Genomic DNA, 57,671 nt, shown 5'->3' on the forward strand with positions numbered 1-57,671 from the left:
CGCCGGGCGGCCGATGGCAGCGATTGCCGGGTGGCGCTGGACATCGGCCCCATCGGCGAACTGCTCGAGCCCAGCGGCAGCCTCCCCTTTGAGGAGGCGGTGGACCTCTTTGCCCAGCAGGTGCGCGCCGGGGCCGCCGCCGGGGCCGACTTGGTGGTGATCGAGACCATGACCGACCTGTTGGAGGCCAAGGCCGCGGTGCTGGCGGCCAAAGAGGTCTGCGACCTGCCGGTCTGGGTGAGCATGACCTTTGAAAAGGGCGGGCACACCTTTACGGGGGTCTCGATCCCCGCCATGGCCCTGACGCTGGAAGGGCTGGGGGTGCAGGCGCTGGGCATCAACTGCTCGCTGAGCCCCCGGGACATCTACCCCCTGGCCAAAGAGTTGGCCGGGTGGACCGATCTGCCCCTGATCGTCAAGGCAAACGCCGGGCTGCCCAACCTGGAGGAGGGGCGCTACGACGTGTCGCCCAGCCAGTACGCCGCCGACCTGGCCCCCTTTTTGGAGCTGGGGGTCACCCTGCTGGGGGGCTGTTGTGGCACCACCCCCGAATACATCCGCCAGATCGCGGCGCTGGTGGAGGGGAAAACCCCGCCCCGGCGGACCGCGGCGCGCGTCAGCGCGGTCTGCTCCCCCTCGCGGGTGGTGGCGGTGGACCGGCCGCGGGTCATCGGCGAGCGGATCAACCCCACTGGGAAAAAGCGGTTCAAAGCGGCCCTGGCCGAGGGGAATTGGGACTACATCCTGGCCCAGGGCATCTCCCAGGCGCGGGCCGGGGCCGACATCCTCGACGTGAACGTGGGGATGCCGGGCATCGACGAGCCCGCCGCCATGGAACAGGCGATCAAGCGGCTGCAGGCCATTTTGGACCTGCCGCTGCAGATCGACACCACCGACCCGGCGGCGCTGGAGCGGGGGCTGCGGGTCTACTGCGGCAAGCCGCTGGTCAACTCGGTCAACGGGGAGAAGGCCTCCCTCGACCGGGTGCTGCCCCTGTGCAAAAAGTACGGCGCGGCGGTGGTGGGGCTGACCCTGGACGAGGCGGGGATCCCCAGCCGGGCAGAGGAGCGGCTGGCCGTGGCCGAGCGGATCGTGGAGGCGGCCCTGGCACACGGCCTCCCCCGGGAGGACATCTACATCGACTGCCTGGTGCTGACGGCCTCGGCCCAGCAGGACGGGGTGATGGAGACGCTGAAGGCCGTCTCCCTGGTAAAAGAGAAGCTGGGGGTCAAGACGGTGCTGGGGGTCTCCAACATCTCCTTCGGGCTGCCGGCCAGGGAGCTGGTCAACCGCACCTTTCTGGCCATGGCCCTGCAGAGGGGGCTGGACCTGCCCATCCTCAACCCCAACGCCGCGGCCATGATGGACACGGTGCGGGCCTACCGGGTGCTGGCCAACCTGGACGCGGGCGCGGCCGCCTTCATTGCCGCCTACGGTGGGGAGAGGGAGGCCGCCCCCCAGGCGGGCGTCCCTGCGGCGGAAAACGCCGAGGAGGCGGTGGCCGAGGCCATCCGCGGTGGGCTGGGGGAGCGGGCCCGGGCGTGCACCCTGACCCTGCTGGAGACCCATCCCCCCCTGGAAATCGTCAACCGCTTCTTGATCCCCGCCCTGGACCGGGTGGGGGAGGAGTTTGAGAGGGGGACCCTGTTTTTGCCCCAGCTCATCCAGTCGGCCGAGGCGGCGGGCCGGGCCTTTGACGCGGTCAAGGGGGCCATCGCCGCGGCCGGCAGCGACCAGGGCGACGGCGGGCGGATCGTGCTGGCCACCGTCAAGGGGGACATCCACGACATCGGCAAGAACATCGTTAAGGTGATTTTGGAAAACTATGGGTTTTCTGTCATCGACCTGGGGCGGGACGTGCCGGTGGAAGAGGTGGTGCGCGCGGCCAGGGAACACCGGGTCAAGCTGGTGGGGCTCTCGGCCCTGATGACCACCACCCTGGGCAGCATGGAGGCGACCATTGCCGCTCTCAAAGCCGCCCTGCCGGAGTGCCGGGTGATGGTGGGGGGCGCGGTGCTGACCCCCGAATACGCCCAAAAAATCGGCGCGGACTACTACGCCAGGGACGCCAAGCAGTCGGCCGACATCGCCAAAAAGCTGTTTTCAGAGGAGGAGAGAGGATGAAGGCGGAGATATGGGGCACACCGGTGGCCTATGAGGAGCGGGGCGAGGGGCTGCCCCTGGTGGCGATCCACGGCTGGACCGGCTGCCGCCTGCAGATGACCGAGCGCCTGGAGCCGGTGTTTGCCGACCTGCCGGGCTACCGGCGCATCTACCTGGACCTGCCGGGGATGGGGGAAACCCCGCCCTGTGCGCGGGTGCAAAACACCGACGAGATGCTGGCCTTTGTGCGCGCCTTCATCGACCGGGTGGTGGGGGAGAAAGTCCCCTATCTGGTGGCGGGCCACTCCTACGGCGGGTACCTGGTGCGGGGGCTGCTGGCGGCAGAGGACAGCCGGGCGGCGGGGGGCATCCTCCTTTGCCCGGTGGCCAACCCGGTGCACGCCCAGCGCGTCCTGCCGCCCCTCGTGCCGCTGGTGGAGGAGCCGGCCTTCGTGCAGGCCCTTCCCCAGCCCGAGAGGGAGGCCTATGGCGGGGCGATCGCGGTGCAAAACCGGCGCAGCTATGCCGCCTGGCAGCGGGAGATCGACGGGGTGAAAGACCGCTTTGACGCGGGCTATCTGGACGCCATCGTCCGCACCGGCTACGGCTATGCCCGGCTGCCGGAAGAGGGGAAGACCGTCGACGCCCCGGCCCTCCTCTTTTTGGGGCGGCAGGACGACGTGGTGGGGTATGAGGAGATGCTCGAACTGCTGCCCCACTACCCCCGGGCCACCCTGGCCCTGCTGGAACACGCCGGGCACCAGTTGGCCATCGATCAGCCCGAGACCTTTGTGGCCATGACTCGCTGCTGGCTGAAAAAATGGGAGAGCGAGCGCCCGCGGCAATGAACGGAAAAGAAAAGGGCCCCTGTCGGACAGATCGTCCGGCGGGGGCCCTTTTGAATGGCGGTTTAGTCTTCCAGCAGTTCGGCAAAGCTCTCGATGTGGCGGTCGGCGAGGGCGCAGATCTGCGGCCAGTCCTCCCTGGCGGTCTCGTCGAAGATGGCGCAGACTTGAAACCCGGCCTTTTTGGCCGTCTCAATGGCGTAGAGGCTGTCCTCAAAGACGGTGCACTGGGCAGGGGGGAGGCCGATGCACTCGGCCGCGCGCAGAAAGATGTCGGGGTCCCGTTTGCTGATGCCGGTCTCCTGCGCGGTGAGGAAGAAGTCCAGTTGGTCCCAGAGGCCCAGCCGCTCCAGGGCGGCGCGGGAGAAGTCGCGCCCGGTCATGGTGGCGATGCCCACTTTGGCGCCGCTTTGGTGCAGGGCCTGCAGGTATTGGGGGACCATGGGCTTGCACTGGATCTCCCCCTCGTAGGCCGCGCCGATACGCAGCAGCCAGCGGTCAAAAACGTCCTGCGCGGTGGCGTTCAGGCCGTAGCGGTCGACGAGGTACTGGGCGCGGTCGATGAGCTTTTTGTCGGTCATCAGCGCCCTCGCCTCCTCTTCCTGCGCCTCGGTGAGGGTGAGGCCCCACGACTTTAGCACCGCGAAGTCCCACACCCGCCAGTGGTGCATGGAGTCAAGCAGGGTGCCGTCCATGTCGAAAATGGCCCCTTTGACGGGGAAGTCTGCTCTGCACTTCATTGCAAATATACCCCCTTGATAAAAGTTGTTTTTCCCAGTATAGCACAAAATGACAAAAAGGAAAAACGTTTCCATCGGCGCGGGAGGGGGTGGACGCTCTTTTTTCTCCCGCCCGCGCATAGGGATAGAGAGGCGTCTGCCCGAAGGGAGGGCGGCGCGAGAGGAAAAAAGGGGAGAGAGGACAATGTGGTGGATGCTGGTGCTGGCCGCGGCGGTGGGGGAGAGCTACACCGCCGTAAAGCTGGCCTATTACGGGGAGCTGTGGGGGCGGGCCCGCGGCGGGGAACCCACGGCCTGGATGGCGGCGGCGGCCGCCCTGCCCCTCTGGGGAGCGGCCCTCTGCGCCGGGTGGTCCCGCCGGGCAGACCTGACTTTGGGTGGCGTGGGCGGGGCGCTGCTGCTCTGGGCGGCCGCCGGGGGCTGTGCCCTTCTGGCGGCGCTGGAGACGGCTTTTTCGTGGGGAGAGGTCAGCGGCCGCCGGGTGCTCTGCCTGTTGGGGGGCTGTGGGGCGGTGGTGCTGTTGCCCGCCTTTGGAATGGACATCCCCCTAGGGCCGGTGGGGGCGCTGACCCCTGTCCTCCTGCTGCTGGGCGGGGTGGAGCTGACCTACCGGCGGGAGCTGCGGCGACCGCCTGTCCGGGCGCTGGCGGACGGCCCGCTGCGGGGGGAGCCGTTGGAGTCGTTGCCGCAGCCGGTAAAGGCCAGCAGGGCGGCCAGGAGCAGGGGGAGCAGGCGGGTGGGGGTGCTGGCGGTGGCGGCCTTTTTGGGCGGTCTCTTCCTCTGCTGCGGCCTCTCCCATCTGCTGGGGGAGGGGGCCGTATCCCCTCTGTGGGCGGCCCTCTTTTTGGGGGCGCCCCTCTCGGCGCCGGCCGCCGTCTGCTGGGGGAAGCTGGTGCGGCGGGGGGAGAGCGCCCGATTGGCCCCCTTTCTGCTTCGCCTGGGGTGGATGGGGCTGTTGGCCCTCCCCCTGTCGGACCTGGCCTGCCGGGGGGAGAGCGTCTACCGCTTTGACGCGTCCGCCCTGCTGCTCTGGCTACTCTGCCTCTACGCCCTGGCGGCCCTCTTCTGGTGCCTGCGGCTGCTGCGCCGCAGGGAGCGCAGCGGGGCGGTGCTCCTGACCTGCCGGATCCTCTGCGTCTGCCTGCCGCTGTGCGCCCTCCTCTTTTTCTGGCTGGGGCTTCGGCGGGGCTGAGCCGCTGGGGAAAGGGGGGCATTTCGGCAAATCGCCCAATTGCCGAAAAAAGGGCGTCCTTTTCACCGGCCGCGCAAAAGCGGGCCGCCAAACACAGCGGATTTTGGCGGCGGGGAATCGCCTTTTCAATTGCTTCTCCGGCAGGGCCCGTGCTATAATGGGGACGGAAACTGCGCCGAACGCGGCGAAATATATGCCACAGAAAGGGACGCGCGAACATGGTACAGCTGAAAACAGAGAAACCCATCCTCTGCCTGGGGGACGTAAACCCCGACATCATCCTGCCCTACGGCGAATCCCGCCAGATCATGGACGCGGTCGCCCGGGGCGAGGCCGACGTCAACAGCCCCCGCCCCGAGATCGCCGTGCAGGGCGGCGGCTCGGTGGGCAACACCGCCTCCGGCCTGGGGCGGCTGGGGATGCCGGTCTTTTTCGCCGGGATGGCGGGCCACGACTCCTTTGGCCAGTTCATCAAAGAGGACTTTGAGAAAGACGGGGTGGACACCCGCTACCTGACCCTCAACCCCGACATCCCCACCGTCATCATCATGGCGGTGGTGGGGGAGGACAAAAACCGGGTCATCTACGTCTACCCGCCGGAAAACCCCTCCCACCTGCAGCTGCGGCCGCAGGACCTGCCGGACGAGATCATCCCCCAAATCGGCTGGGTGCACACCACCGGCTTTATGCTGCGGGACAATCCGGCGGCCGACACGGTGATCGGCTTTATGGAAAAGTGCGCGGCGGCGGGGATCTTGGTCTCCTTTGACCTGAACCTGCGCATCGAGACCAACCCCCTCACCGAGGAGTTCCGGCAGAGGGTGATGCGGATCGTCAACATCTCCAACCTGCTGCTGGGCTCCGGGGTGGAGGAGTACATGCCCCTCACCGGCAAGGGTGACCCGGAAGAGGCCGCCCGCTCCCTGGTGACCCCCGACCGGGTGGTCATCTCCCGCGCGGGGGCGGCCGGCGTCCACTACTACACCGACGGGGAGGAGGGCTTCCTGCCCACCTTTGACGTGGAGGTGGTGGACACGGTGGGCGCGGGCGACGGCTTCAACGCCGGCTTCATCTCGGCGGCGGCCCGGGGCCTCCCCCTGCGCGACTGCGTGGACTGGGGCAACGCCACCGCCTGCTACACCATCTCCCACAAGGGGGCGCGCACCGTCCCGCCGCGGGAGGTCATTGAGAAATTTATGAAGGACGTTCCCTATATCCGCTGACGGGGGAGACAGGGGCCCGGCCGCTTTTGGTGGCCGGGCCCTTTTTTGCCGTTTGAGGGACCGCCCCTTTTCAAATGGGGGCAGATGCCGTATAATAAGCCGGAGCCAAGAGAAGGACAGGTGATCTGACGAGATGCAAGTGACAGTATACGCCCAGCACGACTTTGTCGACCCGCAGCAGCTGGCCGGCAGCACAGCGGTGGTGATCGACACCTTCCGCGCCACCTCCACCGTCACGGCGGCCTTGGAAAACGGCTGCGCGGCGGTGATCCCGGTCGCCCACAAGGAGGACGCCTTCCGCCTGCGCAGGGAGGTGCCCGCCTACCGGGAGGCCCTGCTGGGGGGCGAGCGCAAGACCCAGATCATCCCCGGATTTGACTGCGGCAACTCCCCCCTGGAATACACCCGGGCGCGGATCGGGGGGCGGGTGCTCATCCTCTCCACCACCAACGGCACCAAGGCGGTGGCCAAGGCCGAGCGGGCCAGTGCCATCTACCTGGGCTGTCTCAACAACGCCGAGGCGGTGGCCAAGCGCCTCTGGCGGCGGGGGGAGGACGTGCAGATCGTCTGTGCGGGCACCAAGGGCAACTTCTCCCTGGAGGACGTGGTGAGCGCCGGGGCGATGATCCACTACCTGAAGCTATGGGGGGGCGGCGAGGTCGCCTGCAACGACCTGGGCTACACCGCCTGGAAGATGTTTGAAGGCTACGGAGCGGATATGGACGGGCTGCTGCGCCCCACCCGCCACTACGGCACCATGCTCAAAAACGACCTGGCGGAGGACATCGCCTACTGCATCCAGCTAAACATCAGCCGATCGGTCCCCGTCTGCCAAAACGGACAGGTGATTTTGGCGTCGGAAGAGGAGGAGACAAGATGAAGGAGACCAGGCCCTATCCGGCCACAGCGGTGAGTCCCAAGGCAGAGGCGTCGGTCCTGCGGGGGCATCCCTGGATTTACGACACCGAGGTGCGCCAGGCGGGGGAGGACTGCCTGGACGGCGAGCTGGTGGACGTCTTTGGCCCCAAGGGCGGCTACCTGGGGACAGGCTTTTACAACAGCCACTCCAAAATCCGCATCCGGCTGCTCTCCCGCAACGCCAACGACCGCTTTGACGAGGCCTTTTGGGAGCGGCGGCTGCGCTACGCCTGGGACTACCGCAAGGCGGTGATGGGCGAAGACATCCGCTGCTGCCGGCTCATCTTCGGCGAGGCCGACGCCTTTCCCGGGCTGACGGTGGACCGGTTCGACAACATCCTGGTGGCCCAGACCCTCTCGCTGGGGATGGAGCGGCGCAAGGGTCTGCTCTTTTCGCTGCTCTACAAGATCCTGACCGGGGACGGCCAGAAAATCGACGGCATCTACGAGCGAAACGACGTGGCCATCCGCCGTTTGGAGGGGATGGAAGAGGGCAAGGGATTTTACCCCCTGGACGGGGTCGCGCCCCCCGCGCAGACCCGGACCGAAATCACCGAAAATGGGATCGCCTACCAGGTGGACTTTGAAAACGGGCAGAAGACCGGCTTCTTTTTGGACCAGAAGTACAACCGCCAGGCAGTGGCGAAACTGGCGGCCGGGCGGCGGGTGCTAGACTGCTTTACCCACACCGGCAGCTTTGCCCTCAACGCCGCCAAGGGCGGGGCCGAGTGGGTGGAGGCGGTGGACGTCTCCGCCTCCGCCGTGGAGATGGCGCGGGAGAACGCCCGCCGCAACGGTTTGGAAGGGAAGATGGGCTTTACAGTGGCAAACGTCTTTGACCTGCTGCCGGCCCTGGCCAGGGAGCGGCGGGGGACCTACGACTTCATCATCCTCGACCCGCCGGCCTTCACCAAATCCCGCCACACGGTACACGGGGCCGAGCGGGGCTATAAGGAAATCAACTACCGGGCCATGAAGCTGCTGCCCCGGGGCGGGTATCTGGCCACCTGCTCCTGCTCCCACTTTATGAAAGACGAGCTCTTTCGCAAGATGCTCGTCAGCGCCGCAGCGGACGCCCAGGTCTCCCTCCGGCAGATCGAGGCCCGCCAGCAGGCCCCCGATCACCCCATCCTCTGGAACGTGCCCGAGACCGATTACCTGAAATTCTACCTCTTTCAGGTGGTGTAAGGAGGGGGGAGGAGCCGCCTTTCTTTGGCCGGATCTCCCTTTTTGTTGTATTGGGCGGAATTTTGTACTATACTAATAGAACTATCAACTGATTTTTGGAGGCTACTGCACTATGAAGAGATTGGAACTGACACAGCTTTTCCGGGAGGCCGAAGCCTACGGCGGCAAAACGGTGACGGTCTGCGGCTGGATTCGGACCCTGCGTTCATCCAAGGCGCTGGGGTTCATCGAGCTCAATGACGGGAGCTGCTTTAAAAATCTCCAGGTGGTTTTTCAGGACGGCCAGGTGGAGAATTTCAAGGAAATTGCCAAGCTGAATGTGGGCACCGCTCTCTCGGTGGAGGGGGAGGTGGTCCTCACCCCCGAGGCCAAGCAGCCGCTGGAGATCCACGCGGCCTCCATCTCGGTGGAGGGAACCAGCAGCCCGGAATACCCCCTGCAGAAAAAGCGCCACTCCATGGAGTATCTGCGCACCATCGCCCATCTGCGCCCCCGGGCCAACACCTTTAACGCCGCTTTCCGGGTGCGCTCGGTGGCCGCCTTTGCCCTGCACCGCTTCTTCAACGAAAACGGCTTCGTCTACGCCCACACCCCCATCATCACCGGCAGCGACTGCGAGGGGGCAGGGGAGATGTTCCACATCACCACCCTGGACGCGGAGAATCCGCCCCGCACCGAGGACGGCCAGGTGGATTACAGCAAGGACTTCTTCGGCAAAAAGACCAGCCTCACCGTCTCCGGTCAGCTCAACGCCGAGAGCATGGCCCTGGCCTTTGGCAAGGTCTACACCTTTGGCCCCACCTTCCGGGCGGAAAACTCCAACACCCCCCGCCACGCGGCCGAGTTCTGGATGCTGGAGCCAGAGATCGCCTTTGCCGATTTGAACGACAACATGGACCTGGCGGAGGCGATGCTCAAATACGCCATCCGCTATGTGCTGGACAACTGCCCCGACGAGATGGCCTTCTTCAACAACTTCTTTGACAAGGGCCTCATCGAGCGGCTGGAAGGGGTGGCCAGCGCCGATTTTGCCCGCTGCACCTACACCGAGGCAATCGAGCTGCTGGAGAAAAACAAAGACCAGTTCGAGTTCCCGGTCTTCTGGGGCTGCGACCTGCAGACCGAGCACGAGCGCTACCTGACCGAGAAGGTCTTTCAGAAGCCGGTCTTTGTCACCGACTACCCCAAGGAGATCAAGGCCTTCTACATGCGCATCAACGACGACGGCAAGACGGTGGCGGCCTGCGACCTGCTGGTGCCCGGCATCGGCGAGATCATCGGCGGCAGCCAGCGCGAGGAGCGGTTGGACGTGCTGACGGCGCGGATGGCCGAACTGGGCTTGGCGGAAGAGGACTACGAGTGGTACCTGGACCTGCGCCGCTTTGGCGGCACCAAGCACGCCGGGTACGGTCTGGGTTTTGAGCGGCTGATCATGTACATCACCGGTATCCCCAACATCCGCGACGTGCTGCCCTTCCCCCGGACAGCGGGCTCGGCAGAGTTTTAAAAAGAGAGAAAAAAGAGCGTCGGACAGGCCCCAAAGGGCTTGTCCGGCGTCTTTTTTTGAAACAGGCCGGGGGAGAAGGCACCGGCAGTTGTGAGAAATTTGAAGAAATGTAACTTTTTAACTTGCACTTTTATATAACTGGATAAATGTATGAAAGGGGGTTGCAGCCGATAAAATAAGGGTATATAATAATCGACAAAGATAAAAGTTTGAAAAAGCACCTGTAAATTGCAAGTTTTTTATTTTTGAAATTGCAATACAGGGCAGTTTTTTTCAGTTTGAGAGAGATTTTGTGGGAGGCAGGAAAGATGGCAAAGGAATACGGAGAAATGGGGCTGAGAGAGGCAGCGGCGGAGCTGTCCTCCCTCCGGGCGGCATATCGGGAGGCGGCTGCAAAGGGGCTGTCCCTGGACATGTCCCGGGGCAAACCCTGCAGCGAGCAGTTGGCCCTCTCGATGGAGATGTACGACGTCCTGCGGGAGGAGGGGGACTACTTCAGCGAGGACGGCAGCGACTGCCGCAACTACGGTTTCTTTGACGGCCTGCCCGAGGCCAAGCGCCTCTTCGGCGAACTGCTGGGGGTGGGGGAGGATCAGATCTTCATCGGCGGCAACTCCTCCCTCAACCTGATGTACGATGTAATTGCCAAGTACCTGCTCAAGGGCGCCCTGGGGAGCGAGCGCCCCTGGGGGAAGGAGAAGAAGGTCAAATTCCTCTGCCCGGCGCCGGGGTATGACCGCCATTTCGGCATCTGCGAGGCGCTGGACATCGAGATGATCCCGGTGGCCATGACTCCGCAGGGGCCGGACATGGACCGACTGGAGGCGCTGGCGGCGGCCGATCCCCTCATCAAAGGGGTCTGGTGTGTGCCCCAGTACCAAAACCCCGAGGGCACCAGCTTCAGCGATGAGACGGTGCGGCGGTTTGCCGCCATGAAGCCCGCCGCCAAGGACTTCACCATCTTCTGGGACAACGCCTACATGGTGCACGATCTCTACCCTGACCGGCGCGACCGGGTGCTGGACATTCTGCGCTGCTGCGAAGAGGCGAGCTGTCCCGACCGGCCCATTGTCTTTGCCTCCACCTCGAAAATCTCCTTCCCCGGCGCCGGGGTGGCGGTGATCGCCGCCTCCCGGGCGAACATGGCCCGCATCAAGGCCCTGACGGTCCCCCAGACCATCGGCTTTGACAAGATCAACCAACTGCGCCACGTCCGCTTCTTCGGCTCTGCCCAGGGGATAGCCGAGCACATGAAGAAACACGCCGACATCCTGCGGCCCAAGTTTGAATTGGTGGAGCAGATGTTGCAGCGGGAGCTGGGCGGCCTGGGGATCGCCCGCTGGACCAAGCCTTTAGGGGGCTATTTCATCAGCTTTTACACCGAACCCGGCTGTGCCAAACGGGTGGAGCAGCTCTGCCAGGAGGCGGGGGTCAAACTGACCCCGGTGGGCGCCACCTACCCCTACGGCAAGGACCCCGATGACGCCAACATCCGCATCGCCCCCACCTACCCGCCGCTGGAAGAGCTGGAGAGCGCCATCTCTATCCTCTGTCTGGCGACCCGCATCGCCTCGCTGGAAAAGCGGCTGGAACAAAAGGCCGCCTGAAAAGAGAAGAGGGCGGAGAGGTGAACTCGCCTCTCCCCAAGAGCAGACGCCTCACGGGCGTCTGCTCTTTTTGTACAGAGGGCGTCAAAAGGAAGGGCTGTGGCCGCGCGCCGCATGCTCCCGACGGACACCTCAAGCTGGCAGGATGAAGGGGCTTTCTGGTCTCCAGCGACGGCTGATCGTCTCCATTGCGGCCAAAGGGGCCTTTTGGCGGGAAAGCGCGCATACCCGTTCGGCAGTTGGGATGGTCAAGGACCCAGTATGGCCGGGTCCGCCGCGCTTTTGACGGCGGGGAAAAGGCCGCTGAAGGCAAGTTTTGGCAGAAGGGGCCGACAGGGACAGACACCGCCCCTGAACGCCGGTTGGATCGCCCGTCGGAAGGACAGGGGCCGCCTGCCGCCCCGAGGGTGCGGGAAGGGGGGAGGGGGCCTCGTCCCTCTGCCGGAAAACCGGCTCTAGACCCGATGCGCCCTCGCCTGGATATTTGACTTTTCCCCTCTTTTTGCCTATAATGAACGGTATGTGTACGGTGCCTTTTGTGAGCGGGGGAGCGCCGGTTGGAGCAGACCGGTTCCGCCGCTTTTCAACTGCACCGCTCAAAATTGCAACTGGAGGAGTTTCACCGGTGAAAAAGAGAGGAAAAATCACATTTTTCGTTGTCTTTGCACTCATCGTGTTGCTGGCTTATACCGCAATTGCGGGCATCAGCACCCGGTATGGCGATGTGGAAAACATCATCATCAAGGGCGTTGACAGCATCCGGTGGGGCATCGACATCCGCGGCGGCGTAGACGTGACCTTTACCCCGCCTGCCGATGTGGAGGCGACTGACGACGAGATGTCCGCCGCCGAGTCGGTCATCAAACAGCGCCTGGTGTCCCAGAATATCACCGACAGCGAGGTCTACACCGACTATCAAAACGACCGCATCATCGTCCGCTTCCCCTGGAAAGAGGGGGAGAGCGACTTCAACCCCGAAAACGCCATCAAGGAGTTGGGGGAGACCGCCGAGCTGACCTTCCGCGAGGGCAACAGCACCGACAGCACCGGCGCCCCGGCAGGGACGACGGCCACCAACATCATCCTGACCGGCAGCGACGTCAAGAGCGCCAAGGCCGGCCAGACCAGCAGCCAGAGCGGCAGCAGCGCCCAGTTTGTGGTGCAGCTGGAACTCAACGACTCGGGCAAGGAGAAGTTCTCGGAGGCCACCGCCAAGCTGGCCCCCAGCAACGGGATCATCTCCATCTGGCTGGACAACCAGATGATCAGCTACCCCAATGTAAAAGACCACATCACCGACGGGATCGCCACCATCTCCGGCAACTTTGACGCCGAGAGCGCCAAGGAGCTGGCCGACAAAATCAACGCCGGCGCCCTGCCCTTTGCCCTGACGGCCGACAACTACAACACCATCAACCCCACTCTGGGGCTGGACGCCAAAGACGCCATGGTGTTGGCCGGCGGGATCGCGCTGTTGCTGGTCTGCCTGTACATGATCATCGTCTACCGGCTGCCGGGCGCTGTCGCCTCCATTGCCCTGGTGGGGCAGACGGCCGGCGCCATCGCCGCCATCTCGGGCTACTTTGCCCCCTTCCCCAGCTTTACCCTCACCCTGCCGGGCATAGCGGGCATCGTCCTCGCCATCGGCATGGGGGTGGACGCCAACGTCATCACCGCCGAGCGCATCAAGGAAGAGCTGCGCTCCGGCAAATCGGTGAACGCGGCCATCCAATCCGGTTACAAGCGCGCCTTCTCCGCCATCTTTGACGGCAACATCACCGTCATCATCGTGGCCATCATCCTCATGGGGGCCTTCGGCCCGCCGGCAAGCATGTTTGCCACCCTGCTCAAACCCATCTTCCAGTTCTTCCCCTCGGCCATCACCGGTTCGATCTACTCCTTCGGCTACACCCTGCTGGTGGGTGTGCTCATGAACTTTGTCATGGGCATGGGCGCCTCTCGACTGATGCTCAGGTCCGTCTCCAAGTTCAAGTGCTTTGGCTCCAAATGGCTGTACGGAGGTAAAAAAGATGAAGAGTAACATGAATATCGTCGGCAAGCGAAAAATCTTTTTCACCATCTCCCTGGCCATTGTGGCGGTGACCATCCTGGTCTCGGTGATTTTCGGCGTCAAGCGGGACATCCAGTTCACCGGCGGCGCCATCATCACCTATTCCTATCAGGGCGAGCTGGACAAATCCTCCTTTGAAAGCGAGATGAAGGCGGCGCTGGACGGCCAGCACCTCAACTTGCAGTACTCGCAAAACAGCGCCACCGGCAAACAGAATGTGGTGATCTCCCTGCCCAATTCGGGCACCATCTCCATCGACAAGGTCAGTTCGATCCAGTCGATGCTCGATGAAAAATTTGCCGCTAACGAGCTGACCCAGGAGTCGATCGACAGCGTCGATCCCACCATGGGCGGCGAGTTCTTCCTCAAGTGCATTGCCGCTGTGGTCTTTGCCGCCGTGCTGATGATCCTCTTCATCGCCCTGCGCTTTCGCAAAATCGGCGGTTGGTCGGCTGGGGTCATGGCTGTGGTGGCCCTGCTCCACGACGTGGTCATGGTCTTTGCGGTCTTCACCCTCTGCCGCATCCCCCTCAACGACAACTTCATTGCCGTCGTTTTGACCATTCTGGGCTACTCGATCAACGACACCATCGTCATCTACGACCGCATCCGCGAGAACACCCAGTTGCACCGCTCGACGCCGGTGGCCGAACGGGTCAACCTGAGCATCAACCAGAGTTTTGTGCGCACCATGAACACCACCATCACCACCGTTATGGCCATGAGCGTGGTCTGCATCGTGGCGCTGATCTTCAACGTCACCACCATCCTGACCTTCGCCTTCCCCATGATCGTGGGCATGATTTCCGGCGTCTACTCCAGCCTCTGCATCAGCGGCCCGTTGTGGGTGGTTTGGCAGGAGCACAAAGCCAAAAAGAAGGCCGAAGCCGCCAAAGCGCCCAAGGCCAAAAAGAAAAAATAATTTCCCTTTTTCGCGCAGAGAAATTCCCGCTGTCCGCTGGACGGCGGGAATTTTTTGACCTGTACAGAGTTGCAATTTATCAAAAAATCCCCTATACTAAAAAGCGCCTGACAAAAGGGGAGGAGAGCCTGCCCCTTGATTGGGTTTACCGCATCCACTCAGCCGGTGTGGAAGGGGGGAGGAGCCCCGGTCCCTTGTGGGCAGGTACACAAGGGACCCGCAGAAAGGGCGATTTGAAGCGCTGTTTTTCCCTATCAGGGGGATAAGCTCCGGTCTTGCGCTGTCAAAAAAGGGCCTCCCGCTTGAGAGAGGGCCGGCATTGCAGGTTGCTCAGGCCCTCTCCCGCAGGAGGGGGGACTCTCCTCCGACTTGCAGGATGATGGAGAGTACCTAACAAAGGAGGCGGCGGTCAGCTGTATCTCCGGGGGAAAGACCGATACGGCACATCCCCCGTCCGACAGGAAAAATGGCAAATTGTTCAGATGTGAGCCGAATTTGTGCAAATAGCAAATTTATGAGCATTTGCTTAGTGGATGAAAAAATTGTCGAATGTTTTTGGTTGTCATATTGTGGATTCCAACGTATAATCTTCCATATTACACGTATGGAGGGAATCAAAATGATCGTGAAGACAGCCTATACAGAAGATCTCCAAAGCAGGATCCGCTACGACTTGATCAGAGAGTACCGGGAACTGAATGAGATCTACTACATCGGCTATGGATTTGAAGTGACGTCTTATGAGAGCGGGGAATCGCGCCGGATCGCCGATTTCACTTCGCTCTCCCGGCGGGCTGAAAAGGTCTTTCAGCTGCTGGTAGACTGTAAAGTTGCTCCCCTTCAGCTCCAATACGTTTTGGAGGATTTGCTGTAAGGCGGGCACAGAGAGGGAGAAGAACTATATGAAATGTCCGTTTTGTTCCTATACAGAGAGCAAAGTCGTCGATTCCCGCCCAACCGAAGAGGGGGAGAAGATCCGCCGCCGCCGGGAGTGTCTCAGCTGCGGCCGCCGCTTCACCACCTATGAGGTGATTGAAAATCTGCCCCTCATCGTCATCAAAAAGGACAAGTCGAGGGAGCTGTTCGACCGGGACAAACTGCTGGGCGGGCTGATCCGGGCCTGTGAGAAGCGCCCCATCCCCCTGAGCCAGCTGGAAGAGTTGGCGGCCGACATCGAGTCCTCCTTCTTAAACTCCCTGATGGGGGAGGTCACCTCCACCGAAATTGGCGAAAAGGTGATGGAGGAGCTCAAGGCGATCGACGAGGTGGCCTATGTGCGCTTTGCCTCGGTTTACCGGGAATTCAAGGACATCAACTCCTTTATGGACGAGCTCAAACGGCTGCTGCAAAAGGACGGAAAGTAGCGATTTTCCCACATTCAATAGTGCCTTGCCACGCAAGGCGACAATGGGGCGCCCGAGAACGAATTCTCGAGCGCCCCATTGTCGCTTTTTGCGCGCTGTGAAAGCAGGTGACTAGGTCAAAATCTCCCAGGTGATATTGTCCCCCTTGAGGATGTGCTCCAAGTTGGAGCGAACGCCGTAGCACTCACCCAGGTAGAGGGAGAGTTCCCCCTTTTCCAAATAGCCCTGCATCTTGTAGATGGACACCCCGATGTCCTCCACATTTTTGCGGTTGGTAAACAGGTTGATGAGCTGTTTGCTGTCCTCCCAGGACTGCATCAGCTTTTCGTTCTCTTCGGGCAGCTGCTCGCTGCCGTCGGTGGCCAGCAAGATGACCTCGTTGAGCCTGCCGTTGATGTCGTTGTAGCAGTTGGTGAGAATTTGGGTCGAGGTCACGGCCAGGGCCACCGAGAGGGCGAAGATGCTCAGTGCGAGGATGACGCGCTTCACGAAACCGCCTCCTTATATACTGTAAAGTAAAATGCCTTTTCGGGCATGGATGGGTGAAAGGGGGGGTCAATTCCCCTCTTTTTTTACGATGCGAATGTTGCGATAGCTGTCGCAGGTCATGAGGAAGACGTCGGGGATGCGGCAGTGGCTGGCCGCCAGTTTGTCCTCTACGAACTGGCGGTCGATCCCGCAGTCGCGCAGGGCCTGTTCCATCAATTTGCCGTCGCTGATGACCACCAGCTGCGGGGTGGGGTCGGTGCCGGCGATCTGCATGTCCTTATTCTGCACGGTGGCGGCGGAGAAGCGCTGGAGTACGCTGAGTTTGCCGTTGGTCTCGACGATGGCATAGTAGACGTCTTCCAGGGAGAAGATGTCCTTGAGGCGCAGCTCCTCCAGCAGGTCTTCCACGGTCATCCGCAGCTTTTCCAGCTCGTTTTGCACGATCTTCCCCTCTCGCACCACCACGATGGGGGTGCCGGTGACCATCTTGCGGAAGCGATTGCTCTTGAGGGAGAAAAAGGAGAGGAACACCTCGTAGCAGATGATCAGGAAGATGGGCAGGATGCCGGCCAAAATGGGGATATCGGTGTTCTCGATGGGGAGGGAGACGATATTGGAGATGAGGATGGTGGTCACCAATTCAGAGGGCTGCATCTCACTGATCTGCCGCTTTCCCATCAGTCGCAGGGCTATGACGACGATGGCGTAAAGTATCGTCGTGCGCACAATCAAAACTAACATAACATCACCTGTCGCTAGTATGGTGTCAGCCGCCTCTATTATGTATGAAGCGGTGGAAAAAAGGCCAGAATAGGCCAGAGAGAGGTGATGGAAATGAGACTGTGCGCCGATTTGACGGAGAACATCGTCGCCCTGCGGGCGCTGGTGCAAAACAGCTCCGACTTTTTAAATAAATCCATCCATCTGGCGGGGCACCGGTGCGAACTGGTCTTTTGCGAGGGGATGATCGGCATCGGCACCCTGGCGGAATTGATCATCGAGCCCCTGCGCGAGTACCGGGACGCCTGCATCCAAGAGCCGGAAGAGCTCTTTTTGACCCTGGGGCGGACCGATTTTCTGGCCGCCGACCAGAAGGTGGTCCTCACCCGGGAAGAGGTTTTGCAATTTGCCATGTCCGGCTTTGCGGTGCTGCTCATCGACGGCTGCGAAAAAGGGCTGGCTCTGGGGGTGCAGGGGTTCAATTTTCGCTCCATCTCCGAACCGGGGAACGAGCAGAATATGCGGGGGAGCAGGGAGGGGTTTGTGGAGGCCGCCCGCATCAACCTGACCATGATCCGCCGGCGGATGAAGAGCCCCCACCTGAAATTTGAATACATGAACCTGGGCAGCGAGAGCAAGACCGACGTCTTTTTGGTCTACATGACCGATAAGGTCAGCGCCAAGGTGCTGGCGGAAATCAAGGAGCGGCTGGGCACCATCCGTTTGGAGGCCATCCTGGACAGCGGCTACGTGACCCCGTTTTTGGACAAGAAGAACGCCTCCCTCTTCTCCGGGGTGGGGTATACCGAGCGCCCGGACACCCTCTGTGGCAAAATCATGGAGGGCCGGGTGGGGATCCTCATCGACGGCACCCCCTTTGTGCTGGTGGCGCCCTATCTCTTCAGCGAAAACTTTCAGTCGCTGGACGACTACGCCCAGCGCCCCTACTACGTGACCTTTATCCGCTGCTTAAAGTTCTTGGCCTTTACAATCAGTTTCCTCCTCCCCGGCGGCTATGTGGCGGTGGTGACCCACCACCCGGAGCTGCTGCACAAGGAGCTGCTGGTCAAGATCATCGAAGCGCAGCAGGGAACGCCTTTCCCGCTGATGGTGGAGGCCCTCATCATCCACATCATCTTTGAAATCATGAGAGAGGCGGGGCTGCGGCTGCCCAAATCGGTGGGGCACGCCGTCAGCATCGTCGGGGCCCTGGTCATCGGCGATGCGGCGGTCTCGGCCGGCCTCATCGGCACCCCCATGGTGTTGATCGTGGCCCTGACAGCCGTCAGCTCCTTTGTGGTGCCGAACCTCTACGAGCCGGTGACCATCCTCAAGTTCGCCTTTATCCTGCTGGGGGGCTTTTGGGGGCTCTACGGCATCTCACTGGGGCTGTTGGCGCTACTGCTCAACCTCTGCTCCATCAACACCTTCGGCATCCCCTATACCAGCCCCATCTCCCCCTTTGGCAAGGCGGCGTTTCGCGACGTCTTTGTGCGGGCCAGCTGGCCCACCCTGCAGAGGAGCCGCAGCGGCATCGTACAGGATCTGCCCGGCTCCTCGGTGCAGAGCGATGGGGGGCACGGCGATGCATAAGGGGATACAGTATATCGGCCGCAAGCAGTTTGCCCTGCTGCTGGTCCTCTCCAACCTCTTCAGCTACCTGACCTACTACCCCCGCGCCACCGCCGGACAGGTGGAGTTTGGCTCCAGCATTGCCGGATTGGTCCTGGGCAACCTGGCCGTCTGGGGGATCGGCGCCCTCTTTTTCGCGCTGGAGGACGGCACTGGCAAGAACCTCTGCGACTTCATGCTCCTGTACAACCGGCCTTTGGGGCGGCTCTACAACGGGCTGTTGGCGGCCTTTCTGGGGCTGGCCGCCGCCCACTCCATCTGCGGTTTTGTCCGCTTTCTCAACCGGGAGATCTTCCCTCAGAGCAGCTATCTGGTCTTTTTGCTCCCCTTCCTGGGGGTGCTCATCTTCGGCGTGGTGGTGGGGATCGAGAGCTTTGCCCGCACCGCTTCGGTAATTTTTGTCTGCGCCGCCCTCTCCGTCGCCCTCATCTTTTTCGGCACGGTGGGGAACGTGGAGCCGTCGGCCCTGCGGGCCTATTCGCAGGTGCGGTGGAACGGACTCTGGGGGACCTTTGTCGCCGTCTTGCAGTCGAATGTGGAGCTGCTGCTCCTCTTCACCCTGGTCAAGCACCTGGCGCAGCGCACCCCCTCGGTCTTTCAGGGCTACTTCTGGCTGGCCACCGGCGGGTCGGTGGGCCTATCCCTACTGGTGAAGCTGGCCCTGGGGAACTACGCCCAGACGCAGCAGTACCCCTTTTACGCCCTGGCCGTCTCCTCCGACCTGTCGGTGGTCCAGCGGCTGGACTCCTTTTACCTGGTCATCTGGGTGCTCATCTCCTTTGCGCGGGTGACCGCCCTGCTGCTGGCCCTCTGCACCGCCCTGCAAGGGGTGCTGCCCGACCGCCGCTACAACAGTGGGGCCTGGACGGTGCTGGCCCTGGTGGCCGCCCTCTCGGTGGCGGTGGGGGCCAGCAACCGGCTATATGAGTGGCTCACGGCCGTGGTCAAGGGCTGCTTTGCCCCCCTGACCTTGGCGCTGTTGCCCCTGCTCTACGTGCTTTATAAGCGGGCGACAAACGGAGGGGAGAAGAGGAGAGGAGGTGCTCGCGGTGAAGCGGTTCACTAGTGTGGCGACAGCTTTGCTCTGCTGTCTGTTGCTGCTCACCGGCTGTGCCGGCGGACAGCAGATCAGCCGCCGCAAGATCGTTCGCGCCCTGGCGCTGCAGGGGGATGAGCGCGGCTACACGGCGGTCCTCTGCATCCTGCAGCCGGAGGAGAACCAATACCTCACCCTGCGGGGGGAGGACCTGGGCGACCTGCAGCGCCAGCTCTCCCAGCGGGAGGTCTTTTTGGACAGCGCTGACCAGGTCTTTGTCTCCGACGAACTGGTCTACCGGGGCAACCTGCCCCTGCTGCGGCAGTTCTTCATCGAGCAGCTGCGCATCCGGCCGAGCGCCAAAATTTACGCCTACACCGGCGAATACAGCGAGGAGTGGATGGGCCTCACCCGGGAGGAAAACGGCCAGTTCGGCTTTGCCGAGATCCGCGACCTGGCCGACGAGAGGGTCACTCTGCCGATCGTTGAAGCAGGGCCGCTGGGCGCGGGCGCGGTGCGGGCCCTCCGTGCGGAGGAGGAGCGCTCCTACCCGCTGGGGGCCCAGGAATACCTGGGGTACCTCCTCCTCAACCGGCGGCTGGACGGCTACAAGAGCGAGTGGGGGCTGATTGCCAGCGCCGCCCCCTACATTCAGCCCGGGGAGGGGAGGGGAGAGGGCGTGGTCACGGTATCTGTGCGCACCTCTCCACAAGTGACTGAAAAAGAGCTGACAGAAGCCATTGAAAGCTATCAAAAATTGTGCGCAGATCGGCTTTGTAATCCCATTGACCTGCTGGAAGACAGGGTGTTTTGCGTTTCTCTGCAACAGAAAAACGGAGACTCTTTTCAGGAAATTTTGTGACCATTGCCAGATTCTGAGAAATTGCTGGCAAACGTTTGCACAGTTTTTGAGGGACGGAGTGCCCATCGCCGTGTCCCGCACGCAAAAAGCGGCCAGGCCGAATCGCTCGGTCTGGCCGCTTTTGAAACGCCGGGAAGAAGGCTATTTCTTGGTCAGTTTGTCGGCCACGTAGAGGCCGTTGGCCGCCGCCTGGGAGAGGGAACGGGTGAAACCGGCCCCGTCGCCCAGGGCGTAGATGCCCTTGCAGCCGCTGATGGCAAAGTCGTCGGCCGCCGGACGGGCGGAGTAGTATTTGCATTCAATGCCGTAGAGCAGGGTGTCGTGGTTGGCGGTGCCGGGGGCAATGGCGTCCAGGGCGTGCAGGGTCTCCAGGATGCTGTCGAGCTGGCGCTTAGGCATGCACAGGGAGAGATCGCCGGCCACCGCGTCCAGGGTGGGGCGGGTGGTGGACTGGCGCAGCCGGGCCTCGTCGGTGCGACGGCCGTTCTCCAAATCGCCCAGGCGCTGCACCAGCACGCTGCCGCCGCTGATGAGGTTGGCCAGCCGGGCCACGTGGCGGGCGTACTCGATGGGCTGGTTGAAGGGCTGGGTGAAGCGGATGGTGGAGAGGAGGGCAAAGTTGGAGTTCTGGCTCTTCTTGGCCTCGTCCCGGTAGGCGTGGCCGTTGACGGTGAGCACCCCGTCGGTGTTCTCGGTCACCACCTGGCCCCGCTCGTTAAAGCAGAACATCCTCGTCACGTCGCCGTATTTTTTGGAGCGGTACCAGATTTTGGGCTCGTAGATCTTTTTGGAGAAGTCGTCCCAAATCATCGAGGGCAGCTCGACGCGCACCCCCACGTCCACCTGGTTGTTTTCCAGCGGGATCTGATTTTGGGCGCACCACTCGGAGAAGAAGCGGCTGCCGGCCCGGCCCACGGCGAAGATGATCTCGTCCGCCTTGAAGGAGGCGGTGCCGCTGCGGTCCTCGGTGAAGATCTCGTGGCTCTCGCGGTCGACGTCGATCACGTTGGTGTCGGTGACGATCTCCACCCTGGAGCTGATCTCCTCGATGAGCTTGCGCATGGTATCGAAGTTGGCGTCGGTCCCCAGGTGTTTGAGCTGGGCCTGGGCCATGTGCAGGTCGTTTTGCAGGCAGAGCTTTTTCAGGTCGTTGTTGGGCATGAACCGCTCGGTGGTGGCGCCGAAGGAGACCAGGATCTTGTCGGCCTGCTCGATGTAGTCGATGACCGTGCTGGGGGCCAAAAAGTCGGTCAGCCAGCCGCCGTACTCGGTGGAGATGACATACTTGCCGTCGGAAAAGGCGCCGGCGCCGGCCATCCCCTCCATGATGGCGCAGGACTCGCACTTGATGCACTTTTGCACCTTTTTGGCGACGATGGGGCAGACCCGCTTGACGATGGCATGGCCCTTTTCCACCAGCACCACCGATTTCTCCGGGGCGTTCTCCGCGATCCGGTAAGCGGCCATGATGCCGCCGATGCCGCCGCCGATAATGGCAATGTCGTAGTGTTGTTTTTTCACCGTGGTACCCTCCGTTTTCTTCTCTGCGCCACAAAAAATGGCGCGCCCCCGTTTGGGCGGGGGATCTGGCGCGCCATTTGAAGTGCAGGCGGCGACCCAGGTCGGGCCGCAGTCATTTCTGTATCGTACACAGGGGCGGGGAGGGGGAGATGTCCACATTTCGAGGACAGCTGTATCCCTTCCGCCCGATGCGATAGTATATCACAAAATTTGCGTTAGTCAAGAGCGCAGGGCCTTGACATAGATTTTTTCGAGGTTTTCGCCCAGGGTCTTGGCGCCGGAGTGCTGCACCGACTCCACCACCGACTCCTTGAGGGGCTGTTTGTCCTCCAAATCCCGGTAGGCCAGCAGTTTTTCCGCCAGCTCGTCGGCGCTGTTGTAGATGAAGCCGTTGACCCCTTCCACCACCTGGCCCTTGTTCAGGGGGTCGTGGATGTGAAAGACCGGCAGGCCCACCGCCATCCCCTCCAGCATGGAGATGGAGTTGGTGTCCGAGAGGGAGGCGGTGACGTAGGCGTCGCAGGCCACCAGGTATTCCAGCAGCTGGTCGTGCATCACCTTGCCGATGAACTGCACCTGGGGCGAGAGGCCCAGCGACGCGGCCCTGTCGATCAGCTCCTCCCGCTCCGGCCCGTCGCCGATGACCATCAGCTTGATGCGGGGCTCCTTTGCCAACTGGGAGGCGGCCCAGAAATCCAGCAGCTGGTCGATGTTTTTCTCCTTCCCGACCCGGCCGACGAAGACGGTGACAAAGTCGTCGGCCGCGTAGCCAAACTGCTCCCGCAGGGCGGCGACCTTCTCCATGTCGGCGTGTTCCAGGTTGAAGGTGTCCAGCTCCACCGGGTTGGGCACCACGTTGACCGGCTTTTTGATGCCGTGGCTGCGCAGATAGCTCTCGACCTTTTTCGAGGGGCCGGTCACCTGGGCGGCGGCCTTGACAAACATCCGCGAGTAGCGGCCGGCCACCTGCTTGGCGGCGGGGATCAGGTGCTTGGGCACCACGTAGTAGAGGTAGTCGTCGTACATGGTGTGCATGGTGTAGACCATGGGGACCTTGCGCCGCTTGGCGTACTGGTAGCCGAAGAGGCCGATGCCGAACTCCTGGTGGACGTGGACGATGTCGGGGGCGAAGTTGTCGATGAGCTTTTCCCGCACCCGACTCACGGGGGCGGCCAGGCCGTAGCCGTAGATCCGCTTGAGTTTTTTACAGGGGCAGTAGAGGACCCCGTCTTTCAAGGTGTGGCGCTTCACCTCCGGGTCGGCGGTCACCACCAATACCTGGTGGCCCAGCATCTCCAGACCGGTTTTCAGCGAGTGGACGTGGGTGACCACACCGTTGATGTACGGCAGATAGGTCTCGACGAAAAGCGCTACTTTCATAATCCAAAGAACTCCTCTGTATTGGTTTGGCGGGCCCCCGTCTGCAGGGGGAGGGGCCCGCCGGTCTTGTCTGCACCTAGTATACCATAATCGTTTTTTAAAAGAAACGCTTCCGGCTAAATGTCAGTTGAAAGGCGGCCATTTTTCATATATACTTAAGATACATTAAGGGGGACTGCAAATATGGAAGGAAAATTCAGCGTAAGTCTTGCCACCATCGTGCACAAATTCGGCCTGGAACCCATCGTGATGCCCAAGGACCCCGCCGAGATCGCCATCACCGTGGGCGATCTGAACCGCCCCGGCCTCTACCTGGCGGGCCATCACGATTTTTTTGATTGCTCCCGCATCCAGCTCATCGGCAATTTGGAGTACTCCTACCTGCTGGACCTCGACGACGAGGCGCGGGACGCAAGTCTCTGCCGCTTCTTCAAGACCCAGCCGGTCACCGTCATCTTCACCCGCGGGCTGGAGATTTTCGAGTCCGCCATCCGCTACGCCGAGGAAAACGGCGTCCCCCTGCTGCGCACCAGCGAGCCCACCTCCGCCTTCATGTCGGGGCTCAACTCCCTGCTCAACATCGAACTGGCCCCCCGCATCACCCGCCACGGCGTGCTTGTCGAGGTCTACGGCGAGGGCATCTTGCTGTTGGGGGAGAGCGGCGTCGGCAAGAGCGAGACCGCCATCGAGCTGGTCAAGCGGGGCCATCGGCTCATCGCCGACGACGCGGTGGAGTTGCGCAAGACCTCCACCACCACCCTGGTGGGCACTTCACCCGACAACATCCGCCACTTTGTCGAACTGCGGGGCATCGGCATCGTCAACGTCCGCCGCATCTTCGGCATCGGCTCGGTCAAGATGAGCGAGAAGGTGGATATGATCATCCACCTGGAGCCCTGGGAGGCCGACAAGAACTACGACCGCATCGGCCTGGAAAACACCCACACCGAAATTTTGGGGATCAAGATCCCCTCCCTCACCATCCCGGTGAAGCCCGGGCGGAACCTGGCCATCATCATCGAGGTGGCGGCCATGAACAACCGCCAGAAGAGGATGGGCTACAACGCCGCCCGCCAGCTGCTGACCAACCTGGGAATGATCGAGGACGTAAAAAAGGCCGAGGAGCAGGACGTCGACCTCTTTTAGGGGATGAACGGCCGCCCGACCACATAGAGTGAATAGTGTAACGCCAAAGGAGATAAAAACAGCATGAGATTGATTGCAGACACCCACACCCACACCATCGCCTCCACCCACGCCTACGGCACCGTCATCGAGATGGCCCGGGGCGCCGCCGAAAAGGGGCTTCCCATCTTGGGGATGACCGACCACGCCCCCTCCATGCCCGACTCGCCCGACCTCTGGCACTTTGGCAACCTCCGCCAGCTCCCCCCGGTCATCGAAGGGGTGCGGGTGCTGCGGGGGTGCGAGCTGAACTTGATGGATTGCACCGGCAAGGTGGACCTGGACGAACACTTTTTGCAGAAGATGGAGTGGGTGGTCTGCTCGATGCACCCCGAGGTCATCGCCCCCGGCAGCGTGGAGGAGAACACCGAGGCGGTGCTCAACTTGCTGAAAAACCCCTATGTGGACGTCTTTGGCCACCCCGGGGCCAACTGCTACCGCTTTGACTACGAGCGGGTGGTGCCCCTCTTCAAGGACAGCGGCAAGTACATCGAATTCAACGCCTCGTCGGTGACCTTCCGCGAGGGGGCGGCCGAAAATATGTTCACCATCGCCAAGCTCTGCAAAGAGCACCGGGTGGAGGTCATCGTCAACACCGACGCCCACTCCCCCTTCCGGGTGGGGGAATTTGAAAAGGCCACCGACATCCTCGCGGCCGCCGATTTTCCCGAAGAACTGATCGTCAACGCCGACCTGGGCCGCTTTGAAAAGGCCCTGGCCAACCGGCGCGTCCCGGTCTCTCTGTGACCGGAAATACTGCACTGGCAGGAGGAACGCTTTGAACTACGACCGCTTTATTCAAGAGGCAAAGACCAAGGACTGCGACATCTTGCGCGACGAACCCCTTTCCCGCCACACCACCTTTCGCATTGGGGGGACAGCCGACTGGATGGTCATCCCCCACACCGCCCAGGCGGCAGGGGAGCTCTACACCCTGCTGGAGCGGGAAGGGCTTCCCTGGTTTCCGCTGGGGCGGGGCTCCAACCTGCTGGTGGGGGACGGGGGCTACCGCGGCGTGGTGCTCAAGAGCGCCAACAAATACGGCCGCCTCTCCTTTGACGGCGAGGCGGTGGAGGTGGACGCCGGGGTCTCTTTGGCGAGGCTTTGCTACAGCGCCTACCAGCACGGCCTCTCCGGGCTGGAATTTGCCTGGGGGATCCCCGGCAGCGTGGGCGGGGCGGCCTACATGAACGCCGGCGCCTACGACGGCGAGATGAAGGACGTCCTCTCCTCCGTGACCTTCTGGGAGGGGGGGGAGGAAAAGACCTTCTCCCGGGAGGAGTGCGGCTTTTCCTACCGCCACAGCTACTTTTCCGACCGGGACTGCCTCATCACCCGGGTCTCCCTCGGCTTGCGGGCGGGGGAGAAGGGGGCCATCAAGGAGAAGATGGACGACCTGCTGGGCCGCCGCTACACCAAACAGCCCATGGAGCAGCCCAGCGCCGGCAGCACCTTCAAACGCCCCCAGGGCAGCTATGCGTCCAAGCTCATCGACGAGTGCGGGCTGCGGGGCTTTTCGGTGGGCGGGGCCCGGGTGAGCGAGAAACACTGCGGCTTTGTGGTCAACGCCGACGGCGCCACCTGCGCCGACGTGCTGGGGCTGATTGCCCAGGTGCAGCGGATCGTGCGCGAAAAGACCGGCTTCTCCCTGGAGCCGGAGGTGCGTTTTTTAGGGGAGCAGTGAGGGCTGCCTCCCACCGACCAAACGAGACGAACTGCCCGTTCGGGCAGTTGGCGAGGGGGATGTAAAAATGGACGCGAAGATGGAGCTTTTGGTGATCACCGGCCTTTCGGGAGCGGGGAAGAGCCAGGCGGTGCGGGTCATCGAGGACATGGGATACTACTGCATCGACAACATACCGCCGGCCCTGATCGGCCGCTTCTTTGAGGTCTGCGCACAGACCGATGGCAAGCTGCGCAAGGTGGCGGTGGTGGCCGACGCCCGCTCGGGCGACTTTTTCTACAAGCTGCTGGAAGAGGTGGAGAGCATCAAGGCCACCGGGGTCGACGTGAAGATCCTCTTTTTGGACTGCGCCGACGAGGTGCTGGTGCGCCGCTATAAGGAGACCCGCCGCCGCCACCCCCTGTTGGATGTGGCCGGTTCGCTGGAAAAGGCGGTGGCTGCCGACAGGCTGATCCTCAAGCCGGTAAAGGAGCAGGCCAACTACGTCATCGACACCACCCTCCTCTCCATCACCCAGCTCAAGCAGCGCATCATCGACATCTTTGCCGACAGCGCCTCTTCCTTCTTCCAAATCGACACCCTCTCTTTTGGCTTTAAATACGGCATTCCGGTGGAGGCGGACTTGGTCTTTGACGTGCGCTTCCTGCCCAACCCCTTTTACATCCCCGAACTCAAGCACCAGACCGGGCTGGACCAGCCGGTCTACGACTATGTGTTCGGGCAGAAGGAGACGGGGCTCTACGTGCAAAAGCTCTTTGACCTGCTGGATTTCTCGGTCCCCTACTACAAGAACGAGGGCAAGAGCCAACTGGTCATCGGCATCGGCTGCACCGGCGGCAAGCACCGCTCGGTGGCCATTGCAGAGACCCTCAACCGCCATTTTGCCGACCAGGGGCTCAAGGCCAAGGTCACCCATCGGGACATCTTAAAGGACAGGTAGGCCATGTCATTTTCCACCTCGGTCAAGACGGAGATCATGAAAAATGTGCCGGAGACCCGCTGCTGTGCGGCGGCCATGCTGTATGGCCTGCTGCTCGGCGGCAGGTCTTTTTCCGCTGCCTCCATCGAGCTGGTGTCGGAAAAAAAGGCGGTGGTGCAGTTTGCCAAGGAGCTGACCCGCCGCATCTTCGGCGAGATGATGCGCACCTACAGCATCGAGCGGCAGAATGCCGCCGGGCACAGCCTCTACTCCTTTCGCATCGTGGACCCCGACGACATCCAGCAGATCCTCCTCTTTTACGGCCATGCCGGGCAGGAGGTGAGCCTGCACATCCAGCGCCAGTGCTTTGTCTGCACCGAGTGCCGCCGCCACTTTTTGGCGGGCGCCTTTTTGAGCATGGGGCGGGTCACCAACCCCCAAAAGGAGTACCACCTGGAACTGACCTCCTCCCGCCGGGGGCTGACGGAGGACCTGGCCGAGGAGTTCCGCCGCATCGGCTGGCAGCCCAAGGTCTCCCGCCGGGGGAACGTCAACCTCCTCTACTTCAAAGACAGCAAGGAGATCGAGGAGGTGCTGGTGGCCGTTGGCGCGCCGATGAAGTCGCTGGAAGTGATGAACGTCAAAATTTACAAGGACATCCGCAACCAGGTCAACCGCCTCACCAACTGTGAGACCGCCAACATCGACAAGACCGCCACCGCCGCGGCCGGGCAGACGGCGGACATCGAGTACATACTGAAAAAGAGGGGGGAGGACTTTTTGGGGGAGGAGCTGCTGTTGGCCGCCCGGCTGCGGCTGGAAAACCCCGAGGCCTCCCTCAACCAGCTGATGGAAGTCTGCCCGCCGGGGATCAGCCGTTCCAGCCTCAACCGGCGGCTGGCCAAGATCCGGCAACTGGCAAAAAAACTGCGAGAGGAGGAAGGAAGCAATGGCCAATGACAACGGTTTTGTCCACCTGCACCTGCACACCGAGTACAGCCTGCTCGACGGGGCCTGCCGCATCAACCAGTTGATGGACAAGGTCCTCTCCCTGGGGCAGGACGCGGTGGCCATCACCGACCACGGGGTGATGTACGGGGTCATCGACTTCTACAAGGCCGCCAAAGCCAAAGGAGTCAAGCCCATCATCGGCTGCGAGGTCTATGTGGCCAGCCGCGCCCGCACCGACAAGGTGCACGGGCTCGACTCGCAAAACCACCACCTGGTCCTCCTCTGCGAAAACTACACCGGCTACCAAAATCTCATCTACATGGTCAGCCAGGCCTTTATCGACGGCTTCTACAAAAAGCCCCGCATCGACCACCAGCTGCTGCAGGAGCACAGCGAGGGGCTCATCGCCCTCTCGGCCTGCATTGCCGGCGAGGTGCCCAGCCTGCTCTTGCAGGGGGACGACAAGGGGGCGGAGGAGACCGCCTGCTTCTACCGCGACCTCTTCGGCAAGGACCGCTACTACATCGAGCTGCAAAACCACGGCCTGGATCTGCAGGCGGAGGTCAACCCCAAACTGGTGGCCCTGGCCAAAAAGCTGGATGTGGGATTGGTCTGCACCAACGACTGTCACTACCTGAGCCGAGAGGACAGCAAGATGCAGCACCTGCTCACCTGCATCCAGCTGGGGAAGACGGTGGACGAGGACACCGGCATCGAGTTCTCTACCGAAGAGTTCTACGTCAAGGGCCGGGAGGAGATGGAGGCCCTTTTCGGCCACCTGCCCGAGGCCATTGCCAACACCCGCAAAATTGCCGACATGTGCCAGCTGGACTTCGAGTTCGGGGTCACCAAGCTGCCCTACTTCACCTCGCCCACCGGCGACAACCAGTCCTATTTCGAGGACCTCTGCTGGCAGGGGCTCTGGAACCACTACGGGAAGGACTGCCCGCAGGAGATCCAGGACCGGCTCTCCTACGAGCTGGGGGTCATCACCCAGATGGGGTATGTGGACTACTTCCTCATCGTGCAGGACTTTGTCAACTATGCCAAGAGCCACGACATCCCGGTGGGGCCGGGGCGCGGCTCGGGCGCGGGCAGCCTGGCGGCCTACTGCATCGGCATCACCGGGATCGACCCCATCGAGTACAACCTGATTTTCGAGCGGTTTTTAAACCCGGAGCGGGTCTCGATGCCCGATTTCGACATCGACTTCTGCTATGAAAAGCGGCAGTTGGTCATCGACTATGTCATTGAGAAGTACGGCGCCGACCACGTGGCCCAAATCATCACCTTCGGCACCATGGCGGCCCGAGCCGCCGTGCGGGACGTGGGGCGGGCCCTGGGCATCGCCTACTCCACCTGCGACCAGATCGCCAAGCTCATCCCCATGCAGCTGCACATCACCATCGCCGAGGCGCTGAAGATCTCCTCCGACCTCAAGCAGCTCTACGACAGCGACCAGACCGCCCACGAGGTGCTGGATATGGCCATGAAGCTGGAGGGGATGCCCCGCCACGCCTCGACCCACGCCGCCGGGGTGGTCATCAGCCGGCTGCCGGTCTACGAGTACGTACCATTGCAGAGCACCGACGGGCAGATCGTCACCCAGTTCACCATGACTACTCTGGAGGAACTGGGCCTCCTGAAGATGGACTTTCTCGGCCTGCGCACCCTGACGGTCATCAGCGACGCCGAGCGGATGATTCGCCGCCGGGAGCCCGATTTTGACATCGGGGCCATAGACAAGCAGGACCGGGTCACCTTTGAGATGCTGGCTTCGGGCGATGCCCGGGGGGTGTTCCAGTTTGAATCGGAGGGGATGAAGCGGGTGCTCACCGATCTGGGCCCCACCCGCATCGAGGACTTGATCGCCGTCATCTCCCTCTACCGCCCGGGACCGATGGACTCGATCCCCCGCTACTTGAAGGCCAGCAAAAACGCCGCCTTCATCACCTACAAGCACCCCTGGCTGGAAGAGATCCTCGACGTGACCTACGGCTGCATCGTCTACCAGGAACAGGTGATGCAGATCTGCCGCAAGCTGGCGGGATTCACCTACGGCCAGGCCGACATGGTCCGCCGGGCCATGAGCAAGAAGAAGGCCGACGTGATGCAGAGGGAGCGCCAGCGCTTCCTCTACGGCGACGAGGACCCTGACAGCCAGTGCGTGGGCTGCATCAAAAATGGCATCGACGAGAAGACGGCCAACGACATCTTCGATGAGATGTCCTCCTTCGCCTCCTATGCCTTCAACAAATCCCATGCGGCGGCCTACGCCTATGTGGCCTACCAGACGGCCTACTTAAAATGCCACTACCCCAAGGAGTTTATGGCCGCCCTCCTCACCAGCGTGCTGGGCAACACCGACAAGGTGGCCGAGTACATTGCCGAGTGCGACCAGATGAAGATTCCGGTGCTGCCGCCCTACATCAACGAGAGCTACCAGCGCTTCACCGTGTCGGGGGACGCCATCCAGTACAGCCTCCTGGGCATCAAGGGGCTGGGGGAGGGGGTCATTGCCGAGATCGTGGCGGAGCGGGAGAAGGGCGGGCCCTTTACCTCCCTCTACAATTTCGTCGACCGGATGAAGAAGATCTTGACCCGGCAGCTGAACAAAAAGGCCATTGAAAACATGGTGCGCTGCGGCTGTCTGGACAAGCTCAACCCCAACCGCCGCGCCCAGGTGGAGGCCATCGACGGCCTCTTCGACTACATCGAAGAGCGGGACCGGCGCAACGTGGAGGGCCAGCTCAACCTCTTCGGCGGCGGGGAGGAGGGGGAGGAGGAGCCCTTCACCCTCCCCGCGGTGGAGGACTACCCCCTGCGGGAAAAGCTGCAGATGGAAAAGGAGATCATCGGCTGCTACATGTCCGCCCACCCCCTGGACGAGTACCGGGAGGTCATCGAGCGGGGCAAGTTCCCGCAGATCGCCTCCATGCTCCAACTGGACGACAGTAAGGACGGCCTCAACGTCCGCTTCTTGGTGGTGGTCACCGCTGCCCGCACCAAAATCACCAAGAGCCAGAGCACCATGATGTTCGCCGATGTGGAGGACCGCACCGGCACCATGGAGATGCTGGTCTTTCCCTCCACCCTCCAGCAGTACAGGCCCCTGCTGCGGGAAAACGCCATCGTCGTCATCGGCGGGCATCTCTCCATCCGCGAGGAGGAGGCGCCCAAGCTCATCTGCGAGTACGTGCAGTCCCCCGCCGAGGCCGGATCCCCGCCGCCCCCCAGAGGGGGAAGGGGAGGGAGGGAGCGCCCGCCCGCCCCGGTGTCTGTCCCCCCCACCCCGCCCCGGCCGCCCCGCCGCCTGAGCGGGCTGACGGCCAGGCCCTCTACATCCTTCTGCCCAACCGCAACGAGGCGCTGATGGCCAAGATCCCCTCGCTGGTGGGGGGATACCCCGGCGACTATCCGGTCTACATCTGCTTTGCCGACACCCGCAAAAAGCTCAAGAGCAAGAGCCTGCGGGTAGGGCCGACAGAGGATCTGATGCGGACTTTAAAGAATATTTTCGGAGATAAAAACGTTATCATTTCCTGATTTCCCATTTTTGTCCTTGCAATCGATTGGGCTGCCGTGTACAATAAATTCGTATGTGAAAAAGGTAGTTGACATATAGGAGGTTCGCACCATGCACACCGATAAAGAGATCAAGACGATCGGCGTCTTGACCAGCGGCGGGGATGCCCCGGGCATGAACGCCGCCATTCGCGCAGTCGTCCGCACCGCCATCTCCATGGGCATCAAGGTCAAGGGGATCATGCGCGGCTATTCCGGTCTTCTCAACGAGGAGATCATGGACATGAGCATCCGCTCGGTGTCCGAGATCATTCAGCGGGGCGGCACCATTCTCTACACTGCCCGCTGCCTGGAGTTCAAAGAGATGTCCGGCGTCATGAAGGGCAAAGAGATGTGCGAGAAGCACGGCATCGACGGCCTGGTGGTCATCGGCGGCGACGGCTCTTTCCGCGGCGCGCAGGACCTCTCCAACGTAGGGGTCCCCTGCGTCGGCGTCCCCGGCACCATCGACAACGACATCGCCTGCAGCGAGTACACCATCGGCTATGATACCGCCATGAATACCGCCATGGAGATGGTCGACAAACTGCGGGACACTGCCCACTCCCACGAGCGCTGCAGCGTGGTCGAGGTGATGGGCCGCCGGGCCGGGCACATCGCCCTGAACACCGGCATCGCCTGCGGGGCCTGCGTCATCCTGGTCCCCGAAAAGCCCTTTGACCCCCAAAAGGACCTGCTCGACCGCATCCGCTACTCCCAGAGCGTGGGCAAGCGCCACTTCATCGTGGTGGTGGCCGAGGGGGTGGGCAGCGCCGGCGACATTGCTGGGCTGATCCAGAATACCCTGGGCATCGACTCGCGCACCACCGTGCTCGGCCATGTGCAGCGCGGCGGCAGCCCGACCCTGCGCGACCGGGTGATGGCCACCAAGATGGGCTACCGCGCCGTGGAGCTGCTCTCCCAGAACATCGGCAACCGGGTGGTGGCCATTCAGAAGGGCGAGTTGGTCGACTTTGAGATCAACGAGGCCCTGGCCATGCAAAAGACCATCGACGAGCGGCTGCTCAACATCGGCCACGCCATCTCCATCTAGCAAAATTGGTTTTTCAGCGCCCTCTGCCTGTGCCGGCAGAGGGCGCTTTTTTGTGAAAACACCGCCCTTTGAAGCTGATTTTCACCTTTTTTCCGCCCCTTCATAGAATGGAGCAGAGACTTTGAGCGGGGGAGGGGATGCAGATGCGGCACCGCAGAAAGCGGCACCGGCGGGAATGGCTGTTGCGGGTGGGGGTGTTGCTGCTTGTCCTTTTTGGGGCGGTGGCGGCGATCGACCACCAACTGCGGCCGATGGTGCAGTCCTTTGCCACCTACCAAATCAAGAGCTTTGCCACCGAGGTGATTGACGCGGCCATCCTCGACTACCTGGGAAAGGAGGGGGTGGAGTACGGGACCTTCTCCACCGTCACCCGGGACGCCAACGCCCAGGTCACCGGCATCTCGCTCAACACCGTCAACGTCAACCTCTTCAAGGCGGGGATCACCGACCGCATCAACAGCGAGATGTCCCAAATCGGGCTACAGACCATCAAAATCCCGGTGGGCTCCCTGCTGGGCACCCAGATTTTGCAGGGCGTGGGGCCCGACATCACCCTGCGGGTGCAGCCCTCCTCCTACGCCACCTGTTCGGTGGACAGCCAATTCGATTCGGCGGGCATCAACCAGACCCGGCACCGGGTGGTGCTGAAGGTGTCGGTCATGCTTTCGGCCATCATCCCGGGGTACGTGACCCAGACCGAACTCAACGTCGGCTACACCCTGGCAGAGACCATCATCGTCGGGGCGACGCCGGACCAGTTCACCCATGTGACAGGGGACGACTCCTCCCTCATCGGAAAGATCAACGACTACACCAAATAGGCAGGCACGCCGGGCGGCCCTGAGAGAGGGGCCGCCCGGCTTTTTGGAAGCTGGGGCAGAGGGGGTATAGGGGGTGGAAATTTGCCCCATAATTTTGAGGGCAGCCCCTGTAAAAGGGGGAAAAGATATGCTATACTAGACGAGTGTATGAACGGAGGAAGAAACAGCTATGCCAGACGCCGTTTTTGAGCGGATGCGGGAGTTGGAGAGGCAGATCGAGTACCACAACGACCGCTACTACAACCAGGACGACCCCGAAATCAGCGACTACGACTACGACCAGCTCACCCAAGAGCTGCGGGCGCTGGAGGCCGAGCACCCCCAGTACAAGAGCGAACACTCCCCCTCCGACCGGGTGGGGGGCGTCTCCTCCAACCAGTTTGAAAAGGTCGCCCACCAGGTGAAGATGGAGAGTTTGCAGGATGTCTTCTCGGTGGAAGAGGTGGAGGAGTTTTTGCAGAAAATCACCCCCGAGGGCGGGGTCATGCCCTGCGTGGTGGAGATGAAGATCGACGGCCTCTCGGTCTCGCTGGAGTACCGGGGCGGCCGGTTGGTGCGGGGTTCCACCCGGGGCGACGGCCTGGTGGGGGAGGACATCACCGTCAATCTGCGCACTATAAAAGACATCCCCAAAACCATCCCCTTTCAGGGCTTTCTGGAGGTGCGGGGCGAGGTGTACATGCCCCGCGCCAGCTTTGAAAAACTGGTGGAGCGCCAGATAGAGGAGGGGGAGAAGCCCTTCAAAAACCCCCGCAACGCCGCCGCCGGTTCCCTGCGCCAGAAGGACGCGTCCATCACCGGGGAGCGGGGGCTCTCCATCTTCGTCTTCAACCTGCAACAGGTCGAGGGCAAGGCCTTCACCGCCCACAGCGAGACGCTGCGCTGGATGGCCCAGCAGGGCTTTCCCGTCTCGCCCGACTTTGTCCTCTGCCAGAGCGCCGGGGAGGCGGTGGAGCGCATCCGCGAAATTGACGGCCTGCGGGGGAAGCTCTCCTTCGACATCGACGGCGCGGTGGTCAAGGTGGACGACCTGCACGAGAGGGAGGAGCTGGGCAGCACCTCCAAATACCCCAAGTGGGCCATTGCCTACAAGTACCCGCCGGAGGAGAAGGAGACCATCCTGCGGGAGGTGGAGATCAGCGTCGGGCGCACCGGCGCCCTCATCCCCACCGCTCTCTTTGACCCCATCACCCTGGCGGGAACCACTGTGGGCCGCGCCGTGCTGCACAACCAGGACTTTATCAACGAAAAGCAGGTGGGCATCGGCGACGTGATCGTGGTGCGCAAAGCGGGGGAGATCATCCCCGAGGTAGTGGCCGTCAAGCGCCACTGCGAGGGCTCCCAGGTCTTTCAGATCCCCGCCTACTGCCCCTCCTGCGGCACCAAGACCGTCCAGGCGGAGGACGAGGCGGCCACCCGCTGCCCCAACCCCCACTGTCCGGCCAAAAACTTCCGCCGGCTGTGGCACTTTTGCTCCCGCGACGCCATGGACATCGACGGCCTGGGCCCCGCCATCATCGAGGCGCTGCAAAAGGCCGACCTGATAGAGGATTTCGGCGACCTCTACGCCCTCACCTTTGAGCAGGTGGTGGAGCTGGAGGGCTTTCAGGAGAAGGCGGCCCAAAACCTCATCTCCGCCATCGAGGCGTCCAAGAAAAACGACCTGCCCCGGCTGCTCTTCGGGCTGGGGATCAAGAATGTGGGCAAGCGCGCCTCGGAACTGATTTGCGAGCGCTTTCCCACCCTGGAGGCCATCATGGCCGCCAGCGAGGAGGAGATCAGCGCCGTCGACGGCATCGGCGGGGTGATGGCGCAGAACGTGGTCCGCTTTTTCGCCCAGGAGGAAAATCGCCGGGTGATCGACAAGCTGGTGGCCCGGGGGGTCAACACCACCGCCCACAAGCAGGCGGTGGGCGACAAGCTGACCGGCAAGAAGTTCGTGGTCACCGGCAAGCTCACCCGCTTCACCCGCAAGGAGATCGAAGAGCTCATCAAGCAAAACGGGGGCAAGGTCGCCTCCAGCGTCTCCAAGGCCACCAGTTACCTGGTGGCGGGGGAGGACGCCGGCAGCAAGCTGGAAAAGGCCGAGAGTCTGGATGTCCCCGTCCTCACGGAAGAGGCGTTTTTGGAGCTGATCCAGTAGGGGTATTTTGGCCAGAGATCGCCGCTCTGCAGGGGCGGCACAAACCGTTATACAGATGGAGGAATGGATATGGAAATCGACGTGCGGCACATTGCCAAGCTGTCCTATTTGAAGATCGAGGACAATGAGATCGAGACCTATCAAAAGCAGATGAGCGACATCATCCAGATGGTGGAGGCCCTGCCCGACCAGGCCGATTTTGACGCCAAACCCAAGGTGGAAGACGCCATGCAGCTGCGGGAGGACGAGGTCCGCCCCTCCACCCCGCGGGACAAGCTGCTGCAAAACGCCCCCCAGGTAGAGGCGGGCTGCGTCGTCGTCCCCAAAACGCTGGAATAGGAGGAGCAGGGAAATGGAACTGATTCAGAAGACCGCCGCCCAGCTGCACCAGCTGCTGCGCGACAGAGAGATCACCGCCGCCGAGATCACCGATGCAGTGTTTGCGCAGATCGCCGCCTGTGAGCCCCAGGTGCAAAGCTACCTGGCCCTCACCGAGGAGTCGGCCCGCAAGACCGCCGCCCTGGTGGACGAGAAGCTCGCCGCAGGGGAGGAGCTGCCCCCGCTGGCAGGCATCCCCATCGCCATCAAAGACAACCTCTGCACCGAGGGGGTCACCACCACCTGCGCCTCGAAGATGCTCTACAACTTCGTCCCCCCATACAGCGCCACCGTGGTCAAAAAGGTGGAGGAAAACCTCCTCCCCATCACCGGCAAGGTGAACCTGGACGAGTTCGCCATGGGCTCCTCCTGCGAGAACTCCCACTTCCAAAAGACACACAACCCCCACGATTTGAGCCGGGTCCCCGGCGGCTCCTCGGGCGGCAGCGCCGCCTCGGTGGCGGCCGGCGAGGCGGTTTTGGCCCTGGGCTCCGACACCGGCGGCTCTATCCGCCAGCCCGCCTCCTTCTGCGGCATTGTGGGCCTTAAGCCTACATACGGGGCCGTTTCCCGGTACGGGCTGGTGGCCTTTGCCTCCTCTTTGGACCAGGTGGGCCCCATGGCCCGCAGCTGCGAGGACACCGCCATGCTCTTTTCGGCCATTTCCGGCGCGGACGAGATGGACGCCACTTCCTGCGACCGGGGCCACCGGGCGGACTACCGCGACTACCTGGCCCGCGACGTGAAGGGGATGACCATCGGCATCCCCAAAGAGTACTTCGGCGAGGGCATCGACGAGGAGGTCTCCGCCGCCGTCATGCAGGCGGCCGAGGTCTTTCGCTCCCTGGGCGCCCAGGTGAAAGAGGTCTCGCTGCCCTCCTCCCCCCACGCCCTGTCGGCCTACTACATCATCTCCTCGGCGGAGGCATCCTCCAATCTGGCGCGCTTTGACGGGGTCAAATACGGCTATCGCAGCGAGCACTACCAGAATCTGCAGGAGATGTATGTCAACACCCGCACCGAGGGCTTTGGCGCCGAGGTCAAGCGCCGCATCATGCTGGGCACCTACGTCCTCTCCTCCGGCTATTTTGACGCCTACTACAAAAAGGGAAAGGCCTTTCAGAGCGCCCTCTGTGCCGAGTTCGACGCCTGTTTTGCCGACTGCGATTTCCTGCTGACCCCCACCGTCCCCCAGACGGCCTTCAAGCTGGGCGAAAATGTCGACGACCCGGTGAAGATGTACAAGTCCGACATCTGCACCGTGCCGGTGAACATCGCCGGGCTGCCCGCCCTGGCCATGCCCTGCGGCAGGGACAGCCAGGGGCTGCCCATCGGCATGCAGCTCATCGGCCCCCACTTCGGGGAGGACGTGCTGCTCAGCGCCGGGCACCACTACGAACAGGCGACGGGCCATCAGTTCACCGTCCCCGCCATCGCGTCGAAATAAGGAGGGTTTACCGTGGAATACGAAGTTGTCATCGGGTTGGAGATCCATGCGGAACTCTCCACCAAAACCAAGATCTACTGTGGCTGCAAAAACTCCTTTGGCTCCGAGGTCAATTCCCAGTGCTGCCCCATCTGCCTGGGGATGCCCGGCACTCTGCCCACCCTCAACAAGGAGGTGGTGGAGTACGCCATCCGCATGGGGCACGCCACCCACTGCACCATCAACAACGTCACCAAGCAGGACCGGAAGAACTACATCTACCCCGACCTGCCCAAGGCCTACCAGATTTCCCAGTACGACATCCCCCTGTGTGAAAACGGCTATCTGGACTTCATGGTCGACGGCGAGAAGAAACGGGTGGGGATCACCCGCATCCACATCGAGGAGGACGCCGGCAAGCTCATCCACGCCGAGTCCTTCGAGGGCTCCCTGGTGGACTTCAACCGCTGTGGCGTCCCCCTCATCGAGATCGTGTCCGAGCCCGACATCCGCAGCCCGGAAGAGGCCCACGCCTACCTGGAGACCATCCGTTCCATCCTCCTCTACCTGGACATCTCCGACTGCAAGATGCAGGAGGGTTCGCTGCGCTGTGACGTCAACGTCTCCCTGATGCCCAAGGGGTCGAACACCTTCGGCACCCGCTGTGAGATGAAGAACGTCAACACCTTTAGCGGCGCCGTCCGCGCCATCGAGTACGAGATGGCCCGCCAGAAGGAGATCTTGGATGCCGGCGGCGTCATCGAGCAGGAGACCCGCCGCTGGAACGACGCCAAGGGGGTCACCGAGCTGCTGCGCAGCAAGGAGGACGCCCAGGACTACCGCTACTTCCCCGAGCCCGATCTGCGGACCATCTACATCCCCGAAGTGCATGTGGAGGAGCTCAAGGCCACCATCCCCGAACTGCCCAACCAGAAGATCGAGCGGTATATGACCTCCTACGGCCTACCCCAGAAAGAGGCCACCCTCATCGCCGAGGACGTGAGCCGCTCCCGCTTCTTTGAGCAGTGCCTCGAGGGGGGAAAGGTGGCGCCCAAGTCGGTCTGCAACTGGCTGCTGGGCGACATTGCCAAGGTCCTCAACGAGCGCGGCTGCGAACTGGATGATCTCGCCCTCACCCCTGAGCGGCTGGTGGAGCTGATTTCCCTGATCGACCAGAAAACCATCTCCACTACCTCCGCCAAGACGGTGCTGGAGTGCATCCTCGACGACGGGGAGATCGCCATCGACCAGATCGTCAAGGACAAGGGGCTCGCCCAGGTCAGCGACACCGCCGTGTTGGAGGCCATCGTCACCGAGGTGCTGGCCGAAAACGCCAAGGCGGTGGAGGACTATCACAGCGGCAAGACCAATGTGCTGGGCTTCCTCGTGGGCCAGTGCATGAAGCGCTCCAAGGGGCAGGGGAACCCCGGCCTGATGCGCCAGCTGCTGGAAGAAAAAATCTAAAAATATCCGCTTTGAGCGAGAGGGGGAGAGTCTGCGGGCTTTCCCCCTCTCCTGTCAAGGCAAAAGAGAGGGGAGACTCTGTCGATGAAGCGCTACCTCGCGGTGCCCGACTCCTTTAAGGGCACCCTCACCTCTGGGCAGATATGCGACATTTTGGCCGACTGTGTCCGCCGCTGCGACCCCTCGGCCCAGCTGCGGGCCATCCCGGTGGCGGACGGCGGCGAGGGGACGGTGGATGCCTTCCTCGCCGCCCTCGGGGGGGAGAAGATCACCCTGCCGGTGGCGGGCCCCTATTTTGAGGAGCGCACCGCCTTCTACGGCATCTTGGAGGGCAGCCCCCGCACCGCCGTCATCGAGATGGCGGCCTGCGCCGGACTCCCCCTGGTGGAGGGGCGGGAAGACCCTCTGCGCACCACCACCTACGGGGTGGGACAGCTGATTGCCGACGCCCTGTTGCGGGGGTGCGAGAAGATTCTGTTGGGTCTGGGGGGCAGCTGTACCAACGATGGCGGGGCCGGTGCGGCCGCCGCCTTGGGGGTCCGTTTTTTGGACGACAAGGGGGTCCCCTTTATCCCTGTTGGCGGCACCCTGGGGCGGATCGCCGCCGTCGACTGCTCCGGGCTCGACCCGCGGCTGGCCGCCGCCGAAAAGGTCGCCATCTGTGACATCGACAACCCCTTTTACGGCCCCAGCGGCGCGGCTGCCGTCTTTGCCCCCCAAAAGGGAGCGACCCCCGAACAGGTGATGCAGCTGGATGGGGGATTGCGGCGGCTGGCGGAGATGGTCTTGGCCGAGACGGGTCGGGATCTGCAGCTGCTGCCGGGAGCGGGGGCTGCCGGCGGGATGGGGGGCGGCGTCTGTGCCCTGCTGGGTTTTCGGCTGCAGATGGGGATCGACGCCCTGCTCGACGCGGTGCACTTTGACGACCTGCTGCGGGAGACCGACCTGGTCTTTACCGGGGAGGGGAGGATCGACAGCCAGAGCCTGCGCGGCAAGGTGGTGGTCGGGGTCGCCCGCCGGGCCCGGGCACAGGGGGTGCCGGTGATCGCCCTGGTGGGGGAAATCGGCGAAGGCGCCGAGGCCGCCTATGCAGAGGGGGTCTCGGGCATCTTCTCCATCAACCCCCGGGCCGAGGCCTTTGCCACCGCCCGCCACCACAGTGCCGACAACCTTCGGCAGACGGTCGACAACCTGCTGCACTTCTGCCGATCGATGGGCTGGCAATAATCGATGTGGAAAGGCGGTGTCAAACGGATGAGAAGACAGACGGTGGAGTGCCTGCAATTGGAGGAGCTCACCCTCTACGGCCTCTGGCAGCCCTCCAGCGACAAAACGGTCGCCAGAGACATCCCCGCCCTCTCGCGCCGGTACCGGGCGATGATCCAGCGGCAGGGAGAGCAGGTGCTGCCCTTTTACGTCCTCTCCCGAGACTATGACGAGGCAAGCGTCCGCTTCTCCCTCTTTGTGGGGGGCGCGCAGCCCCATCCGGCGCTTCGGGAGCTGACCCTGCCAGCCGGGCTTTACGGTAGGATGGCGGTTCGCCCCCGCTGGGCCTTTCTCTGGGGGGTGGCGGTCGGGGCGGCCAAGCGGTATTTCTACATCCAGTGGCTCTCCGACAGCCCCTACCGGGCCTGTGGCCTGGAATTTGAGCGCCACACGGAAAAGAGCTTGGGCAGGCGCCCCTCGGTGGACCTCCTCTTTTCCATCCGAGAAAAAATACCCTGAGTCCCACTTGGCAAAAGGGTCCGCAGCGGATGCGCTGCGGGCCCTTTTTTGCGTTTTGGGACAGGTTCTATCCCGGTGGGACAACCCATATAGTGTTAGTGTACAAGTTGTGGGAGGGATGAACCATGAGTCGAGAAACCCCTTTTGAGCAGGTGACGGCCGTCCTGCCCGAACCCATTCGCAGCGGCTGTCTGGCCCTGCCCCAGCCCGTTTGGGAGCGCTGTCAGGAAATCCGCCTCACCTCTGGGCAGCCCGTCTCCCTCTACGGGGAGGGGCGGCTGCGCTTTCTGGGGGAGGGGACGCTGCTGGACGAGCCCCAAGGGGCCCTCTGCGCCACCGCCGCCCAGGTGCGCTCCTGTGTGCAGGCCTGCTGCGAGTACTCCCTCTACTCCCACCAGGACCAGATCGCCCAGGGCTTTCTCACCATCCGCGGTGGGCACCGGGTGGGGCTGTGTGGCAAGCGGTTTTACTCCCCCGAGACGGGGGAGACGGTACACGAATTTGAGGCCGTCAACCTGCGCATCGCCCGGGGGGCGCTGCCCGCCGACCCGGCTGTCCTCCGCTTTTACCGGCTGCACGGGCTGGGGAACACCCTCATCGTCGGCCCGCCGGGCAGCGGCAAGACCACCCTTCTGCGGGGCCTCATCCGTGCCTTTTCCGACGGCGGATGGGAGCGCTATTTAAAGGTGGGGGTGGTGGACGAGCGGGGGGAATTGGCCAACTGCCTGGGGGGCCAGTGCCAGACCGATTTGGGCCCGGGCGCCTTTGTGCAGAGCTATTTCTCCAAGGCCGAGGGCATCTTTCGCTGCGTGCGCACCATGTCCCCCGACTTGGTGGCCTGCGACGAGATCGGCAACGAGGAGGACGTGGCCGCCCTGCGGCGCTGCGCCGTTTCGGGGGTCTGGGTCATCGCCACCGCCCACGGAGACACGGTGGAGGACCTGCGGCGAAACCCTGCCCTGGCCCCGCTGCTCAAACAGGGCTTTTTCACCCACTTTCTGCAGGTCTCGCCGCACGATTTCTCGGTCAGGGCCCGCTGTGAGAGGGGGGCTGCCCGTGGTTAAGGCAATCGGCTGCCTCTTCCTCCTCTCGGCCTGTTCGTTGGGGGGACTTTACCTCTCTGGCCGCATCCGAGAAGAGGAGCGGTTGGTGCAGACCCTGCTCAAATTCTTCCGCGGGATCGAAGGGGAGCTGACCTACGGCGGCGCGCCGGTGGGGGAACTGCTGCAACAGGCCGCCCAAGACCCCCGCTTTGCCGGGCTCGACTTTCTCCCCCTCTGCTGCAGGGGGATGGAGACCGGCGACTTCTCCGCCAGTTTCTGCAGCGCGGTGGAGGGGTGCCGCTGCCTGCAAAAGAGTCCGCCTGCCCTTCGCCAGTTGATGTTGGACTTTGGGCGGGAATTCGGCACCCGCCCCTCCCCGGTGGAGCTCTCCCGCCTGGCCCTGCTGGTGCAGAAGTTGGAGGAACAGCTGGAGGAGACCCGAGAGGCCTACCGAAAAAACGGAAAGATGTACAACACCCTGGGGGTGCTGGCGGGGCTGGGCCTCTCCATCATCCTCTGGTAGCCCCAAAAGGAGGACGCGAAAATGGACGTAGATCTCATCTTCAAAATTGCCGCCATCGGCATCATCGTGGCGGTGCTCAACCAGGTGCTCATCCGCTCCGGGCGGGAGGAGCAGGCCATGCTCACCACCCTGGCGGGGCTCATCGTGGTCCTGATGATGATCATCGGGGAGATCAGCACCCTGTTTGACACCGTCAAGGCCATCTTCGACCTGTGAGGCGGTGGGGGAAATGAACGTGCTGGGCGTGGCGGTCTTTGCCATCGTCGCGGCGATTTTGGCCCTCACCCTCAAGCAGTATAGCCCCCAAATCGCCGTGGTGGTGTCGGTGGGGGCGGGAGTGCTGCTCTTCGGCTATATCGCCGCCTCCCTGCTGCCGGTGCTGCAGGAGGTCCTCTCCATTTCGCTGCTCTCAGAGGGGGTGGCAGAAAACATCGGCACCCTCTTCAAGTGCCTGGGGGTCTGTTACGTGGTGCAGCTGGCGGCCGACAGTTGCCGGGACGCCGGGCAGCAGGCCATCGCCTCCAAGGTGGAACTGGCGGGCAAGGTCACGGTGTTGGCCCTGGCCCTGCCGATGCTGAAAACGGTGGTCTCCTTTTTGGACGACCTGATTTTCCTGTAAAGGGGGTGGTGCTGTGAGACATTCAAGGATCTTGGCCGCCCTGCTGTTGGCCCTGGCCCTCCTCTTTTTTTCGCCCTGGACTGCCTTTGCCGAAGAGGGGGAGGAGGAGAGCCCGTCCACCGACACCCAGCAGATCTTGCAGGAACAGTACGATTTGAGCGGCGCCTCCCAGTTAGAGGACGCCCTTCCCGAAGGGGCCAGGGATACCCTAGAGGACAGCGGCCTTCTCGACGGCGATTTGACAGGGGAGAGCGCCCTCTCTTTCCTCGACCTGCCCAAACTGCTGGGCAGCCTCTGGGAGTCGATCAAGACCACCGCCAAAGAGCCCATCCGCATTCTGGCCCTCATCGTGGTCACCATTTTGGTCTGCGCCATGGCCGAGAGCATGAAGAGCACCTTCTTCTCCGAAAGCCTCTCCCCGGTGGTGTCGGTGGTGGCCGCCCTCTGTATTGCGGTGGCGGTGGTCGCGCCGGTCTACCGGCTGATCCAAGACCTCAACCAGACCCTTCTCTCCACCAACCAGTTCATCGCCACCTTCGCCCCCATCTACTCCACGGTGGCGGCCACCTCCGGCCAGCCGCTGACGGCCACGGCCTACTCCGGGGTGCTGATGTTGGTGGTGCAGGGGGTCTCGGCCATCTGCTCCTCCACCATCGTCCCTCTGTTGGGGCTGATGCTGGCCTTTTCGGTCACCGGCGCGGTGCAGAGCGACCTGCGGGTCTCGGCCATCAGCGGGGGGTTGAAAAATGCAGTGGTGGTGGTGCTCACCCTGCTGCTGACCATCTTCTGCGGCGTCCTCTCGATGCAGAGCTTTGTCACCTCCGCTTCGGACAACCTGGCCATGAAGACCGGCAAACTCCTCATCGGCAATATGGTGCCGATCGTGGGGGGCGCGGTCTCCGACGCCCTCTCCTCGGTCTACGGCTGTCTCAAGGTGGTCAAAAACGGGGTCGGGGTCTTCGGGATCGCCGCGGTGGTCGTCTCCTTTGTGCCGCTGCTGCTGCGCTGCCTGCTCTACAAAACCACCCTCTGGGCCGGGGCGTTCTTCTGCGACATGCTGGGGGTCTCGTCGGTGCGGGACACCCTCAAATCCATCGGCAACTGTCTCACCATTGCGGTGGCGCTCCTCTTCACCTACGCGCTGCTGGTCATCATCACTACGGTCATCGTCATGATGGGCGTCGGCTAAAAAGGGGGAACGGGTCGTGCAGGCAATTCAGCAGTGGGGGTTCGCCCTCTGTCTCAGCTGCATCTGCGGTGGGATCTTCAAGATGGTGGCCCCCTCCCGCAGCATGGAGTCGGTGTTCAAGGTGGCGGTCAACGTCTTTTTTCTGGCCTGTATCGTCGCCCCCCTGTCGGGGCTGGGCGGGGTTTCATTCAACCTCCCCTCGGCGGGGGAACTGCCCCAGGTAAGCCAGGCGCAGGAACAGATCGCAAAACAGGTGGCGGCCCTGGCGGCCGAGAACCTGCGCACCCAGATCGGCGCCTACCTGGACGGACAGGGGAAGGACTATGAAAAAATAGAGGTGCGCACTCATGTGGACGAGGGGGGGCGCATAGATATTAGAGAAATCAAAATCCAAACGGGAAAGGGGCGGGACGAGGCTCTGGAGCGCCAGGTCAGCGAGGCGTTCGGCCTGCCCACCTCGAGTGCGGAGGACACAGAAGATGCTGGATAGGTGCAAGGAACTTCTCACAAAAGTGGACAAAACAAAACTCATCGTCATCCTGGGGGCCGTCGGAGTGCTGCTCATCTTTCTCAGCAGTCTGGGGGGCAACGGCAAGTCCAAAAAGGGATCCTCCCAAAGTGCAGGCGCCTCTTCGACCCCTGTCAGCCAGGAGGCGTATGTGTCGCAGACCCAGAAGGACCTGACGGACATCCTGCAAAAGGTGCAGGGGGTCGGCCGGGTGGAGGTGATGGTCACCCTGGAGCGCTCCTCCGAGAGCCAGTATCTCTACGAGGAGAAAAAGAGCGTGGACGCCATGGCGGGCCAGGGCGGCAAGAGCCGAGAGAGCACCGAGAGGAGCTATCTCTTGGTGGAGGACCAAAACGGCAAGAAACAGGCGGTGGTGCAGAGCACGTTGGAGCCGGTCATCAAGGGGGTGCTCATCGTCTGCGACGGAGGGGGCGACCCCACTGTGGAAGGGCGGGTTTTGGAGGCGGTGACGACCCTGCTGGACGTCCCCTCCAACCGCGTTTACATAGCGAAAAAAGGCGGGTAGACCGCCCTTTGGCACGGGGTGCCCAGAAAAGGCAAAGAAAGGGGTAAACAAATCATGAAAGCAGGAAAGAAGCAGGTCATCTTGGGGGCGCTGGTGCTGGCGCTGAGCGTGGCGGTCTATCTCAACTGGCAGTTCGCCAAATCGGGCAGCGACTTCACCACCACCGACTCCCTCTCAGCGTCGGGCAACTACGGCGACGCCGAGTACGTCAACGGCTCGGGCGACGGCAGCTCCAAGAGCGACGAGGAGCTGGGGGAGAAGGAGGAGACCTCCGCCCCGGTGGAAAAGGGGGAGGAGTACTTCGCCGAGTCCCGCACCAACCGCCAGAAGAGCCGGGATGAGGCTCTGGACAAACTGCAAAAATCCCTCAAGGACACCACCATTTCAGAGGAGGAGAAGAAATCTCTGACCAACTCCCTCTCCTACATGGTCAAGGCGGTGGAGACCGAGGGAAAGATCGAGAGCCTCATCAAGGCCAAGGGCTATTCCGACTGCCTGGTATATATCAACAACGAAAAGGCCGACGCGGTGGTCAAGACCGACGGTCTCAACGAGGACACCGCCAACCAAATCAAGGAGATCATCATCCGCGAGGCCGGCGTCAAGGCGGAAAATATCACAATAACCGAGGTAAAATAGTTGTCTCTCTCCTTTTTTGTGGTATAATATACAGCATACAGGGTGTATGTTATACAGAATGATGCATTGCTATAAAGGAGGGCGCATTGATGGGCGAACCCAATTTGAAGGACACCATCGGCAACCTGAAGGTCTCTGAAGAGGTGCTGGCCACCATCGCCAAGATGGCGGCGGGGGAGGTCAAGGGGGTGGCCCAGGTCACCTGTGAGAACTCCAACATCAAGGGGCTGTGGGCCAAGGCGATCCGCCGCAACCCGGTGGGCATCGAGCTAAACGGCGACATCGCCACGGTGAATATCTGCCTGGATCTCTACCAGGGGGTCAGCATCCCAGACGTCTCCTTGGCTGTGCAAAACAGCGTGAAATCCGCCATCCAGAGCATGACGGGCATCACCGTTTCCAAGGTGAATATCGTCGTGCAGGGGATCGCCTTTGAGAGTGAGAGCGGGGAAGAGCACTGACATTCGCCCCATACCCTCCCGTGTACCGTCACAGGAGGGTATTTTTGTGGGGCCACCCCACGCCCTATATTCCAACACAGCGAGGAGACAAATATGACCAGAAGTGAATCGAGAGAGGCGGCCTTTGTGCTGGCCTTTGAACAGTTTTTCCTGTCCGACGAGAGCGCCGAGGACATCATTGCCGGCGCGAGCGAGTGCGGCACCCTGCGGATGAGCCAGTACGCCCTGAACGTCTTTCGCCAGGTATGCGAGCGCGCCCCCGCGCTGGACGAGCAGATCGCCCGCCACCTGAAGGGCTGGACGCTCGAGCGCATCTCCCCGGTCTGCCGCTCCATCCTGCGGGTGGCCCTGGCCGAGATCGCCGCCGACTTCTGCCCGGTGGGGGTCGCCATCAACGAGGCCGTGGAGCTGGCCAAGAAGTACGGCACCGACGACGACTACGCCTTTGTCAACGGGCTTTTGGGCGCGGTGGCAAAGGAGCTGGGGACGCCTGAAGAGGCCCTGCAGGCCGAGGCGCTGACTGAAGCGGCCGAGGACGAGGAGCTGCCGGTGCAGCCGCAGGAACAATGAAATACTTTCTCGGCCTCGACACCAGCAACTACACCTCCTCCCTCGCCGTCTGCTCGGCCGAGGGGGAGGTGGTGCAGAATATCCGACTGCCCCTCCCGGTCAAAGAGGGGCAGATGGGGCTTCGCCAGAGCGACGCCTGTTTTCTGCACGTCAAAAATTTCAGTGAACTCACCACCTCTATCCTCGGCGGGAGCCCCGTCGGGGATGTTCTGGCTGTTGGCGTGTCCGACCGCCCCCGGGATATAGAGGGCTCCTACATGCCCTGCTTCCTGGTGGGGCTCTCCAGCGCCACCCTCATTGCCAACTTGCTGGGGCTGCCCCTCTACCGCTTTTCCCACCAGCAGGGGCACATCGCCGCCGCTCTCTACGGGGGCGGGGCCCTCTCGTACCTACAAGGGCCCTTTCTGGCCTTTCACGTCTCCGGCGGCACCACCGAAGCGGTACTGGTGGAGCCCGACGGGGAGCGCATCTGCAAGACCACCTATCTGGCAGGTTCCCTCGACCTGAAAGCTGGACAGGCGATCGACCGGGTAGGGGGGCTGCTGGGATTGCCCTTTCCCGCCGGCCCGGCGCTGGACAAGCTGGCCTGCCAGAGCGAAAAGCGCTATCGGGCCCGCCCCACCTTCAAGGGCTGCGATTGCTGCCTCTCCGGGGTCGAAAACCAGTGCCGAAAGATGCTGTCGCAGGGCGAGGCCCCGGCCGACGTGGCCCGCTACTGCCTCGACTACCTGCTGGCCGCCCTGGACGGGATGACCGCCCGGCTGCTGGAGAAGCTGGGGCCGCTGCCCGTTCTCTACTCGGGCGGGGTGATGTCCAACTCCATCCTCTCGGCGGCCCTGTCCCAAAAATATGGCGGGGTCTGCGCACCGGCCAACTTCTCCAGCGACAACGCCGCCGGCATCGCCCTCTTGTGCAGAGAGAGGTGGGGGAGATGACCGGCGCCGCCCTCACCGTCACCCAGCTCAACGCCTATATCAAGTCCATCGTCGAGTCCGACGGCAAGCTCAAAGACCTGCTGATCCGGGGGGAGATCTCCAGCTTCCACCGCCACTTTCGCACCGGCCACCTCTTTTTCAGCCTCAAGGACGCTGGAGCCTCCATCAAGGTGGTGATGTTTCAGTCCTACGCCAACCGGCTGGCCTTCTCCCCAGAGGATGGGATGTCGGTGATCGTCCGCGGCACCGTCTCGGTCTTTGAGCGCGACGGGGTCTACCAGCTCTACGCCAAGGACATCCTGCCCGAAGGGGTCGGCGCCCGGCAGCTGGCACTGGAACAGCTCAAGCGCAAGCTGGCTGCCGAGGGGCTCTTCGACGCCGGACGCAAAAAGCCCCTGCCGCCCTTTCCCCAACACATCGCCCTCATCACCTCCAAGTCGGGGGCGGCGGTCAAGGACGTGCTGGGGGTCCTGGCGCGGCGGTACAACCTCTGCACCGTTTCCCTCATCCCGGTGTCAGTGCAGGGGGAGGCGGCCTGCCCTTCCATTGTGCGGGCGCTGCGCTACGTCTCCATCGCCGGGCGGTACGACGCCTGTATCCTCACCCGGGGGGGCGGCAGTCAGGAGGACCTCTGGGTCTTCAACCGGGAGGAGATCGCCCGCGCCATCGCCGACTGCCCGGTGCCGGTCATCTCGGCGGTGGGGCATGAAATCGACTTCACCGTCGCCGACCTGGCGGCCGATTTGCGGGCGCCCACCCCCTCGGCGGCGGCCGAACTGGTGGCCCCTGACAGCAGGGAGATCGCCCGCCAGCTAAACGGCGCCTCCCTGCGGATGGAGACGGCCCTTCACCGCCTCTACACCCGAAAGAAGGAGGCCCTCTACCAACTGCAGCTGCGCCACCGCGCCTGTTCGCCCGTCCAGTTGTTGGGGGAGCGGGGCGAGGGGCTTGCCGCCCTCCGCCACCGGCTGCAGGCTGCCTGCACCAAGCGGCTGGACAAGCTGGAAGCCGATTGGCGCAGCGCCGCCGACCTCTGTGAGAGCCTAAACCCCGCCAAGGTGCTCTCCCGGGGGTACGCCATTGCACAGAAGGACGGCGCCGCCGTCCACTCCATTATGCAGATACAAGCGGGCGACCGGCTCTCCCTTCGCTTTTGCGACGGCGAGGCCGATTGCACCGTCGACCAGATAGGGGAGGAGCCCAGCCATGCCGACCAAAAAGAAAGCGAGTTTTGAAGAGAACTACCGCGCCCTGGAACAGGCCATCGCCTCGTTGGAGGGGGCCGATCTCCCCCTCGAGGAGGCCCTGTCCACCTACGCCAAGGCGGCAGCCCTGTTGTCCGACTGTTACGGCCAGCTCAAGGCCGCCCGCCAGACGGTGGAGGAGATCAAACTGGAGGGAATGGACGATGAACTGTAGAGAACAGCTCGAGCAGGACCTGGCCGCCATCGAGGCCTTTTTGCAGACCGCCGTCCCCGACGGAGACCCCCTCTACCAGGAGGTGGCCGAGGCCATGCGCTACAGCCTGCTGGCTGGCGGCAAGCGCATCCGCGCCCTCTTTGTCCTCGAGTGCTGCGCTGCCCTGGGCGGCCGGCGGGAGGAGGCGCTCCCCCTGGCCGCCGCCATCGAGATGGTGCACGCCTACTCCCTCATCCACGACGACCTGCCCTGCATGGACGACGACGACCTGCGCCGGGGCAAGCCCTCCTGTCACAAGGTCTACGGTGAGGCCACCGCCCTGCTGGCGGGGGACGCCCTGCTGACCCTTGCCTTTGAGACCGCGGCCGGCGCCCCCCTCCCCGAGGGGCTGCGACTGCGGGCGGTGGCAGCCCTGGCCCGCGCCGCCGGCTACCGGGGGATGATCGGCGGGCAGGTCATCGACCTGGCCTACGAGAACAGACCCATGGAGCCGGAGGTGCTGGCCACCCTGCACCGGCTCAAGACCGGCGCCCTCCTCTCGGTGAGCGCCCAGTTGGGGGCCATTTCCGCCAGTGCGGGGGAGGACAGCCAGCGTGCCCTGGGCGATTTTGCCGGGGACGTCGGGTTGGCTTTTCAAATTGCAGATGATATACTGGATGCCGTGGGGGATGAGGCCAAGTTGGGCAAGCCCATCGGCAGCGACATCGAGCAGGGAAAGACCACTTTTGTCACCCTTTACGGGGTGGAGGCCTCCCGCGAGCAGGTGCGCGCCTGTACCGACCGGGCCCTCTGCAAGCTGCAAAGGGCGGTCCCCGGTGAACAGGGCGGTTGTCTGGCCCACCTCTGCCAGTCGCTGGTGGACAGAGAAAGCTAAAGGGCGGTTGATATGGATATCCTACGACAGATGTTCGGCAACTACTGTTTAAACGTTGCCCTGATCTCCTGGTTGAGCGCGCAGGTGCTCAAGACGATCTTTACCTTCATCGCCACCAAAAAGCTCAATTTGGAGCGGATGGTGGGGGCGGGGGGGATGCCCAGCGCCCACTCGGCCCTGGTCTGTTCCCTCACCGTGGCCATCGCCCGCACGGTGGGCGTCTCCTCCCCGGAGTTCGCCCTGGCCTTCCTGGTGGCCTGCGTGGTCATGTACGACGCCATGGGGGTGCGCAGGAGCGCAGGGGAACAGGCCAAAGTCCTCAACAAGATCATCTTCACCTGGGAGAAGAGCCAGGACGCCCCCGACGAAGACGAGGACGATATGTTTAAAAAGGACTTGAAGGAGTCCCTCGGCCACACCCCGCTGGAAGTGCTCGGCGGCGCCCTGCTGGGCATTTTGGTGGCCATGCTGGTATCTTTGACATAGAAGGTGAACGGATTTGTCCATTTTACAGCGCATCAACGGACCCGGTGATTTGAAGATGCTCTCCACCGCTGAACTCAACGCCCTGGCGGAGGAGATCCGGGAGCGGCTCATCGAGGTGGTCTCCCAAAACGGGGGGCACCTGGCCTCCAATCTGGGGGTGGTGGAACTCACCATCGCCCTGCACCGCATCTTCACCACCCCCAAAGACGCCATTGTCTGGGACGTGGGGCACCAGTCCTACACCCACAAAATGCTCACCGGGCGCAGGGACCGGATCGACACCATCCGCACCGAAGGGGGGCTTTCCGGCTTTCCCAAACCGTATGAGAGCGAACACGACGCCTTTGTGGCCGGGCACGCCAGCACCTCCATCTCCGCCGCCATGGGGCTGGCCGAAGCCAAGCGCCAGCGGGGGGACGACGGCTACGTCATCGCCGTCATCGGCGACGGTGCCTTTACCGGCGGCATGGCCTATGAGGGGCTCAACAACGCCGGCAAGGCCCGGGGCAACCTGATCATCATCCTCAACGACAACGACATGTCCATCTCCAAAAGCGTGGGGTCGGTGGCCAACTATCTCTCGGAGATCCGCACCAAACCGGCCTATTTCCGCTTTAAGGACTCGGTCTCCCACCTCCTGGAGCGCACGCCGATGGTGGGCCGGCAAATCAAGGACGCCCTGGTCTCCTCCAAGTCGAAACTCAAGACCGCCATCTACCACAACACCTTTTTTGAGGACCTGGGGTTTGACTACCTGGGGCCCATCGACGGGCACGACATCGACATGCTCTGCGGCGCCCTGATGCGGGCCAAGCGCATCAGCCGGCCCGTTCTCATCCACATTGCCACCCAAAAGGGGAAGGGGTACCAGAAGGCGGAGGAAAATCCCGGCGCCTACCACGGGGTCTCCAGCTTCGACATCGAAAAGGGAAATCCCGACATCTCCAACGAGGATTCCTTCTCCACCGCCTTCGGCCGCGCCCTGGTGGGGCAGGCCATCAAAGACCCCTCCATCTGCGGCATCACCGCGGCCATGAAATACGGCACCGGGCTGCAGTTTTTCAAACACAAGTACCCCAACCGCTTTTACGACGTGGGCATCGCCGAGGAGCACGCCGTGACCTTTGCCTCTGGGCTGGCCACCGGCGGGCTGCGGCCGGTGTTTGCCGTCTACTCCACCTTTTTGCAGCGCTGCTACGACCAGATCATCCACGATGTGGCCCTGCAACACGCCCACCTGGTGCTGGCCATCGACAGGGCCGGTCTGGTGGGGCAGGACGGGGAGACCCACCAGGGCATCTACGACGTGTCGATGCTCCAATCCGTCCCCACCATGACCCTCTACTCCCCCGCCACCTACCGCGAGTTGCGCCACTGTCTGAACGCCTGTCTCTATGGGGAAGAGGGGCCCTGCGCCCTCCGTTATCCCCGCGGAAAGGAGGACGAGCGCCTTGCCTTTTTGGACGATCTGCCCTGCGAGGACCACCACCTCTTCCCGGGCAAAAAGAAGGGCGGCAAGGTGGTGCTCACCTACGGCCGAATCTTTGCCGAGGTCTATCCCGCCGCCCAGAAGGTGGGGGCCGCCGTCCTCAAACTGACCAAGCTCTTCCCCCTGGGGGAAGATGTCTGCGAGCTGCTCTGCTCCTACAAAGCCGTCTACTTTGTGGAGGAGGGGATCCGCAGCGGCGGCGTCAGCGAGCGGTTGGCCTCCCAGCTGGCCGAGAGCGGCTACCGGGGGTGCATCCACATCCGCGCCATTGAAGACGGCGTCATCCCCCAGGCCTCGGTGGAGTCGACCCTCGCCCACCTGGGCATGGACGAAGCCGGCATAGCCCGCTTTTTAGAGCAGGAGTGATCACATGAAGACAAGACTGGACGTCTATCTGACCGAACAGGGGCTGGCGGAGACCCGCCAGAAGGCCCAGGCCTACATCATGGCCGGCGATGTCTACATCAACGGCCAAAAGGCCGACAAGGCCGGCGACACCGTCAAAGAGGGGGACGCCGTCGAGCTGCGGGGCGCCAAGTTGCCCTACGTCAGTCGGGGCGGCCTCAAACTGGAAAAGGCCATGGCCGTCTTTCCCATCTCCCTGAAGGACAAGATCTGCATGGATGTGGGGGCCTCCACCGGGGGTTTTACCGACTGCATGCTGCAAAACGGCGCACAGAAGGTCTATGCCGTGGACGTGGGGTACGGGCAGCTGGCCTGGAAACTGCGCTCGGATGAACGGGTGGTCAACCTAGAGCGGCAGAACATCCGCTACCTCACCGACGAGCAGGTCCCCGACGAGCTGGACTTTGTCAGCGTCGACGTCTCCTTCATCTCCCTCTCTCACGTGCTGCCGGTCATCTGGCGCTTTCTCGCCCCGGGCGGTCAGGCCGTCTGCCTCATTAAACCCCAGTTTGAAGCCGGGCGGGAAAAGGTGGGCAAAAAGGGGGTCGTCCGCGACCCGGACACCCACCGGGAGGTCATCGAAAAGGTCATCTCTCTGGCTGGGGAGAACCAATTTGCTGTAAAGGGGCTTGACTTTTCACCTGTCAAAGGCCCCGAAGGGAACATTGAATACCTGATTTTCCTGGAAAAGGGAGCGGGAGAGGGTCTGCCGACGGTCGACAGCGAACGGGTGGCCGAGACGGTGGCTGCCTCCCACCGGACACTCTCTGTATAAATAGAGAAGGAGGAAGGGCATTTGCACTCTTTTTTTGTCATTCCCAACCTGGATAAGCCGCGCACCCTCAAATACACCCCGGAGGCCTGCCAAATCCTCGCCGACTGCGGGGCCGAGGTCTGGATGCCCGCCTACCTGCGGGAAAAGGTCCATCTCCCCGGCGTCCGCTTTGTCGAATCGGCCGTCGGCTACGACTGGTGCGACTGCATCCTCTGTGTCGGGGGGGACGGCACCCTGGTCCACCAGGCCAAACACGCCATTCATCACGACAAGCCCATCATCGGCATCAACACCGGGCGGCTGGGCTTTCTCGCCTGTATCGACTGTCACCGGCTCGACCTCCTCAAGCAGCTGGTGGCCGACGACTACGCGATCCAAGAGCGGATGGCGCTGGACGCCGTGATCACACAGGGAGGAAGCGAGCGCTGCTACACCGCCATCAACGACGTGGTGGTCACCGGCGGCACCGTCTCCCGCCTGCTGGACCTGGACATTTGGTGCGGCGAGGAGCAGGTCATCAACTACCGGGCCGACGGGGTCATCGTCTCCACCCCCACCGGGTCCACGGCCTACGCCCTCTCGGCGGGGGGGCCGGTCATCGACCCGGCCATCGATACCCTGGAAATGACTCCCATCTGCCCCCACTCGCTCTTTTCCCGCCCCATCCTCTTCTCCCCGGAGAGCACCCTCGCCATCCGCCAGGGCGCTCGCAACCAAAACGACGTCTACGTCACCATCGACGGCGAGCACTCGGTCAAAATCGGCGGAGGGGATCAGATCCTCATCCGCCAGGCGGACAAAAAGGTCAAGTTCGTCCTGCTGGACCGCAGTGGATTTTTTAAAGTCATCAAGGCCAAATTCATTGAAAGAGGGGATTGAAACGTGAAAGCAAAGCGCCAGGCCAAAATCATCGACCTCATCTCTCGATACGACATCACCACCCAAGAAGAGCTCCTCAAAAAGCTGCAGGAAGAGGGGTTCGCCGTCACCCAGGCCACCATCTCTCGGGACATCAAAGAGCTGCGCCTGGTGAAGAGCCTTTCGCGCGAGGGTGTTTACCGCTACACCACCCCCCAGCGCCCGGGCAGTGCGGGCGGCGTCAACTTCAACTACTCGATCATCATTGCCGAGGCCCTGCGCCAGGTCGACTACGCCCAGAACATCGTCTGCGCCTTCTGCTACAAGGGGCTGGCCTCTGCGGCCTGCGCCGCCTTTGACGAGATGCAGTGGAACGGCTTTGTGGGCTCCCTGGCGGGGGACGACACCTTTTTTATCTTGATGAAGAGCGAGGAGTACGCCCGGGAGCTCTGCGAGGAGCTGCGGACCTACATCCCCCAGAACAGGTAGGAAGAGCGCCATGTTGCGAACACTCTACATTGAAAATGTCGCTGTCATCCAGCGGGCCACCCTGCCGCTGGAGGCGGGACTCAACGTCCTCACCGGCGAGACCGGCGCGGGAAAATCCATCCTCATCGGCGCGGTCAACGCCATCTTGGGCAACCGCACCTCCAAGGACATGGTGCGCCAGGGGGCCGACAGGGCCCTGATCAGCGCCCTGTTTGAGGAGCTTTCCCCGGCGGTGGCCGCCCGGGCGGAGGAGATGGGGTACGACTGTCCCGACGGCAGCCTGCTGATCGTGCGGGAAATCGGGCGGGACGGCAGAAACACCTGTAAAATCGGCGGCCGTCCGGCCAACGTGTCCATCCTCAAGGAGTTGGGGCAGCTGCTCATCAACGTCCACGGCCAACACGACAGCCAGCAGCTGCTGGACGAGAAGAGCCACATCCGGGTGCTGGACACCTACGGCCAGTTGGAGCCCCTGCTCGAGCGCTACCAGGCCCAGTATGTCAAGGTGCGGGACCTCAAGCGCACCATCGCCGACTTGGAGGCCCGCCGCAGCGAGCGGGAGCGGCAGATCGACCTGCTCTCCTACCAAATCGGAGAAATCACCGAGGCCGACCCGGCCCCCGGCGAAGACCTGGTGCTGGAAGAGCAGATCAACAAGGCCAAATACGCCGAGCTCATCGCCCAGAACCTGCAGGCCGCACAGGACTGTTTGAATGGCGGGGAGGAGGGGAGCGGCGCCATCGGCCTGCTGCAGACGGCAGCCCAGTCCCTGCAAAACATCCGCGAATACCTGCCCGCCACCGGCGCGGTGGGGGACAAGCTGACCGCCCTTCTCTACGAGCTGCAGGAGCACGCCGCCGACCTCTCAGCCCTTTCGGGCGGGCCGGATGCGGACGCCTATGTGGACATCGATTTTTTGGAAAATCGCCTGGCCACCCTGCAGCAGCTGGAGAAAAAATACGGCGCCACCCTCGACGAGGTGCTCGCCTACCGGGACGACTGCCAGCGCCAGCTCGAGGCCCTTGCCGGCAGCGACGAGGAGATCGTGTCCCTCAAAGAGCAGATGCGCGACGAGCTGCGCGCCGCCACCGACCTGGCCCAGCAGCTCTCGGCCAAGCGCAAAAAGGCGGGAGAGCGGTTCTCCGCCGCCATCTGCCGGGAGCTGGCCTTCCTCAACATGAGCGGGGTCACCTTTGTCACCGAGGTGATCTCCGAGCCCAAGCTCCACCGGGACGGGATGGACGCCGTCCGCTTCCTCATCTCGGCCAATGTGGGGGAGGCGCCCAAATCCATCTCCAAAATCGCCTCAGGGGGCGAGCTCTCCCGCATCATGTTGGCCATTAAAAACATCCTCGCCGAGAAGGACCAAATCGACACCCTGATTTTTGACGAGATCGACACCGGGGTCAGCGGCAGCGCCGCCCAAAAAATTGGCCAAAAACTCAAGGAGACCGCCGCCTCCCACCAAATCATCTGCGTCACCCACTCGGCCAGCTTGGCCGCCTACGGGGGCAACCACCTGCTGATTTCCAAGCACTCCGACGGGGTGTCCACCTTTACCGACATCCGCCCGCTGGGGGAGGAGGACCGGGTGCGGGAGTTGGCCCGCATCATCTCCGGCGACGCGGTCAGCGGGGTGTCGCTGCAAAACGCTCGGGAAATGCTCACCCGCGCCCAGGGCGGTGTTGACAACCGCACGGCAAACGGGTAAGATACAGGTAATGCAAAAATTGCTTACAGGCAGAGAAGGGGACCAGTACCGCCGGCTCAAAGTCCCAAGAGAGCTTTCGTTTGCTGAGAGAAAGCGGCTTTTCCGGCGGGAATACACCCCTGAGCCGCCCTTTTGAACCCGGCCGATTTTTGGCCGGCAGTAGGGAGGGCCGTCCGGCGCCCGTTACCGCGCCCCAACGAGGCCGTCGCCCCTCCAACATGGGTCGGGAGACGGCAAACTGAGGTGGTACCGCGCGTGAAAACTCGCCCTCTGTGCACAAAATGCACAGAGGGCTTTTTTATCAAATGAAAAAGGAGAATGTATTGTGGGAATCTTTAATGAACTGCAGGCCCGGGGGCTCATCGCCCAGTCGACCAACATGGAGAGGGTGGAGGAACTGCTCAACGGCGACAAGCCGGTCACCTTCTACATCGGCTTTGACGCCACCGCCGACAGCCTTCACGTGGGGCACTTTCTGCAGCTGACGGTGATGCGGCGGCTGCAGCAGGCCGGTCACCGCCCCATCGCCCTGCTGGGCGGCGGCACCACCCTGGTGGGCGACCCCACCGGCAAGACCGACATGCGCAAGATGCTCACCAAGGAGGAGATCGCCCACAATGTGGAGCGGTTCCAGCAGCAGATGTCCAAGTTCGTCGACTTCACCGACGGGCGCGCCCTGGTGCTCAACAACGCCGACTGGCTCTGCAAGCTAAATTATCTGGACTTTCTGCGGGATGTTGGTGTATACTTTACAGTGAACAAGATGCTCACCGCCGAGTGCTTTAAGTCCCGCATGGAGAAGGGGCTTTCCTTTATCGAGTTCAACTACATGATCATGCAGAGCTACGACTTCCTGCACATGTACGACGCCGTCGGCTGCACCATGGAGCTGGGGGGCGACGACCAGTGGGCCAACATCCTCGGCGGGGTGGACTTGATCCGCCGCGTCAAGAGGGAAGAGGCATACGGCATGACCTTCACCCTGTTGACCACCAAAGAGGGCAAGAAGATGGGCAAGACCGAGAGCGGCGCCGTCTGGCTCGACCCCGAGAAGACCAGCCCCTACGAGTTCTTCCAGTACTGGCGCAACATCGACGACGCCGATGTCATCAACTGCATGAAGATGCTCACCTTTATGCCCCTGGAAGAGATTGCCCAGTACGAGGCGCTGCAGGACCGCGAAATCAACCGCGCCAAGGAAAAACTGGCCTTTGAATTGACCAAGCTGGTTCACAGCGAGGAGGAGGCGCAGAAGGCCCTCGAGGCGTCCAAGTCCCTCTTCGCCGCGGGTTCCGCCTCTGAGCACATGCCCACCACCCCCCTCGACCAGTCCCTGGTGCAGGACGGCTCCGTCGGCCTGCTGGATCTGATGGTGATGGCCGGCCTGACCCCCTCCAAAGGGGAGGCCCGGCGGCTGGTGCAGCAGGGCGGTGTCAGCGTCGGCGAGGAGAAGATCGCCGACGCCCAGCACCGCGTCTCCCTGGATGCGTTCAAAGACGGCTTTATCATCATTAAAAA

Annotated in this window: 56 protein-coding genes and 1 other annotated feature (1 of these 57 running past the window's edge); of the genes, 51 read left to right on the top strand and 5 right to left on the bottom strand. The window is 62.7% G+C overall.

Features of this window, described 5'->3' with window-relative positions:
• The coding region (locus BN3266_RS10245) for a homocysteine S-methyltransferase family protein (RefSeq protein WP_059005075.1) at positions 1–2,124 on the top strand (2,124 nt) is incomplete at its 5' end.
• On the top strand, positions 2,121–2,951 hold the full coding sequence (locus BN3266_RS10250) for an alpha/beta fold hydrolase (protein ID WP_059005076.1): 831 nt from the start codon (positions 2,121–2,123) through the stop codon (positions 2,949–2,951). The genes BN3266_RS10245 and BN3266_RS10250, both read left to right, overlap by 4 nt.
• A 62-nt stretch (positions 2,952–3,013) precedes the next feature.
• Here the strand turns inward: BN3266_RS10250 and BN3266_RS10255 are convergent, their stop codons facing one another.
• Positions 3,014–3,688: an HAD family hydrolase gene (locus BN3266_RS10255; protein ID WP_059005077.1), complete on the bottom strand. Its 675-nt coding sequence runs from the start codon at positions 3,686–3,688 to the stop codon at positions 3,014–3,016.
• 184 nt (positions 3,689–3,872) lie between these two features.
• Here BN3266_RS10255 and BN3266_RS10260 point away from each other — a divergent pair, with 184 nt between their 5' ends.
• The 10 genes from BN3266_RS10260 to nrdR all read left to right on the top strand — a co-directional run bounded on the left by BN3266_RS10260 (position 3,873) and on the right by nrdR (position 15,680).
• Positions 3,873–4,880 (top strand): hypothetical protein, encoded by a 1,008-nt coding sequence (locus BN3266_RS10260; protein WP_154669059.1) that lies wholly within the window; start codon positions 3,873–3,875, stop codon positions 4,878–4,880.
• A gap of 218 nt (positions 4,881–5,098) precedes the next feature.
• On the top strand, positions 5,099–6,103 hold the full coding sequence (locus BN3266_RS10265) for a carbohydrate kinase family protein (protein ID WP_021659078.1): 1,005 nt from the start codon (positions 5,099–5,101) through the stop codon (positions 6,101–6,103).
• Between the two features lie 133 nt (positions 6,104–6,236).
• Positions 6,237–6,983: a 2-phosphosulfolactate phosphatase gene (locus BN3266_RS10270; protein ID WP_059005079.1), complete on the top strand. Its 747-nt coding sequence runs from the start codon at positions 6,237–6,239 to the stop codon at positions 6,981–6,983.
• Positions 6,980–8,209, top strand: a complete 1,230-nt coding sequence (locus BN3266_RS10275; RefSeq protein WP_059005080.1) for a class I SAM-dependent rRNA methyltransferase — start codon at positions 6,980–6,982, stop codon at positions 8,207–8,209. Before BN3266_RS10270 ends, BN3266_RS10275 begins: the two co-directional genes overlap by 4 nt.
• Before the next feature lie 112 nt (positions 8,210–8,321).
• Entirely contained in the window at positions 8,322–9,716 is a 1,395-nt protein-coding gene (asnS, locus tag BN3266_RS10280; RefSeq protein ID WP_059005081.1) for an asparagine--tRNA ligase, read from the top strand.
• Positions 9,717–10,024: 308 nt separating this feature from the next.
• Positions 10,025–11,323: an aspartate aminotransferase type Ic gene (locus BN3266_RS10285; RefSeq protein WP_242861757.1), complete on the top strand. Its 1,299-nt coding sequence runs from the start codon at positions 10,025–10,027 to the stop codon at positions 11,321–11,323.
• Between the two features lie 625 nt (positions 11,324–11,948).
• Positions 11,949–13,364, top strand: coding sequence for a protein translocase subunit SecD (gene secD / locus BN3266_RS14090; protein ID WP_059005082.1), 1,416 nt, complete (start codon positions 11,949–11,951; stop codon positions 13,362–13,364).
• Entirely contained in the window at positions 13,354–14,316 is a 963-nt protein-coding gene (secF, locus tag BN3266_RS14095) for a protein translocase subunit SecF (protein WP_059005083.1), read from the top strand. The genes secD and secF overlap by 11 nt, the downstream gene beginning before the upstream one ends.
• Before the next feature lie 619 nt (positions 14,317–14,935).
• The gene (locus tag BN3266_RS10300) at positions 14,936–15,190 is read left to right on the top strand and encodes a DUF6514 family protein (protein ID WP_059005084.1); all 255 of its coding nucleotides are present in this window, start codon (positions 14,936–14,938) and stop codon (positions 15,188–15,190) included.
• Between the two features lie 28 nt (positions 15,191–15,218).
• Positions 15,219–15,680 carry a transcriptional regulator NrdR gene (nrdR, locus tag BN3266_RS10305; protein ID WP_021659088.1) on the top strand — a complete coding sequence of 154 codons (462 nt, stop codon included), beginning with the start codon at positions 15,219–15,221 and terminating at the stop codon, positions 15,678–15,680.
• A gap of 111 nt (positions 15,681–15,791) precedes the next feature.
• On the opposite strand, the gene BN3266_RS10310 is transcribed toward nrdR, so the two are convergent.
• Positions 15,792–16,169, bottom strand: coding sequence for a DUF4363 family protein (locus BN3266_RS10310; RefSeq protein WP_059005085.1), 378 nt, complete (start codon positions 16,167–16,169; stop codon positions 15,792–15,794).
• 66 nt (positions 16,170–16,235) lie between these two features.
• Entirely contained in the window at positions 16,236–16,910 is a 675-nt protein-coding gene (locus BN3266_RS10315; RefSeq protein ID WP_075109738.1) for a DUF421 domain-containing protein, read from the bottom strand.
• 87 nt (positions 16,911–16,997) lie between these two features.
• Here BN3266_RS10315 and BN3266_RS10320 point away from each other — a divergent pair, with 87 nt between their 5' ends.
• Genes BN3266_RS10320 through BN3266_RS10330 form a run of 3 tightly spaced genes read left to right on the top strand, consistent with a single transcriptional unit; the run spans position 16,998 to position 20,419 of the window.
• Complete coding sequence (locus tag BN3266_RS10320) at positions 16,998–18,482, top strand: spore germination protein (protein ID WP_021659091.1); 1,485 nt, start codon at positions 16,998–17,000, stop codon at positions 18,480–18,482.
• A complete protein-coding gene (locus tag BN3266_RS10325; RefSeq protein ID WP_059005087.1) occupies positions 18,475–19,587 on the top strand; it encodes a GerAB/ArcD/ProY family transporter in 1,113 nt (370 codons plus the stop codon). Before BN3266_RS10320 ends, BN3266_RS10325 begins: the two co-directional genes overlap by 8 nt.
• Positions 19,571–20,419: a hypothetical protein gene (locus BN3266_RS10330; protein ID WP_154669060.1), complete on the top strand. Its 849-nt coding sequence runs from the start codon at positions 19,571–19,573 to the stop codon at positions 20,417–20,419. Before BN3266_RS10325 ends, BN3266_RS10330 begins: the two co-directional genes overlap by 17 nt.
• A 141-nt stretch (positions 20,420–20,560) precedes the next feature.
• On the opposite strand, the gene BN3266_RS10335 is transcribed toward BN3266_RS10330, so the two are convergent.
• The gene (locus tag BN3266_RS10335) at positions 20,561–21,940 is read right to left on the bottom strand and encodes an NAD(P)/FAD-dependent oxidoreductase (RefSeq protein ID WP_075109739.1); all 1,380 of its coding nucleotides are present in this window, start codon (positions 21,938–21,940) and stop codon (positions 20,561–20,563) included.
• Positions 21,941–22,159: 219 nt separating this feature from the next.
• Positions 22,160–23,320 (bottom strand): glycosyltransferase, encoded by a 1,161-nt coding sequence (locus tag BN3266_RS10340; protein ID WP_059005089.1) that lies wholly within the window; start codon positions 23,318–23,320, stop codon positions 22,160–22,162.
• Positions 23,321–23,503: 183 nt separating this feature from the next.
• Here BN3266_RS10340 and hprK point away from each other — a divergent pair, with 183 nt between their 5' ends.
• From hprK to tyrS, 36 genes are all read left to right on the top strand, one after another.
• The gene (hprK, locus tag BN3266_RS10345) at positions 23,504–24,466 is read left to right on the top strand and encodes an HPr(Ser) kinase/phosphatase (protein WP_021659096.1); all 963 of its coding nucleotides are present in this window, start codon (positions 23,504–23,506) and stop codon (positions 24,464–24,466) included.
• Between the two features lie 63 nt (positions 24,467–24,529).
• Positions 24,530–25,252 carry a phosphatase gene (locus BN3266_RS10350; protein ID WP_059005090.1) on the top strand — a complete coding sequence of 241 codons (723 nt, stop codon included), beginning with the start codon at positions 24,530–24,532 and terminating at the stop codon, positions 25,250–25,252.
• 31 nt (positions 25,253–25,283) lie between these two features.
• Positions 25,284–26,189: a UDP-N-acetylmuramate dehydrogenase gene (murB, locus tag BN3266_RS10355; RefSeq protein WP_059005091.1), complete on the top strand. Its 906-nt coding sequence runs from the start codon at positions 25,284–25,286 to the stop codon at positions 26,187–26,189.
• Positions 26,190–26,268: 79 nt separating this feature from the next.
• Entirely contained in the window at positions 26,269–27,129 is an 861-nt protein-coding gene (gene rapZ, locus BN3266_RS10360) for an RNase adapter RapZ (protein WP_059005579.1), read from the top strand.
• A gap of 3 nt (positions 27,130–27,132) precedes the next feature.
• Positions 27,133–28,068: a DNA-binding protein WhiA gene (gene whiA, locus BN3266_RS10365; protein ID WP_059005092.1), complete on the top strand. Its 936-nt coding sequence runs from the start codon at positions 27,133–27,135 to the stop codon at positions 28,066–28,068.
• A complete protein-coding gene (locus BN3266_RS10370; protein WP_059005093.1) occupies positions 28,058–31,432 on the top strand; it encodes a DNA polymerase III subunit alpha in 3,375 nt (1,124 codons plus the stop codon). The genes whiA and BN3266_RS10370 overlap by 11 nt, the downstream gene beginning before the upstream one ends.
• Positions 31,432–31,605 carry a hypothetical protein gene (locus BN3266_RS13950; protein WP_154669061.1) on the top strand — a complete coding sequence of 58 codons (174 nt, stop codon included), beginning with the start codon at positions 31,432–31,434 and terminating at the stop codon, positions 31,603–31,605. The genes BN3266_RS10370 and BN3266_RS13950 overlap by 1 nt, the downstream gene beginning before the upstream one ends.
• A gap of 91 nt (positions 31,606–31,696) precedes the next feature.
• Positions 31,697–32,677, top strand: a complete 981-nt coding sequence (gene pfkA / locus BN3266_RS10375; RefSeq protein WP_021659102.1) for a 6-phosphofructokinase — start codon at positions 31,697–31,699, stop codon at positions 32,675–32,677.
• Positions 32,678–32,820: 143 nt separating this feature from the next.
• Positions 32,821–33,498, top strand: coding sequence for a sporulation protein YunB (yunB, locus tag BN3266_RS10380; protein WP_044992332.1), 678 nt, complete (start codon positions 32,821–32,823; stop codon positions 33,496–33,498).
• Positions 33,499–33,667: 169 nt separating this feature from the next.
• On the top strand, positions 33,668–35,641 hold the full coding sequence (gene ligA / locus BN3266_RS10385) for an NAD-dependent DNA ligase LigA (protein ID WP_059005094.1): 1,974 nt from the start codon (positions 33,668–33,670) through the stop codon (positions 35,639–35,641).
• A 69-nt stretch (positions 35,642–35,710) separates the two neighbouring features.
• Positions 35,711–35,980 (top strand): Asp-tRNA(Asn)/Glu-tRNA(Gln) amidotransferase subunit GatC, encoded by a 270-nt coding sequence (gene gatC, locus BN3266_RS10390; RefSeq protein WP_059005095.1) that lies wholly within the window; start codon positions 35,711–35,713, stop codon positions 35,978–35,980.
• 13 nt (positions 35,981–35,993) lie between these two features.
• Positions 35,994–37,466, top strand: a complete 1,473-nt coding sequence (gene gatA, locus BN3266_RS10395) for an Asp-tRNA(Asn)/Glu-tRNA(Gln) amidotransferase subunit GatA (protein ID WP_059005096.1) — start codon at positions 35,994–35,996, stop codon at positions 37,464–37,466.
• A 12-nt stretch (positions 37,467–37,478) separates the two neighbouring features.
• Positions 37,479–38,909, top strand: a complete 1,431-nt coding sequence (gene gatB / locus BN3266_RS10400; protein ID WP_059005097.1) for an Asp-tRNA(Asn)/Glu-tRNA(Gln) amidotransferase subunit GatB — start codon at positions 37,479–37,481, stop codon at positions 38,907–38,909.
• Positions 38,910–38,993: 84 nt separating this feature from the next.
• Positions 38,994–40,136 (top strand): glycerate kinase family protein, encoded by a 1,143-nt coding sequence (locus BN3266_RS10405; protein WP_059005098.1) that lies wholly within the window; start codon positions 38,994–38,996, stop codon positions 40,134–40,136.
• Positions 40,137–40,163: 27 nt separating this feature from the next.
• On the top strand, positions 40,164–40,634 hold the full coding sequence (locus BN3266_RS10410; protein ID WP_059005099.1) for a hypothetical protein: 471 nt from the start codon (positions 40,164–40,166) through the stop codon (positions 40,632–40,634).
• 125 nt (positions 40,635–40,759) lie between these two features.
• On the top strand, positions 40,760–41,698 hold the full coding sequence (locus BN3266_RS14100; RefSeq protein WP_059005100.1) for a hypothetical protein: 939 nt from the start codon (positions 40,760–40,762) through the stop codon (positions 41,696–41,698).
• Positions 41,691–42,200 (top strand): stage III sporulation protein AB, encoded by a 510-nt coding sequence (locus BN3266_RS14105; protein WP_021659112.1) that lies wholly within the window; start codon positions 41,691–41,693, stop codon positions 42,198–42,200. Before BN3266_RS14100 ends, BN3266_RS14105 begins: the two co-directional genes overlap by 8 nt.
• Positions 42,201–42,221: 21 nt before the next feature.
• A complete protein-coding gene (gene spoIIIAC / locus BN3266_RS10425; protein ID WP_021659113.1) occupies positions 42,222–42,416 on the top strand; it encodes a stage III sporulation protein AC in 195 nt (64 codons plus the stop codon).
• Positions 42,417–42,429: 13 nt separating this feature from the next.
• A complete protein-coding gene (locus BN3266_RS10430; RefSeq protein WP_021659114.1) occupies positions 42,430–42,819 on the top strand; it encodes a stage III sporulation AC/AD family protein in 390 nt (129 codons plus the stop codon).
• Positions 42,820–42,832: 13 nt separating this feature from the next.
• Positions 42,833–44,008, top strand: a complete 1,176-nt coding sequence (locus BN3266_RS10435) for a stage III sporulation protein AE (protein ID WP_082671794.1) — start codon at positions 42,833–42,835, stop codon at positions 44,006–44,008.
• A 16-nt stretch (positions 44,009–44,024) separates the two neighbouring features.
• Positions 44,025–44,498: a stage III sporulation protein AF gene (locus BN3266_RS10440; RefSeq protein ID WP_021659116.1), complete on the top strand. Its 474-nt coding sequence runs from the start codon at positions 44,025–44,027 to the stop codon at positions 44,496–44,498.
• Between the two features lie 22 nt (positions 44,499–44,520).
• Entirely contained in the window at positions 44,521–45,042 is a 522-nt protein-coding gene (locus BN3266_RS10445; protein WP_059005102.1) for a hypothetical protein, read from the top strand.
• Positions 45,043–45,096: 54 nt separating this feature from the next.
• Positions 45,097–45,681: a SpoIIIAH-like family protein gene (locus BN3266_RS10450; RefSeq protein WP_021659118.1), complete on the top strand. Its 585-nt coding sequence runs from the start codon at positions 45,097–45,099 to the stop codon at positions 45,679–45,681.
• A gap of 89 nt (positions 45,682–45,770) precedes the next feature.
• Positions 45,771–46,142 carry an Asp23/Gls24 family envelope stress response protein gene (locus BN3266_RS10455; RefSeq protein ID WP_059005103.1) on the top strand — a complete coding sequence of 124 codons (372 nt, stop codon included), beginning with the start codon at positions 45,771–45,773 and terminating at the stop codon, positions 46,140–46,142.
• Positions 46,143–46,235: 93 nt separating this feature from the next.
• Complete coding sequence (gene nusB, locus BN3266_RS10460) at positions 46,236–46,712, top strand: transcription antitermination factor NusB (RefSeq protein WP_075109740.1); 477 nt, start codon at positions 46,236–46,238, stop codon at positions 46,710–46,712.
• Positions 46,709–47,647 carry a tRNA (adenosine(37)-N6)-threonylcarbamoyltransferase complex transferase subunit TsaD gene (locus BN3266_RS10465; RefSeq protein ID WP_059005105.1) on the top strand — a complete coding sequence of 313 codons (939 nt, stop codon included), beginning with the start codon at positions 46,709–46,711 and terminating at the stop codon, positions 47,645–47,647. Before nusB ends, BN3266_RS10465 begins: the two co-directional genes overlap by 4 nt.
• Positions 47,644–48,882 (top strand): exodeoxyribonuclease VII large subunit, encoded by a 1,239-nt coding sequence (gene xseA / locus BN3266_RS10470; protein WP_059005106.1) that lies wholly within the window; start codon positions 47,644–47,646, stop codon positions 48,880–48,882. Before BN3266_RS10465 ends, xseA begins: the two co-directional genes overlap by 4 nt.
• A complete protein-coding gene (xseB, locus tag BN3266_RS10475; RefSeq protein WP_021659123.1) occupies positions 48,854–49,066 on the top strand; it encodes an exodeoxyribonuclease VII small subunit in 213 nt (70 codons plus the stop codon). The genes xseA and xseB overlap by 29 nt, the downstream gene beginning before the upstream one ends.
• Positions 49,056–49,940, top strand: a complete 885-nt coding sequence (locus tag BN3266_RS10480; protein ID WP_059005107.1) for a polyprenyl synthetase family protein — start codon at positions 49,056–49,058, stop codon at positions 49,938–49,940. Before xseB ends, BN3266_RS10480 begins: the two co-directional genes overlap by 11 nt.
• A 12-nt stretch (positions 49,941–49,952) precedes the next feature.
• On the top strand, positions 49,953–50,426 hold the full coding sequence (locus BN3266_RS10485) for a divergent PAP2 family protein (protein ID WP_021659125.1): 474 nt from the start codon (positions 49,953–49,955) through the stop codon (positions 50,424–50,426).
• Positions 50,427–50,439: 13 nt separating this feature from the next.
• The gene (gene dxs, locus BN3266_RS10490) at positions 50,440–52,281 is read left to right on the top strand and encodes a 1-deoxy-D-xylulose-5-phosphate synthase (protein WP_278275380.1); all 1,842 of its coding nucleotides are present in this window, start codon (positions 50,440–50,442) and stop codon (positions 52,279–52,281) included.
• Between the two features lie 4 nt (positions 52,282–52,285).
• A complete protein-coding gene (locus BN3266_RS10495; protein ID WP_059005108.1) occupies positions 52,286–53,095 on the top strand; it encodes a TlyA family RNA methyltransferase in 810 nt (269 codons plus the stop codon).
• A 21-nt stretch (positions 53,096–53,116) separates the two neighbouring features.
• A complete protein-coding gene (locus BN3266_RS10500; protein ID WP_059005109.1) occupies positions 53,117–53,974 on the top strand; it encodes an NAD(+)/NADH kinase in 858 nt (285 codons plus the stop codon).
• A 3-nt stretch (positions 53,975–53,977) separates the two neighbouring features.
• Positions 53,978–54,442 (top strand): arginine repressor, encoded by a 465-nt coding sequence (locus tag BN3266_RS10505; RefSeq protein ID WP_021659129.1) that lies wholly within the window; start codon positions 53,978–53,980, stop codon positions 54,440–54,442.
• A 10-nt stretch (positions 54,443–54,452) separates the two neighbouring features.
• Entirely contained in the window at positions 54,453–56,153 is a 1,701-nt protein-coding gene (gene recN, locus BN3266_RS10510; protein ID WP_059005110.1) for a DNA repair protein RecN, read from the top strand.
• 23 nt (positions 56,154–56,176) lie between these two features.
• Positions 56,177–56,427: a binding site (T-box leader), on the top strand.
• A 48-nt stretch (positions 56,428–56,475) separates the two neighbouring features.
• Positions 56,476–57,671, top strand: the 5' portion of a protein-coding gene (tyrS, locus tag BN3266_RS10515) for a tyrosine--tRNA ligase (protein WP_143161572.1). 34 nt of this gene lie beyond the right edge of the window; only the first 1,196 of its 1,230 coding nucleotides appear in the window; its start codon is at positions 56,476–56,478; its stop codon lies beyond the right edge, outside the window.

This window comes from Bittarella massiliensis (ex Durand et al. 2017) (assembly GCF_001486165.1).
GTDB lineage: Bacteria > Bacillota > Clostridia > Oscillospirales > Ruminococcaceae > Bittarella > Bittarella massiliensis.

Bases quoted from the DNA above. Each gene is read 5' to 3' on its own strand.
- BN3266_RS10250 (WP_059005076.1), top strand. From the start codon at position 2,121: ATGAAGGCGGAGATATGGGGCACACCGGTGGCCTATGAGGAGCGGGGC.
- BN3266_RS10255 (WP_059005077.1), bottom strand. From the start codon at position 3,688: ATGAAGTGCAGAGCAGACTTCCCCGTCAAAGGGGCCATTTTCGACATG.
- BN3266_RS10260 (WP_154669059.1), top strand. From the start codon at position 3,873: ATGTGGTGGATGCTGGTGCTGGCCGCGGCGGTGGGGGAGAGCTACACC.
- BN3266_RS10265 (WP_021659078.1), top strand. From the start codon at position 5,099: ATGGTACAGCTGAAAACAGAGAAACCCATCCTCTGCCTGGGGGACGTA.
- BN3266_RS10270 (WP_059005079.1), top strand. From the start codon at position 6,237: ATGCAAGTGACAGTATACGCCCAGCACGACTTTGTCGACCCGCAGCAG.
- BN3266_RS10275 (WP_059005080.1), top strand. From the start codon at position 6,980: ATGAAGGAGACCAGGCCCTATCCGGCCACAGCGGTGAGTCCCAAGGCA.
- asnS (WP_059005081.1), top strand. From the start codon at position 8,322: ATGAAGAGATTGGAACTGACACAGCTTTTCCGGGAGGCCGAAGCCTAC.
- BN3266_RS10285 (WP_242861757.1), top strand. From the start codon at position 10,025: ATGGCAAAGGAATACGGAGAAATGGGGCTGAGAGAGGCAGCGGCGGAG.
- secF (WP_059005083.1), top strand. From the start codon at position 13,354: ATGAAGAGTAACATGAATATCGTCGGCAAGCGAAAAATCTTTTTCACC.
- BN3266_RS10300 (WP_059005084.1), top strand. From the start codon at position 14,936: ATGATCGTGAAGACAGCCTATACAGAAGATCTCCAAAGCAGGATCCGC.
- nrdR (WP_021659088.1), top strand. From the start codon at position 15,219: ATGAAATGTCCGTTTTGTTCCTATACAGAGAGCAAAGTCGTCGATTCC.
- BN3266_RS10315 (WP_075109738.1), bottom strand. From the start codon at position 16,910: ATGTTAGTTTTGATTGTGCGCACGACGATACTTTACGCCATCGTCGTC.
- BN3266_RS10320 (WP_021659091.1), top strand. From the start codon at position 16,998: ATGGAAATGAGACTGTGCGCCGATTTGACGGAGAACATCGTCGCCCTG.
- BN3266_RS10325 (WP_059005087.1), top strand. From the start codon at position 18,475: ATGCATAAGGGGATACAGTATATCGGCCGCAAGCAGTTTGCCCTGCTG.
- BN3266_RS10340 (WP_059005089.1), bottom strand. From the start codon at position 23,320: ATGAAAGTAGCGCTTTTCGTCGAGACCTATCTGCCGTACATCAACGGT.
- hprK (WP_021659096.1), top strand. From the start codon at position 23,504: ATGGAAGGAAAATTCAGCGTAAGTCTTGCCACCATCGTGCACAAATTC.
- BN3266_RS10350 (WP_059005090.1), top strand. From the start codon at position 24,530: ATGAGATTGATTGCAGACACCCACACCCACACCATCGCCTCCACCCAC.
- rapZ (WP_059005579.1), top strand. From the start codon at position 26,269: ATGGAGCTTTTGGTGATCACCGGCCTTTCGGGAGCGGGGAAGAGCCAG.
- whiA (WP_059005092.1), top strand. From the start codon at position 27,133: ATGTCATTTTCCACCTCGGTCAAGACGGAGATCATGAAAAATGTGCCG.
- BN3266_RS10370 (WP_059005093.1), top strand. From the start codon at position 28,058: ATGGCCAATGACAACGGTTTTGTCCACCTGCACCTGCACACCGAGTAC.
- BN3266_RS13950 (WP_154669061.1), top strand. From the start codon at position 31,432: ATGGCCAAGATCCCCTCGCTGGTGGGGGGATACCCCGGCGACTATCCG.
- pfkA (WP_021659102.1), top strand. From the start codon at position 31,697: ATGCACACCGATAAAGAGATCAAGACGATCGGCGTCTTGACCAGCGGC.
- yunB (WP_044992332.1), top strand. From the start codon at position 32,821: ATGCGGCACCGCAGAAAGCGGCACCGGCGGGAATGGCTGTTGCGGGTG.
- ligA (WP_059005094.1), top strand. From the start codon at position 33,668: ATGCCAGACGCCGTTTTTGAGCGGATGCGGGAGTTGGAGAGGCAGATC.
- gatC (WP_059005095.1), top strand. From the start codon at position 35,711: ATGGAAATCGACGTGCGGCACATTGCCAAGCTGTCCTATTTGAAGATC.
- gatA (WP_059005096.1), top strand. From the start codon at position 35,994: ATGGAACTGATTCAGAAGACCGCCGCCCAGCTGCACCAGCTGCTGCGC.
- BN3266_RS10405 (WP_059005098.1), top strand. From the start codon at position 38,994: ATGAAGCGCTACCTCGCGGTGCCCGACTCCTTTAAGGGCACCCTCACC.
- BN3266_RS10410 (WP_059005099.1), top strand. From the start codon at position 40,164: ATGAGAAGACAGACGGTGGAGTGCCTGCAATTGGAGGAGCTCACCCTC.
- BN3266_RS14100 (WP_059005100.1), top strand. From the start codon at position 40,760: ATGAGTCGAGAAACCCCTTTTGAGCAGGTGACGGCCGTCCTGCCCGAA.
- spoIIIAC (WP_021659113.1), top strand. From the start codon at position 42,222: ATGGACGTAGATCTCATCTTCAAAATTGCCGCCATCGGCATCATCGTG.
- BN3266_RS10430 (WP_021659114.1), top strand. From the start codon at position 42,430: ATGAACGTGCTGGGCGTGGCGGTCTTTGCCATCGTCGCGGCGATTTTG.
- BN3266_RS10450 (WP_021659118.1), top strand. From the start codon at position 45,097: ATGAAAGCAGGAAAGAAGCAGGTCATCTTGGGGGCGCTGGTGCTGGCG.
- BN3266_RS10455 (WP_059005103.1), top strand. From the start codon at position 45,771: ATGGGCGAACCCAATTTGAAGGACACCATCGGCAACCTGAAGGTCTCT.
- nusB (WP_075109740.1), top strand. From the start codon at position 46,236: ATGACCAGAAGTGAATCGAGAGAGGCGGCCTTTGTGCTGGCCTTTGAA.
- BN3266_RS10465 (WP_059005105.1), top strand. From the start codon at position 46,709: ATGAAATACTTTCTCGGCCTCGACACCAGCAACTACACCTCCTCCCTC.
- xseA (WP_059005106.1), top strand. From the start codon at position 47,644: ATGACCGGCGCCGCCCTCACCGTCACCCAGCTCAACGCCTATATCAAG.
- xseB (WP_021659123.1), top strand. From the start codon at position 48,854: ATGCCGACCAAAAAGAAAGCGAGTTTTGAAGAGAACTACCGCGCCCTG.
- BN3266_RS10480 (WP_059005107.1), top strand. From the start codon at position 49,056: ATGAACTGTAGAGAACAGCTCGAGCAGGACCTGGCCGCCATCGAGGCC.
- BN3266_RS10485 (WP_021659125.1), top strand. From the start codon at position 49,953: ATGGATATCCTACGACAGATGTTCGGCAACTACTGTTTAAACGTTGCC.
- BN3266_RS10495 (WP_059005108.1), top strand. From the start codon at position 52,286: ATGAAGACAAGACTGGACGTCTATCTGACCGAACAGGGGCTGGCGGAG.
- recN (WP_059005110.1), top strand. From the start codon at position 54,453: ATGTTGCGAACACTCTACATTGAAAATGTCGCTGTCATCCAGCGGGCC.